The following is a 50,493-nucleotide window of genomic DNA, read 5'->3' as shown; positions in this document are numbered from 1 at the left end:
TGTAAAGCGCATCAGGGTCGAGATCCACGTTTATGGACTCTTTAAGAGCTTCCCAGCCACTGAGTGTCTTCGCGGTCTTATTTGCTTCGAGCTTAGCCTTCGCCATAGCATTCTCCGTGATAACTGCTTTCTTAGCAAATCTCTTTACGATGTAGTTGATGAGATCATTATCTGTGAGTGAGAGCAGCGTGTTTGATATCTTGATGAATGCGCCTTTTTCTTTGAGCGACCAGCTCACGGGGGTGAATGCAGGATCAGTCACATATGTGCCGTCAGTACCGTCTGTAAAATCGATAAGGCCTTCAGTTTCATCATTGTCTGAAGGATAGCTACCTGTGAGTGCTGTTGTCTTCAGATAGCCACATACCTCTCTGAGGCTTCTGAACTGGCGGAGCTTCTCCTTGATCTTGGTGCGAATATCCTGAGGAAGGATATAACCCTCACCGTGCTCGCCGTTAGGATATGTTACCGATGGAAGGAGCAGAGCATCTTCTGCTTCTGTAAGCTTTGTTCCCGAGAGCTTCTTAAGAGCTGCGCGGATAAAGGAAGCGTTTTCCTTTGTCTTAGTAGCGTCCTTAGTGCCTTCGGTTGCCTGAGATGCCTGAGGCACCTCGATACTCGCTGAGAGCTTATCAAGAGCCTTCTGCTTTTCGATCTTGTCAGCAAGTTCCTGTGCCTGCTTCTGCATCTTGTCGGCGTTCTCAAGATCGTCCTTGTCGAGATAGTCCTGAGCTGTGTTGATGATTACTGCAAGCTTGGCCTGCATCTCTTCGATTTTCGACATAGTCGTTTTCCTTCTTTCTTTATGTTTTATTTGAGAGCTTCAGGACATCGAGTGACATCTGTAGCTTTCTCTTGCGTTTGTTGATATCCTCACCTTCCTGAGGGATAGGAGGTTCGGTCTGCTTAGTGCTCTCGCTGATTTTCAGGAGAGCTTCGGGAGTGTTCATATACCGCTTGTAGCTGTCTGATACACAGGCAGCGACAGGCTCTGCGTCAAGGAGTTCGATTGCAAAGTATTCTGCCGCCTGCTCCGCGGTCAGCCACGTCTCGCGGTCTATCATGCTCTTGATCTTGTCCTCGGTTGTACCGTTAACAGCGTGGGCCTTGTAGACGTTGATAATGGACTGTTCGGCTGTATTGAGTGCCTCGATCGCCTTCTTGAAGTCGTTAGCATTGCCCCAGCATCCGCTCCACGGCTTGTGGAGCATGAGCTGAGCGTACTTAGGAGCTACGACCTTGTCGCAAGCAAACGGGATTATTCCCGCGATGCTCGCGGCGATACCGTCGATGTGTGCGATCTTCTCGCCGGGGTATCTCGCCAGTATGCTGTATATAGCCAGACCTCCGAAGACGTCACCGCCTCCGCTGTTTACGTAGACGTTCAGCTTCTTATGGCCGTTGCCCTCGGCAGTGAGTTCAGCGAGAAAATCGACGACATCCTGAGGAGCTTTGTCCTCCTTGAAGTACTTGCTGATCCATGTAGCTGAGCAGATGTCACCGTAGAAGCGGAGCTCTGCGCTCTCATCGTCTGCACTGTCATAGATCATATAGCCACAGTCCTTGACTGCACCTGTCTTGTCTTTCTGAGTAAACTGGTACTTTTTCGTTTTTCTCACCTCCTTATAGTGGCACATAGTCTACGGCTTTGGTGTTCTTCAACTCGACGCTGAAAACATGGTCGAAGTTATATATTCCGATCCAAGCACCCTTCTGTTTGACGATAACAGCTTTGCCGTCGTAAGCGTAGTCGTCCCATTCCCCTTCTTTATAGGCAATGGTCTCACCGCTTTTGAAGGTGATCTCTATTCTGTCAGCATATTCCATTTACTTGTTACCTCCTTTATCATACTGTGAGCCGAGCATATCAAGCGGAATAGCTGCGCCGTTGCCGATGATAAGCTTATCGGTACCCGGTATAAATGGCAGATTTTCACGTTTTCGGGCCTCTGCAATCTGCAAGAAGCCGCCCGTGATGCCTGTCTGGTATGCCTTGTAGCGAGCCTCGATGTCAGCTCTGAGATAAACGTCGGCATTCGCCTGAATAAACTTTGTCTCCTGATCCTCGGAACTGAGGAGCTTGAACGTCGCCTCCTGCTCGTAAGCAGTGAGAACGTTCTGCATCGTGTCGCTGTAGAATGCTCTGTTCTGCTGCTCGATGTTGCTATATGTACTCTTTTCCATGTCATTGAGCTGGAAGCTCTTGACACCGAAGGCGTTCGCGATGTGTCGAGTAGTGAGCCCGTTGAGCTCGAAGAACTGTGAGTTCACAAGCTTGGTCTCAAGCTGCTGCACACCGAAGTCTGCCGGTATCGGGATCACGGTACCGGCGTTCTGAGCGCCTGCAAGGTTAGCAAACTTTTTCTTTATCTGGGCCGAGTGGACTTTGTCAAGGTCTCCCGTATAGGTTACGATGATAGGGTCCTGCAAGCCGTGACTGTACTTCTCATTCACGACCTGCTGTGCGTATTTCTCCTGACTGAGAACATCGACAAGATACTTTTGTATCGAGTTACCTTTGATGCCGTCAGTCGAGAAGTACTTGTGATGCACTATCCTGTCGGACGTGTATATCACCTGCCGCGAGCTCCGCGGGTCAGTGTACAGGTAGTACACCGAGTTCGGCGAGCTGAGTATGCCCGCATTATCGACTATGATCTCTACATAGTTGCTATCGAGGAGATATACCTCCTCGATCTTGCCGCGTCGGAAGCTGTATACCCAGAACGTATTTCCTGTGCTCAGCCTCTGGAATTCTGACGCCCAGAAAAAGTCGTGGGCCGTCATGAACCTGTTCGGCCGAAGCTTCAGGAGCTTGTTGAGGTAGTGATCCGACTCCTTGGCACCGTCGCCGTCTCTCTCGTATACCTTGAAGGGAACCTTCGCGAGGGCATTGCATCGGATCAGCATACAAGCGTAGTATGTCGCAGCGTTGAGGTTGTTCTTTGCCAGAGCGCTTGAAAAGCCCTGCTTGTCGAAGAATTCATTCAGCTGCTGGATCGTCACGACGCCCGCGGGCTGTTCCTGCTCCGTGTCGGTAGTCGTTCCCTCTGCTGCCTGCTCCGTGGTGGTCTCCACTTCGTCGGCTATCTTTTTTCTGCGCTTGAACAGCGACATCTTATCACCAGCTTTCACTTTCCAGCCACTTGTCCACGTCTACGGGAGCAGTGACGAATACATGATATAAGGCGAGCTTGAATGCGCAGAGAGTAGCGTCTACCGGGTCCACTCGGCGCTTCGTTGCGTCCTTGTCTATCTTGATTAGGCCGTTATTCTTACGGACAACGGCGTTTCCTATCGCATAATTCAACAATGGGTTGTTGATAAATACCACGTTCTGACTGTACACCTGTTCGCGGAAGCCTGCGGTGCTCTCGTTGAGAGACTTATGCGACTGATATACTTCTACGACATCGTAGCCTTCGTCGCTGAGCTCAAGCATAAGCTTGCTCGCGTTGGCGGGGTCGAAGCACAAAGACTGTATCACGAGACCCTGAGAACTACAGAAGCCGCGAACGTAATTCATGACGGCGTTTTGATCGACAATCTCGGTGTTCGTCACCGTCAGCCAGCCGTTGCGCTCCCATGCGTCATAAGGCATCTTGTCAACGCGGCATCTCTCCATGAGCTTCTCGCGGTTCGGAATGAACGAGTGCGAGAACAGGATATACTTGACGATGCCGTCTGCGTCCTTGTAGGGAATGATGAAGCTCACCGAAGTGAGGTCTATCTTCGCAGACATATCGAAGCCCACATATACGGGAAGTCCTCTGATATCGACGGGAAGCTCGCTGACCTTGCAGCGGTTCCACTTCGCCATGTCCATATAACCGTTATTACGCGCCTGCACCCAGACGTTCAGCACCTTGGTGAGGAAGGATATGAGCTTTTCGGGAACTTCCTTCGCGATGACGTAATCATCATGCATGAGCTTGCGGCCTGCCGCATACGATGCGCGGACCGGGTTCGCCATTTCTACAAGCTTGTCGTATGTCTCATCGCTCAGCTCTATGTCTGTGTCTGCCTCGAAGATATCTATGAGATACTCGTCGTTGACGATATCGGGCTTGTCGGGGTCCAGTACGTCGCTGCAATACATATACTCCTGCTGATAGCAGGGACAGTTGAGGTCCTTGCCTGCTGTTGTAATGATAAGCAGCAGCGGCTCCTTGGTATTGGAGCCGAGCCCAAGGTCGTAGAACTCTGTTGTCGCGTGCTGGTGATACTCGTCAAGGATCAGAAAAGCGGGGTTTGTACCGTCGCCATTCTGTCCATCCTGCTTACTGAGAGCGACGATAAAGGAGCCTGTCTTCCGATGCACGACTCTATTTGCCGTGCAGTTAAATTTTCGCGCAAGCGGGCTCCTCTTGAGCATCAGCTTGCACTCGTCAACTATGATCTTGGACTGTTCTCTCTTGGTACCTGCACAGTAGCCCTCATAGTGTTCTCCGTTTCTGGTGCTTCCGCAGGACATCTCATAGAGGGCGACACCGCCGAGCTCCTGAGACTTAGCATTCTTCCTGGCTACCTCCTTGAAGTACTTGGTAAACCTCCGGAGGTCGTCAGATTTCCTCCGCCAGCCGTAGAGCTGGCAGAGAGTAAAGCGCTGCGGGGTAATGAGCTCGATGCTCTTACCGGCGAGGACTCCCTTCGAGTGGCGGAGGTAATGGAACCACTTGACGATAGCCCTCGCCTGCTCCTCGTCCCAGTAGTACGGATAGTTGCTATCAGTATCAAGCTTTTCAATGTCTGCCAGGAAGCGCTGGCAGGCCCATCGGTGCTTCCGGCAGCTTACCCGTCTGCCGTCGATGCACTCTGCCGCGTATCGCTCAAGCTCCTGCCTGATCGTCATCAGATATCGCCGAACTCCGAGGTAATGTCTGCCTCTATCTCCGGCAGCTTCGCCGCTGCAAACTTCAAGCGGCTGTCAATTGATAGGCCGCACTGCCTACCGAACTCACGCATCTCTTTCGCGTGCTTGATCTGTATCTGTATAGCAGGATTAGCTTGATACGGCGACTTGGGATTTTTCGGGGACTCTATGAGCAGCCCCTTTTCTTTGATTTCCTCCTCAGCTTGGAGGTACTTGTCCCAGGCGTTGCAGTAAGCCGCCAGATTGTTGGCGTCAAGATCGCCGAGCATATCCATCTCCGCCATACTCTCGATCAGTCGGCGATACTCCTTGCGGGCTCTCTTGCTGAGCCAGGTCGGAGCCTTGAGGATATACTTCTTAGGCGTGCGGACAAGGTCCTGCTCCGCTTCAAGTCTTGCTCTTCGCTCCTTGGTGAGATCACCCTTCTGTTCGGAGAGCGGCAAGCGGGTTCTTCCCATTCTCTCCTCACTTTCTGCTGTGCAGTTGACTGCACAGGCTTAGAAAAATTTTTTATTTACAATTTTGCAAAAAGAAAACTACCGCAGCGGTTCATTTTGAGAAGGTCGAAAGTTTTCAACATACCCCCCGGGGTAGCGAGTGCCTCCCGGGCAAGTTCGGAAAATGTTTTCAACGCCTCGACAGTCTCCTGATATTCCGCCTCATATAGGCGATGGACGGCTCTGTGGTGAGCCTCGGTAAGATATATCAGATTACTTTGCTGTAATCGCAGTCGGTAGTCGTTTATCAGCGGTACAATGTGATGTACCGTAAATCCATATTCGATTTTTTTCTCACAGATAAGACTTATCAAATCCAGCCCGAAACAAGAAGAAATGCACTTGTTTCTTGCTTTTTCCCAGTCTGCTGTGAGGTAGAATTTTTTTATCTCGGCATTATAAGCTCCGAGAGGATTGACTCTGTCTCGCTTGTAGCAGCTGCAAGCCTCTCCGACTTGGAGCTTCCTGCCACAACGTGAGCATATCTTTGATAGCATAGCTTTGTGTGCATATCAGCCCGAGCTGCAACTCGGGCTCTCTGCCTCTGAAAAAATCTTTGAAAAGGTGGTGCTTTCGCACTGGTGCAAGCTGAGAGTGCCGACCTCTCCACGCAGGTGTCCACCCTGCGTTGGTACCGCCGCCTGCATAGCCGCCGAAGCGGCTGTTGATAAGGTTACCGGGCTTACTGCTGCCCTGGTTGCAGAGGCCGGACTCGGACCGGCGACCTCAAGGTTATGAGCCTCGCGAGCTACCACTGCTCCACTCTGCCAGATGCGGGCGCTGCTGCGTCCGCAAAGGGGATGATAAATTCCGATAAGGAGCGAAAGTAGGCGGAGGCTGCCGAGCGTCTCCGCATACCGTAAAGGAAACGCCCGGTAAGGTAGCCCTACGATGGATCCGCCTGCCTTTCTTAGTTTTAGAGTACATCATTTCAGAACTACTTTCAAGGGTGGAAAAGGGCTTAAAAGGGGCATTGCAAAAAATATTTCGGGAATGTTCCTGCAAAAAGCTTCAACGCCTTCTCGTGAAGCCTTGTCCTTACCCACTTAGCGTCTTTGACTCCGATAGCTTCTGCGACCATTTCCCACGTCTTTCCGCGAACGTAGTACTCTGTGAGAAGACAGCTCAGGCGATTGTCTCCTATCTGCTGTATCTCGTCTCTGATCCTGAGTCTCAGCTCCTTGTAGCGTGCGATGTCAGCACTTATCCTTGCGCTGAGTTCCTCTGCATACTCGGTATCTTCCTCAGCTTCTGCGTCGTGGAGCTCCCCTTCAAGGGACTTGATGCGCAGACTGATGTCCTTGATCTGCATGAGGTAGTCTTCGGGTGTCATATACTTGGTCTCCTTTCCTGTTACTCTTTTTCGGACGTGTTCATAAAAATCACAGTGTCTTTCGTCGCCGTCACAGTTGCAGATATCACGCTCGGGAGTGCCATAGCATACTCCTTCACCGTGTTCGATGTGCCAGCACTTACAGATCTGCATTGTCCCCGCCTCCTATCGTGATGATCTCACAAGGGTGATGCCTGCTATACTTGCAGCGTGCGCACTTGCCACGGGCACGATTGATCTCGACGGCACGGTTCCGAGCCTCAAAGAACTCTTTCTCGGTCCTGTGGAAGGAGCAGAGCTGTCAAGAGCGGGTGCCTGTGCATTGTTCATTCAGTATGCTGCACTTGTTCAACTTCCCGGGTGTCAGAAAGTAGCAGGTCTCCTTTTCGTCGTTCACGCTTCCTCACCTGCCTGACGCTTGGTGAGCTCGTATACTCGGTATAGTGTCTCAATAAATACGCGATCATCAACTACTATTGGCATCACGAGACCTGCGAGGCACATACCCTCGTTGACTCCTATCACTCCATCACGGAGTGGCTCCTCGCGATACCAGAATGACAGCAGACCGATATCATCGAAGGGCTTGAGATACTTAGCCTGTATGAAGAATATCTTACCTCCGCCGACAAGCGGTATAAGTTCCTTGCCGCTCCAGCATATGATGATCTTCAGCCTGTCGAGCTGATACATTCCGTCGATGTTATCCTCCTCGCTGTACTTCATCGCCTCATATTCTTCATACTTGTACTTGTCCCAAGCGTCGTCACTCACGCCGAGCAGTTCCTGCATAGCTGCCTCGTTCAGCTGCGGAAGGTTGTAGATCGGATAGAGACTACTGGAGTCTCCTACCCACTGAGCAGCTCGCCCCTGCCTGATCTGCACGGACTTGTGCTGCTTCATGAGCGAGAATAGTTTACTTAGCTTCATTGCTTTCTCCTTTCGGTATTGTCGGAGGGAGCTTCAGATAATCCTCGATGAGGTTCTTTGCTTCCTCCCAGTCATAGGCTACGGCTGTCAGGTGCCCCGCAGCTCGCAGGGCCCGCAGCCAGTTCTTCTGGTTCTCGGTTGGACGGTTCGGCTTGACTTTCATCTCGATATACAAGCCAATGTATCCGCCGTGTGCTGTCGGAAGGCAGACATCAGGAACGCCGGGCTTGAGTCCCTGCGCTTTCAGCCGTCCTCCTGTTGCCTTGCTTCGCTTGCCTTCATTCGGGATATGATACATCAGCGAGAGCTCTGGGTATTGTCCTTCGGCGAAGGTCGCCCAGCGGAAGAGGAAAGTCTGCTCGTTTTCTTCTTTCTGTTGCACCATGCAGCTCCTTTCTTGTAGTAGCGGGCGTAGATGTATACGCCGCCGTTGGTATCGTTGTATACCACCTGAGCCTGAGAGAGATGATAGCCCTCGTAGAGCTTCTCGAACTCGGCACGGTTCTCCGTGTCCTTGGCAAGCTCGACGATCTTCCGCTTGCTGAAGCGGTTGTCTCTCTGCTTCGGTGGAGGATCTATCAGGTTCCGAGATCGTGTATACTTTTTCTTACCTGTGAACTCACGAGCCTGCTTGAGCATATAGCGAGTGAGGGATGCTATCCCGTTCTCGTCGAAGATCAGGATATCGGTTCCAACAATGCCGAGTCCCCAGAGCTGTACAAGATCAAAGACTGATATATCTCCGCTCATGATCAGGTGATGATGATATCTGCCTGATCGGGAGCTCTTCTCGGTGACTGCTATGTACTTCAGCTCAGAGAGTCCGTTCCGCTCTCTGTATCTCTTCACCCTGCGCAGGAAGTTCCTCAACTCACGAGCTGCCTCTTCATCAGTCTGAGGGAGATGCTCTTTCGAGTAAGTGAGCTCGACTTTCAGATCGTGATCTGTGAAGTTGGCATTCGCTATCCTGATCAGCTTGCTCTCCGCATAGATATCATTGAGCTTCTGCTGAGTCTCCGAGGTAGGCTTTGCCTTCTTTCTCCTGCAAGGTGCCTTTGTATACACGGGGTATATATTTACCTCCATGTAGTCACCACATTCGTAACGAGTCTCTCGATACCAACTTCTCATTTTCCTCCGCTCCTCTCGGTGGTCGTAAATATAAGATAGATTACAAGCTCGTATTCCCGAGCTTCACGGGACTGCTTTTATCACTATATAATAGTATAGGTATGCGGCTGCTCAGCTGGCAGCCGCTTTCCTTGATCTCTTAGCAGCGTGCTCAAGGCTCGCCTGCTTCATGTTCCAGTAGCCACGAGCTGAGTCCTCAGTCATGTACGGAGTGCTGACCTCTGAGCCGCACTTCTCACACTTCACCGTCACTCTCAGCTCGGCGTCACGCTGGTATTTGACTTTCCTGCCTCCGCAGTAAAAGCAGTTCTTCACTTTCTCACCTCCTCGTCGTGCTCGTCTGTCTCCTGGCGGGAGCGCTCCCACTCCTCATCTGAGACGTAGCCCTTGTTATCCGCACAGTAGGCTATGAGGAGCGCTACTGCGATGCTTGCAATTGCCATAAGTAAACCGACTATCAGCTCAACTTTCGTCATCGTCTCCGCCTCCTATCCATTCATTCCACGCAATAGCAGCCTGCTCAGCGGTTTCAAACTCACCACTGATACACTCAGGATCAAATGTACCCGCTACATCGAGCTTGACTCCGAATGCCATGCTACACTCGGGACAGTGTACTATCCAGCCGCCGTTGACAGTCTGGTGCCGCTCGACAAGGCTTCCGCAGCGGCAGCGTTTCATTTTTGTTGGCTTCATCAGTATTCTCCTTTCAGGATCATTTCCTTCGCAAGGGCTTCCATGCGGCACTCTGTGCCACGATCACAGTTGCAGCACAACCATGCGTATGTACAGCCTGTGTGAATTATCCAGAATAGATCACTTGCTGTCTTCATCAGTATTCTCCTTTCAGGATCATGTCTCGGGATATCTTGAACATAGTGCAGCATACGAGAGAAGCGATCTCCTGCTTTTCGTCCTCACAGCACGCGCGAAAAAGTTCATAAGTGCAGGGGAGCTGAGAGCAAGCCAGTCCTTCAGATGCTATTTGGATCAAATCCCATGGTTCTGTCATGATTTCCTCCTTTACGTGTCCTCAGGTTTTGACTCGGCAAACACATACTGACCCTCTTGGGTTTGGTAAGTCGTTCCATCCTCGAAGTGAATAGTAATAACGTGCTTATCGTGGAACACTACATCTGTTTCGATATACTCTATATCCTCTGTGGGGTAGTACTTACCTGCGACTACGATGTATCTGTGCGAGTGAATATCGCTGTCAGCTACAGATCCACTCCAACAGCTTTCAACGAATATTCCTATGAGCACTATCAGAATGACTAATCCGATACTAAGTGGAGTTTCCTCATGTCTCATGCTCAACTCCTCCTAACTCTTTTCCACAGTAAGGGCAGAATTTAAAGCTTTCTCCTGCGTCAATCTCAAATGCGCCGTTCACTTGACATAAATCTGTTGCAAATGCCCCTTTGCATTTCGGGCATACATAAAAATCTGTCGTTCCTTCACCTGTTATGACGAGTTCGTGATATTCCCACTTGCTTTTTTCCGATATATTCTCAACCACAAGCTGCTGAGCTACCTTGATGCTGAGTATGCAATATCCTTCTTTGCAATAATCAGGGTGCCGGAGAACATAGGTCACTTCAGCTTTTATTGTGCGGCCAGTCAGCACCCCGCAGTTGATTTCATGGAGACAAAGAATATCTCCCACTTCAAAAGGACGGTCATCCTTACGGACTTCAAAGGTCTTGGTGCCATTGGCTACCGCAACGAAGTACTCAGGGAGTATTTTCAGCTCGTGCTGTGTCATGTCATCACTCCCCTTCAAGAAGCTTCTTGGCATCTTCCTCAAATATGTCAACCCAGCCGCAGGTAGTTCCGAAGTATGCTCTGACACACTGTAGGAACTCCTGAAGCAGCTTCACCTTGGCTTCGAGTTCCTGTGTGTGTGTATCTTCCGAGAGCTTCTTTTTCAGTTCCGTGATATACGCCTTGATCTCAGGCTCTGTATACCATTTGTCACCTATGAACATAATCTTGCCTCCTTCGTTCAGCCATGCGGACAAGCAGTCATAGCAGGATGACATTTTCTCGCATCTTGAGCGCTTCTCCACGTCTTTGCAGTCTGAGAGCACCTGATAGAGGCACTCGTCTATTCCTTTTGAGATTTTCGATAGCAGGTCTATCAATGACATCTTACTGATATTATCACGGTTCATGGTCGGCTCCTTTCGCACAGTAGAAATCGGGAGTGACAGCTGCGAATTGCAGTGTCTGGTGCTCGATATATGCCATAGGGCAGTCGTGCCGATTGAGATATATGCAGTCTTTACAGCGTACCACAGGCTGTACGTCTGCGGCTTGCATTTCTTCAATGAATATGCTTATTGCAAAGCATATCCTTGCCATATCAGGGTCAAAAAATGGGTCTTCCTTACACTCATTAAGGTGTTTGAGTACTGCTTCTCTGCTTATATACTCACTCATTTGTATCACCGTCCTTTGGTGGTTCGGGTAAAGGCTGCCACCATTTTACTTCGTTAATGCTCCGATAAAAGTTGCTTCCTATAAAACAACCTGCATTGTAAAACGCTTCTCGTACATCTCCGTCAACGACAGCTAACACTTGTTGCATATCTTTCGGCTTGCTTTCTTCAATGCTTGTCCACCTATCAACAGGCTGTACGTCTGCGGCAGGCATATTAGCCACAACATCACTTATTCTACAAGCTGTTGCGTACACAACATTCTCATAGCGTTCATCTGCATAATGGCAAACTTTATCATTATGCATTATAAGATTTAAAACTTCATTTTTGCTTATATAATCACTCATTTTTATCACCGTCCTTTATCATTCTTGCACCAAAAGAACAGAAGCCATCATCACTCATTGAGTATTTTGTGAATTTACACTCATACTTGATATATGGCTTTTCGCCACTTTCTTCATAATGTCGTTCTTTTCGATGCTTGCAGTCTTTGCACCGTACAACTCTGACGTACTTTCTCAGCGGCAGAGGGTTCAGGCGGTTCCAGTCCGCCTTTACCTCGTCGCCGTAAGGGAAGGACGCGGTGCTCTTACCGCAGGAACTGCATACGGCTTTATAAGTGCGAGACGGTATCAGACCGTACTCGCGCAGCATCTTAGCTCCTAATTCCGTAGGTTCGCCGTCTACAATCTCGGCAGTTCCGCCGCAGGAGCATTTCCTGAGCTTCATTTTCATTTCGCCCGCCTCCTCTTGAGACGTACTCCGAACTTTTCGTAGTATTCCTGAGCTTCTGCATCGTGCTTCATTCCCATGTATGTGCCATAGCTAACACCGAGGGAGTTCGCTGCGGCAATGTCACGGCAGAAGTCCAGCGTCTGACCGGGGATTTTCTTTACTTCGCACTTAGAGCGCTTGCGAGGGGCGACTTCGTAATCATTCATTTCTCGCCCTCCTTGTTCCAAGCTTCGATAGCTCCTTCCGGAGTATCTGCACTCTTTCCCTGCTTGCCGCATATCAGACACGATACATGATATACCGTTCGCAAGCTGATGCTATCAAAATGATGCGTGGGTCCTACGAATGTATTTCCGCACTTGCACGGCTTGGGTATCGGCTCATTCATCGTCATCTTCCTCCCCGTCGTCATCGTCATAGTCCGCGTTGCTGCTGCTTGTTATCGGCTTCATGCTGTTGATGTCAACAACTCCGCGAGACGTCAGAGGCTGCTTCGGTATATCTACGGGAAGCTCTATCTTCTTGATACTCTCCTCGCAGACGTGCAGTATTTCGAGAGCTTTTTTGAAATACTGCTTGCGCTCCTTTTCGGTCTCGGTATCGTTGATAAATTCCACAAGTCCGAGCATATCGCGGTAGACTGTACTGAGCAGCACTTTGAAATTACTCTTATCTGCATTCTCGGGCGGCTTCTCGACTGCTTTCTGGAGCTCTGCCACCTTGGCTTCAAGTGCTTCCTTCTCCTGCTCCGCTTTCCGTATTCTTTCATTAGCAACCTTCTGGAATTTTTCAATTTCTGCCTTCGCCGCTTTTTCTGCTTCAAGTTCCGCATTATCCTTGACTTTCTTAGCTTCAATTCGAGCACTTTCAGCAGATTTTTTATAAAGCTCCGCTTCTGCTGCCGTTGCCGAGAGTTCTTTTTTTGCTTCTTTCAGGGCTGCCTCTGCCTCAGCAAGCTGCTTGACTGTTTTAGGGTCGGGAACTTCTTTGACTTGTGTTGCTACTTCAACATCTTTCGGGGATTTTTCGAGATCATCAATCTTTTTTTCAAGATTTGATTTTTCCTCCTGAAGGAGGGAGAGCTGCTCGCCCTGCCGCTTGTACTTGTCGAGGAGCTCTTCAAGCTCCCTTGTGGTGATCTTGGCGACATCCTCGGACTCCATGACCTCAGCACGGTCCTCAGGGTTAGCGGTAGCAAGGAGTGCAAGCTTCGTGATGCCGAGTTGTGCATTTGACTGCACAAACTCCTTTCCAAGCTTTTCAAATACTGATATGTACTGATAGGCCTGACGGCGTTTCAGATCGAACTCTTTCTCTGCGTAGTCCTCAAAGGACTCATATCCGAGCTCGGTGTATAGGTTATCTATTTTCATTGTGCGGAGATCCTCACCGATAGCGCAGACCGCGTTGACTGCGGTTCTGCCGTTGGCTCTGATGCGCTCCGTGATCTGTATTGCTCTTGCAGCGGCGGGGAGAGTGCTCTCCCCTGCTCCTGCTGTGATGATCTGGTCCATAGTTTCCTCCTTATCTTATTAGGCAGCAACCTTTGCTTTCTGCTGCTGCCTTTTCTTCCTCTTGGCTTTTTCTGCCGCTTTCTTTCGGTCAATCTTTACTTCCTTGAGGTATTCTTCGTAGCGGCGCTCGAATTCGATGATCTCTTCCGGCTTCGGGTTGCCGGCATTGTTGTTACGATACCCTCTGCACTGCACTATCTGGAGATCGTTTGACACTTCCATTGTGTAGTACGGTGTTCCGGGATGCCCTACTGTCCGCAGAAACAGTATAGCCAGCTTCCCTGCTGCGTGTCGGTCTGCATATCCGCCGACACAGTGAGAGAGCTTCTCACCTTCTGCGACTATTTCTTCCGTATCATACGGCAGCCTCAGGATAAGACCAAGCTCCATATCCGTGACTTCAAGATCACGGCGGTGTGCATCGGACTCCGCAAGCTGTATAGCAGCCTTCTCGCTGCGTATGGTACGAAGCATTTCTGTTGTTCTGTCATGAGCTGCAAACATATCCTTCGGCATTGTTACTACATCGGTACTCATATCTCGCCCGAGCTCGATGCACTGCTCGATATAGTCCTTGTAGAGAGTGATAAAGAAGTATGTTCCTTGTGAGTTCTGCTTTCTCAGAGCATAGTCCATGATCTTCTTGCGAGCAATACCTGTCATATCTTCGACTTCTCGAATATACTCTGTCGAGCTGCGGAAGTTCTCGAAGTATTTCAAGGTTTCAGCTGTATTTCTGCCCTTGAAAAAGTCACGCCTGAACTTGATATAGCTGTCGTAGTATCTGCCTTGCTCCTTAGCAAGGAACTTTATCTCCTGTCTGTCCAGACGCAGCATTTTTTTGAGATCGTTGCTGCGCCAGTTGTACCGCGTTGTGACAAGCTTTCCGTACTCAGGGACACGGGCCTCGACATAGTTCCTCGCAAGATACTCGAAGCCACCGTGCAGGAGGTATTCGAGCTGAGGATGCTGCGCATAGCAGCAGAGCCATGTGATATAGATATAGTCGTAGTGCTCGCCTTTGAAAAGGTATTTCAGGAAGCTGTGATCGACGGCTTCCTGATTGATGAGCGTGTAGTTCCTGTCGGCATATCCAAAGCCACCGATATTGAAGTTAGGCTCGGTGCAGTCCGTCTTCTTTCTTTTCCATTCATATTTTCTCTTGTTCCATACAGCCTTGTACTGTATAGCTTGTCCGGGCCTTAATTCATATTGAGTGACTGTATACCATCCTATCTCGGGTTCCATTTCAGAGGTATCTCCCGAAAAACGCTGGTATGCTTTGATACATTTGATCCGCATGAGATCTCCTGCGCCCTCGAAGATGGCAAAGTTCCCTGTCACATAATAGCTCTGCCGCCCTCTGTTCATCTGTCTGAACTCAACAGGGTGCCCACAGTTGGCACAATAGCCGAGTTCCTTATGCTTGTACTCCGAGGGCTTGCGGATCCCGTCCTCATAGCGTTCGTGGCAGGCTGTGCAGTAGCAGTCCGTGACCTTCCCTTTCTCACCGTCTATGAATTCTCCGAAGCTCCCGCAGGTAGGAGTGTGATGTCCTCTGCGGTAGAACACGAACTTCGGAAAGAAGTCTTCTATTTCCTCTCGGTAGTCTTCTGTGCTGATAAATGAGTTGTCCACACTCTCGCCTCCTCACTTACTGGCTCCTGTCAGCCTTTTCATAGCATCGAAGCTGTAAACCTTGACACAGTCACCCTTCGGCTCATAGTCGCCATTGAGATTATAGTTATCGTACCAGCCCTCTGGTGCGTTTGTGTCGATCATAAAGAAGTATCTGTCTTCTCCGTGATACTCGTTTATTGCCTGCGCTATTTCCTCAATTGTAAGTGAGCCTCGCTTTTTCTCTACCCAGTAGCCGTCGTCTGAATAGTCGAATTCTACAGTTATTCCTCTTTTCATTTTTTTGCTCCAATCTTAAAAATCGAGGAGATCGTCGAGGGATATGCTCAGCGTGTCCTTCTTGTTCTCTGTCATGGTGATGGGCTTCACAGCACCGTTGTCGCCGCTGAGGTCAATAGTCATTTTAAAACTCACCGTCGCGGTCGAGAAGTAAAACTTCACGGCGCGGCGGTATGCTTCGATGTCGGACAGGCAGCTTCCACAGCCGTTCACTACCTCCTTGAGGCACTCCTGGAAGGTCTTTCCGCTCTGCTCGATAGCCTGCTCGAACTCGGGCTCCTGATCGCAGAAGCTTTCAAGGGCTTCCCTTACGGCTGACGCGATAGCCTGTTCCTTCCGTCCTTCGATTTTCTCACCGAAATATTTCTCTCTATCCATAGTTTTCTCCTTATCGGTTTTCTGTGCAGTCAACTGCACAAGTACTCTTTTCGGGCTGTCAGCTCGTCCAGTTCGTGATGATATATCACAAGTCTGGCTATTGCATAGCCCTTATCGTATGCATCTGTGATCGGATCACAACTCTTTGCGATACTTTCCCAGACTCTGATGTTCGTTTTGATCTCCTTCCGTGCCGCACGGTATGCGCTCCCCTTCCGAATGTGCTCGGCAAGGAACTCTATCGGCACTCCTATGATAGCGATAAATGCTATCGCTATCAGGATATATGCTATCAGTCGCATTGTTCTACCTCTTTTTCTTTCTTTTTCTGTAAAGCCTTGAAGATCATCGTCTCAAAGGTGAGCCTCTGAGTATCTGACAGGATCTTCTCTCCGAGCTTTTTCTTATATCGCTCGTAGAGCGGCAAGATCTGCGGGTGATTGACGTTCAGCTTGTAGCCGTAGCTGTTCGGCTTGGCATAAATTGTATCGTTCGGAGTAATGCCTCCGAGCTTCAAGGCGGTGTCGAAATCTATTTTCTTGCCCATACCGCCCTCCTCAGAACTTGTACAGCTCTCTCTTTCGTGCTGCCTCGTCGGCATTGTCTATCATCTTCAGCTCGCTCTCGGTATAGTCAACCTTGCGAGTGCCTGTCCAGCGGTTGAAGCCGTTCTCTTGGAGCTTATTCCGCAGGTCAAGTTCCAGCGGGAAGAACGCCAGACCTGTGAAGTAGTTCCAGCCCTCGATGGCGTTGCTGAAGGCAATGTCACCACTCGGAGCCTTGACCGTAGCTGTTCCCTGTGTCTCGTCGCACTCATAGGCGACGTCTCTTATCTTGTATCTTATCATGATATCACCTTCAGAACGTCCTTTGCGAGGGCGACAAGGCTGTCACCGGTGACGTATGCTCTCTTGCTGCTCCCGCCTTTCCATGTGATGATGATATATTCCAGATCGTAGGGAGTATGAGTGATAACGTGATACTCCGCGGACTCTATGTCCTGATCTATCGCCGCGAGGAAAGGTGTGAGCTTGTCCGTGACAAACCGGCGCTTCTCGTCAAAAATCTCTTCATCTGTTCTCATACCTCAATCCCCTCACTTTCTGTTTTTTACCTCTTTTAGCCATGCATTCAAAATATCAATACGAGCGTTAAACTTCTCGTTGTGCTGTAAAAGGCTTTTTTCTTGTTCCTTATTCTGCTCGATCATATATTGAAGTTCTGTAATCTTATCTTCTACAGCAGCAATTACCGCCTTAGGAATTTCGTTGGTGTAAGGCTTGCGCGGTATGTCCTGAACGTCTGCGAGGGTGTGATTTTCTTCGGGTTCGCAGATTTTTTCTTTAGGTTCACAAATATTTTCTTCATAGGGCGGTATCGCCAGATCAGCCCACTGCTGAGCGAGTTCCTCGTCGGTCTCTCCCTGCTCCGTGGCGGTGGGCTCGTCCACAGGCTCCTGTGCCTGCTCCTTGATAAGCTCGTCCTCAATGCGTTTCTTGTCGTGGCGACCTCCGCAGAATATTCTCAGGTCGACACCGTCAGCCTTGAGGATATCCTTCACATCGCCCTTGGAGATACAGTGCAGGTCGGCTTCAATTCCGAGCTGCTTCTTTCGGTCTGCTGCGCCGAGAATGTTCTTGATGATCTCCTTCTTCTCGGCATCGGTAAGCTTTTTCATGTATTTTCCTCCTTATCGGTTTTCCCGTGCAGTTGACTGCACAAGTCAGTTGCTGTACTTGGCGACGAGCTCGTCCCAGTCACAGCCTTTTTCAACGGTGATGTGATGATAAAAGCGACGCAGAGCTGCACGGACGTTTTTCTCAAAGACTGCCTGCTCCTCGGAAGTGTGCTTCGGGATATGTACAGTTATATGAGCGCGGTCTGTATCGTAGCTGACCGTGCGCTCCTTTTCGGTCTCGGTCTCTGTCCAGTTCCTGATATCGTCTTTTCTCATACTATCACCTCATTCCTATGCTTATGTGCTTACGGGTTGTACAGTTGCCTCCAGCTCTTTTTCTTTACTGTGAAAATACCACCATATCGCTTCCGGGAAAATAAATAAAATCTGCTGTCGCTCCTGTCTGATCGGTGAGCCTTATCCCATCAGGAATAAGTTGTAACGACTTTACTCCCTCCGGTAGAAAAGAGCGCTGTATTTCCCTTAAAGCTTTGAACTGCGCAATAGTATCACAGTGAATATGTATTTTGTCCATTATATCCTCCTTTCTCGGGTGGTAGGGACATTTTTGTCCTTAGCTGATGGCTGTGCGTGACTATCAGTCAACAGCATTCGCAAAAAAAATTTTATACTGGGTATCGACATCAAGTTTTAAAAGCCTTGTAAGTTTTCCGATTTCCGACTGTTTGAACTCCGAACGACCTGTTATCTTCTTCCAAAACCCCTGTCTTGTGAGATTTAGCTGTGCTGCAACGCTTTTTACGTTCAGCTTGCAGTTTTTTATGCAAGACATTAGAAGTTGAGTGTCAGTCATTTTCTCACCTCCACAGTAATGATTGTTGACTCTTTGCCAACATCTACAGTATATCATTGTGTTGGCAATTTGTCAACAGAATTTTGCATATTATTTTTCTTTCTATTTTTTGCACAAATCCGTACTGATATTTTTGTTGACATTGTGTCACACTTCAACGACAATTTTTGTTGACACTTCGACAACAATATGCTATAATGATTATAATATAAATAGGAGGTGAGATACATGACTTTTGGTGAAAGAGTTAATAAATTAAGAACAGACAAAGGCATGACACAAGATGAGCTTGCTCAGGCAGCCGGATATAAATCAAGATCAACCATTGCAAAAATCGAGTCAGGGGAACGTGACGCTTCTCAATCAATGATCGTAGCAATCGCCAAGGCACTTGATACTTCTCCTTCTTCTCTTATGGGCTGGGACGATGACGCGAACCTTTCACTGACTTCTGAACCTCAGTATAGAGGTTTTAATATTCTTGATAAAGATAATATATACATGATACCGATTTTCAAAACTGTATCCGCAGGCTTTGGAGCATACGCGGACGATCAGATCTGCGGCTATGAGCCTTTATATCTTGAAAGTCAGCGGGAAGCTGAGGAGACTCTGGCTATCGCTGTCAAGGGTGACTCGATGTATCCGAAGATAGAGGAGGACGACCTCGTCGTTGTCCATAAGCAGGACTACTTCGAGAACGGCGACATTGTTGTGGCGGTGGTCTGTGGAGAAAACGACGGCTTTGTGAAGCGTGCTTTTCAGACTGAGGAAAAGCTCACGCTTGAGTCTATCAATCCGAGCTATCCGCCGATGGTCTTCTCTGGCTCTAAGCTCGATGATATAAAGATCATGGGCGTGGTAAAGAAAATAATCAAGTCTGTGTAAGGAGGCTATTATGAAAAAGCTTATCTCAATCCCTATATCTCTGTTAATGCTATTTAGCTGCTCTTGCTCCTCAAAGCCACAAAAAGAAAAAGAACTTGACTTCAAGACTCTTGATGCATCATGGGAATGTGATTATTTAAAAATCAGCACAAATTCAAACTGGCAAGAAAACGATCATATCAATGGTGATTTAACAATGGCTTCATGGATATGGGGCTCAGAAGACGATATGCATTTTATTGATTTTTCTATAAATCACGATCCCTCTTATGATAAACTATCTCAAGCCGAAATTACTGAACACTGGGAAAGCTTCAAAGAATATGCCTTGACTGATGATGCATTAAAATCATCTTATGAAGGATATTTTGTTGAGGACTCGTTTGTGAAAAATGGACAGGCATATCTAATTACTGCTGATGGGAACAGCGACAATAAACGAATTGAATTCTATACCGACTCTCTTCATGGCACTATTTCTTTCCATTCGATTGACAACGATGTTGTCATGAGTATGATTGATACGATTGTTTTCTATTAAAAATAATCCCCTGCTCCGTGCAGGGGATATTTGCAACCGACATCTTTGTCGGCCGCAGAAAGGAGGAAGCATGTCCGATAAATACTTGATGTATCTTCGTAAGTCCCGAGCCGACGGCGAGCATGAGACCGTCGAGGAGGTACTGGCGAAGCACTATAAGATATTGCAGGACTATGCAGCTGCCAAGCTCGGCGGAGTTATCCCTGAGGACATGATCTACCGAGAGGTAGTCTCGGGTGAGACTATTCAAGACCGCCCAGAAATAAAAAAGCTCCTCGACCGTATTCAGACCGAGGAGGTAAAGGGAGTTCTTGTTGTTGATCCGCAGCGACTGAGCCGTGGAGACCTGTCTGACTGCGGCACTATTATCAGAGCGTTCCGCTATACTGATACACTGATCGTCACGCCTCCGAAGACGTATGATCTCGGAGACAAGTTCGACCGTAAGTTTTTCGAGATGGAGCTCATGCGCGGAAATGACTATCTGGAATACGTCAAGGAGATCATGATGCGCGGCAGGATAGCCTCCGTCAATGAGGGAAACTTCATCGGCTCTGTCGCTCCCTACGGTTATGATAAAGTAAAGGTCGGGAAAGCTTATACTCTCGTCCCGAACTCAGAGGCTGACACCGTGCGCCTGATGTATGAGCTCTGGACAAAAGACGGGCTCGGAACCACCACGATCGCGAACCGTCTCAATGAGTTGCATATCAAGCCGAGGAAGTCCGAGATATGGAATAACGCAAGCATAAGAGATATGCTTCGCAACCCCGTATATATCGGAAAAATTCGCTGGAACTGTCGCAAGACCGTGAAGCACTATGAGGGCGGCGAGCTGATATCATCACGCCCTAAGGCTAACAAAGAGGACTGGATACTCGTCGACGGCAAGCATGAGCCTATCATCTCGGAGGAGACGTTCAACGCTTCTCTTGCCCGTTTCGGAAGCCTTCCGAAAGTAAAGGCTAAGTCAGGACTGAAAAATCCCTTTGCGGGTATCATGCACTGTTCCTGCGGTCGCCCTATGATATATCAGCCTCATAAGAAGTGCGAGGCTCGTCTGCACTGCGCCTATCAGATGCGGTGTGGTAATCGCTCAGCGACGTACAGAGAGGTAGAAGAGGAAGTAATCAGAGCACTCCGACAGCTTGTGGCAGAACTATCTGAGCAGCTTGCAGAAGGCACTCAAAACACTCATGACGCGCACAAGGCTATCGCAGAAGCTCTACGCAAGGAACTCAATGCGCTTGAAACTCAGCAAGAGAGACTATACGAATTTCTCGAGCAGGGTATCTATACCAGCGAGGTATTCGTCAAGCGTAATGCTGCACTCGCGCAGCGCCGGCAGGAGCTCCAAGAGGCAATCGAGACAGCTAAGAGCTATCAGGTATCAGAGGTAGACTACCGACAGAAGATCATTGCACTGCACGATGCTATCGCTATACTTGAGGACCCTACTGCCTCAGCAGAGGAAAAGAATAATCTGCTCCGCACAGTAATCAAGGATATCACATATCACCGCGAGACAGAGGTCCGCGACAAGTGGCACCCTGTTCCGTTTTTTCTCGATATTTCGCTGATTTGATTTTCCACAGGTATCATATACATCATTGATGTGCATATTCCTCGGTCCCGATGTCAGTAAGGAGTCCCTTTACTTCGCCGTATGGCATTGCATAGCGCTGGTTGAGATAGCGAAGCGAAGCCGAAAGCTCACCGTCAGGACCGCCGAAATCCAGAAAGTTATAAAGAAAAGCCCTCCCGAAAGGAAGGGCTTTCTTCATGTATTATACCATGCTGAGTGCAGACTGTCAAGGCTCACAGTTCTTCCAGAAGGCCGCTGTACTTATGTCCTTCATACTCAAGCATTACCTCTATCGTTTTCTTCTCAGCAGTGCTCTGCTTCGGGCGATAGCCATCATCATAGATACCATCCTTAACGTTGGGAATACCTGACTCTGCGCTGACATCATAGACCTTCGCCCCCTTATAGAACGCGGAACGGATCTCGTAGTGACAATGAGCTCCACCGGGACCGTCGGGTATCACATAGCCAGTGTGTCCCTCAATTCCGAGCACATCAGTGATTTTGACCTTGTCGCCGACCTTTACTCTTGCACTGTTCTCAGTAAGATGACCGTAGTAGCGTATCTTCTGCACGCCGTCTTTGCCGGCAACATCGTCCTTCGTAGCTACATAGTAGCCGAAGCCCTGCTTGTGGTTCGCTGCGTTTTCCCAGCCTACATGGATAACCTCTGCATTAGCACAGCTGTGGATCTCTTTGCTGTCGATACCGACAAGGTCGAGTCCGTCATGAGTTCCGAGGGTATACTGCTGCGATACCTTGAATTTGCCTTCGTATGGACTATTCATTACTTTTCCTCCTTTATTTTGTTTGTCTGAGTACCGAAGTAAAAGCCTATTATCATTATGTATATCGTCTTGAAGTTCTCAGGAACATCCAGACCTGCGGCATTCATAAAGGCGAATACTCCTGTTAATGTCAGCGTAACTATCGACTTTACGTCTATAAGCTTAGCTACTCTTTCTTTGATTTTCACGTTCCAAATCCTCCAGTCTGTGATTGATGACCTTGATTTGCTCCTCGACGACAGGCATACGCCTTGCAAAGTTGTTGTGTTCCCTGACCTCAGATGTCAGGCTGTCTATCTTAGTCTCCGTGACAGCCTGCTGTGTTTCAAGCTTGTGTGTCAGTTCACGGTTACTTGCCTTTGTATTTATGATTACTGTAATAATTGTCACAGCTGCTGATATGATGGATACTATAATACTGCTGTCCATGTTTTCACCTCCTCTCACTTATAGTCTGAAAAAAGGTGAAAATCAACTGTTTTCCGTTGTATAACTGCTGTCGTCTATTGTCGTTAATTCTTCGGTTTTGTCGAGTGCCGTGAGCTGTGCAGTTGACTGCACGCTGTTGAGACTGCTGCCGCCCTGAAGCGCCTGCACCATCGCGTAGAGCTCAGCATAGCTCGGGCGGTAGGGCTGATAAGCCTGTGATATATCCCATGCTGCTTTCGAGCAGACCATGGGACGGAATACCGCATTTGATATACTTGTGCCATTTATGACGTAGATCCTCACGAGCACCTTGCTACACGAGGTAAAGCTTCCCGTCGTACCTGTGTCGGACGTCGTACCCGCGATAGCGATGTTGTATGTGCTTGCCGAGCCGCCTGACGGGCAGCCCGAGAGGATCCAGTTGCCTGCCTCAATCGAAAAGCCTCCCGGCATTGAAAGAATGAAAACTGCATTTGCTCCCGAAGCTGTGCCGTTTGCTGTGATTGACATATCATCGTTGACTGTGAATACGACTCCGCTTGAGTGAGTGTAGACATTGTTCTCCCATGTACCATAGGTATTCAGCCGCTTGAGACTATCAACAGATGTTATCGGCAGGCGGTTTTTCGCTCCACCGTCGATAAGCTCAGCGAGTGCGGCACGGTCGGCGGCTTCGGCGGTATCGGCTTCTGCGATATCCTCTGCCTGCTCATACAGTGCTGTGTCAAGCTTGTCCATATTCTCGGTGATCACACTCATGTCAAACTTGTCGGCGTGATCTTCCTGCTTGCCGAGGTTGTAGTTCGGCGTATATGTAGTACTCATTATTTTCCCTCCAGTTCGTTTATCGTTCGGCGCTCAAGTTCTGCTATGTCGAACGCTTCCATGCCCGCAATGCTCATACTCATGAGTGCAGTCTGAGTATTGTACAGCTCCGCCTGCATCGACTGCATGGCGGCTACGTTCTTGCCCTCCACAGAATTCGGGGACACTATGGTCTGCGACATGACTGTCTGCCGTATCAGCGAGCGTCTGGTATTGCCGAGGGTGATCTGTATTGCTTCCCCTGTCAGCTCATTCCTGCGTATAGAGACTATCTTCATTTCCACGTCTATGCCGAGGTGCTCGACATAGATCGTCCCCTTGTAGCCTACGTCATAGTTCTGCAAGTTCAGGAAATCTTTGTACTTCGGGTCACCTTTGATATTGGCGACCTCTACGACAATAGATACCGTCGGAGTGCTTACGCTATCCCAGTACGGCCATACAGATTTCCAGAGACGCTCGATGCCATCTGCTGCCTCGTCCGAGTAAGTAAAATGGATGCGCTTTGTCTTATGGTGATGTACGATCCAGTCGCCCGATGTATCGTACCATACGCCTACCATGTTACCGTAATTGTCGACGCCGATCAGGTTCGTGACCCAGCCCGACATATCTATCTTGAAGGATATCTTCGTAAGGTCGGTGCCGTACCTCAAGGTAAACGCATTGCCTTCAGGTGCTCCCTCAAGTGTCTGATTGACGCTCATGTGAAAATTGTCTCGATATACCTCGCCACCGTAGAGAGTGACGAGCGAGTTATCGGCGCCGAAAATCGACTCGATGATGCTCTGATCGGTGATAGAGCATTCCATCTGTCCCTCGAGGTCGGATGTGATATCAAACGTATACTCTCCGACCATGTGCTGCTGATTTGGAAAGTCCTTGACACGGTGAGCGTTCAGCTGCGTGATGTAGTTCTCGCCGCCGACGGCTGTGAATTGTGCCTCCTCTATCCAGTAGTCGCTCATATCGTAGGTGATATGCCATGCATGGGCTGTGATATACTCAGAGTCTGCCTCTGCGACTATCTCAGTCTCATCTATGCGGAAAAGCTGACTGTTAACCTTGACGATGTTCTGCCCTACGATGTATGTCCATTTCCCGAATGGGTCGATCGGGTGCGTGAGAGTGATATCCCAGCGCCCTTTATCCTCTTTTTCTGACGTCACTTCCGACGGCATAAGGATAGCAATGCCGTTGTGGTCAAAGCCGCTCTGAGGTTCATGTATGTCATATATGCTCACCTGCGCAGGGCGCTCCTCAGCCCACATCGGCACAAGCTCCTGCTCGGTGTACTTGATGTATACTGTAGGCTGCACTTCACTGTCACAGGTGATGGTATTGCGGCCGTAGTAAGTGGGTATACTTCTGCCAGTGCTTGCAAGGGATATCGTCTGACCTGCTGTCAGCTTCTGTCCGATGTCTATCTCGATATCTGTTGCGCCTGCACCCACTGAGCTGATAGTCAGCGCAAGCGTTACCTTGTGCGGCTCCCAGCAGCTCTCGCCCGAGATAACGGGACTGCCCGATATGGGCAGGGTGACGCTGAACTGCGATGTCGGTGTGTCCACAGGCACTATCATGTAGCGGAATACAAGATAGGGCGTGATATTATCAACAGCGTAGGAGCTGTCGTACTGGAACATCTTCGAGAACACGCCGACACTGGTCTCCTCCGCTATGGTGAATACGGACTCTTTTCGGGTCCATCTCCGCTGATTTTCGCTTACGAAGAAGTTCTCCCAAGTTACTTCTATGAGTGTATTTCCGCTGCTGTCCACAAGGTCGTATCTGGGGATATGGTTCCCCGGCAATACACTGTCGTTGCGGTAGATGCTGTCAAGATTGGGCACGCGGACGGTTTTGCCGTAGGGATTTGCACACTCTGCAATGAGCTTGTATGTGCCTGCCGTAAGCTTCGCATACCAGTTGCAGTTGGCATAGGTGGGACTTCTGTAATCGTCCACCCAGTTACCGCCCTCGTTGATATTTGCACGGAGCATATACCAGCGCTGATGGTCGGCGTCGGCAGGTGCTCCGTCGGGGATACTGACAGCGTTCATTGCAACACCTGCAATGGTGGTGCCGTCGGTATATGTGCCGCCGGGCCCCGAGCCACGAGCTATAGGCTTATAGTCAAGTCTGTTTGCCGTCTCCTTTCCGACGCCGCCTGCGGCTCCCGTGACGCTCCAGTCTATAAGTTCTCCGCCCTGTGAATTAAAAACTATAGGCGGTATACTTGTCAGCTCTTTGATCTCGCTCACTTAGTACCACCTCTCCCTATAGCGTATCTCGGCAGACTGCACGCCGCTGTTGATGATGTAGTTGTCCGCGATATGGAGCCGCGGAAACGGTCCCTTGGTCAGCTCCGTGCAGGCGACCTTGTCACCGCTCGGACGGGTATAGTATGCAAGCTGCGCGTCACAGTCAAGCGTTATGCTGTATGTGTCCGGATAGCCTGCTCCGATGATCTCCTGCGGTGTTTTGACTTGTATCACCTTGCCGTTGCAGTTGATATCGGTGCTTGCCTGTGACGGCACGAACTCTATCGTGGGATCGCAGAATACAGTGCCCTCGACGTCTACGCGCTTATACGGATTTGTCTCCGTGATATCAACAGCCTTTTCCGCCGCTGCGTAGGCAAAAGGCTCACACTCGAATACAATAGGCAGTTCCGCCATGAGCAGAGCCTTAGCCTCGGGGACGGGCAGGTGTACAAATGCGTAGAGTATCTCATCTGGTGCTGTCGATATACTCAGCACTCCGTAGCCGCGAAGTTTGGCATAGATATCATGCAGTTTCTCAGCGCTTGCATCTGTGATCACTGCGTATGCTGTAAGCTCAGCATTGGGGTACCATTGTTTTTCGTGCGATGACTGCTGAGGTCTGCCCGGTATAGCCGTAAAATCCCTTTCGGGCTGCCATGTAGGGCGGATCATCGGAGTTGTGATTATCAGTCCCAGAGTGTCGGAGCTGATGCCGTTAAAAATAAATGTGCTCATGCTATCACCTGCCTTTTCCCTGCTCGATACGGCGCTCGGCTGTTGCCATGTCCTCAGCCATGCCGTATACGTCGTATTTGCCTCTCACCGTCGCGTAGACGGTGTTGTTGTAGTTGTTGATAGTCGTACCACTGCCTGCTCCGACGGGGGTGTTCGTTGCCGTGCGGCTCAGCGGAGTGATCTTGATACCGCCGTTCATTACCTGAAGGAGCTCGGGACCTGCCTCTGCGACAATACCCTGCTGTCCTATGCCTATGGTGCCGCCGGTTGCATGATGAGCATAACCTATATCGTATCTTCCTTCACCATATAGTCTTGCATCGCTTGGGCTGTTTATAGTGTTATAAATAAGGTCATTCTGTGAATACAGCAGCTCTGTCACAGCAGAACGAAGAGAGCTGCTCATCTGTTCAAACGATGTAGTTGCAAGGATATCGCCGAGATCAACGCCCGTCTGTGCCATAAACTCTTTAAGTGCAGATGTGTCAAAGCCGTCTATTGCTGAAAGTTTATCAACAATGCCCGTAGCAAGCATATCAGCACCTTTCAGTCCGTCAGTTTTCATTTTGTCAACAAGCTCGGTTATTTCGGCTTTTATTGCAGTATCACCGTACTTTATTTTCTCATCGGTAACAGCTTCGATCTTACGCCCCACATCATCAACGGCTTCCTTGTAATGCTCCACAGCCTCATCAACATTATCCTCTATCTTCCCAAAGGAAGCTACAGAAGCGTTATCAATGCTCGCAAATAACCCTTGTGCATCTGAATAATTGCCGTTGGCAAGAGCCTCCTCGGCTTTTTCGTACTGCTCGATGATATGATTGTTGTTCCTGATTTCGGCGTAAAGCCGGGCGAGACTGTCTGATGAATTCATAACATTATTGAGAGCTCTGCCTGCCTTAACATATTCCTCATCATTGATGATACCCCATTTTTTCATTTTCTCAATGGAGCCATCACTGACTTCTCCGACCATATCATATGTGATGTCTGAGTTATACATTTTGCCGCCCGGCTGGAACATGGCTTTTACGCGGCTGTTAAGGTCATCGATGTAGGCTTGGTTTTCCTCTCGGGTCTTCTGTGCTTCGGCGATTTTGCTCGCAGCCTGACCGTTCTGCACAAGTGCCTCACTATACATCTCGGTATAGTTCTTCTCGAATATCTGAGCACGCTGCTTCTTGATGGTTTCCTCTATCTTAGCCTGAAGCTCATCGTATTTCTGTATAACTCCATCGACCTGCTGTATTTCTATGCCTGTTGCCTGCTGTAGTTCTCCGATAATGTAGTTAACTCTGTCCTCATAGCCTTTTTTTACTTTGCCGTTTTCATCTACCAGCCCCTTGAGTTCTTCATATAAAGCCTCTGTCTTATAGGTTTCGGCAAGGTCTGTCTCTGTCTGCTCTCTTGCAGTATCGCGGAGCTCACGCATTTTTTCGATATCTTTCCTGATACCGTCATTAAGCGCTCTCGCATCCTCTGTCAGTTCACTGAACAGCTTGACATTTTTTACATCGCGGACAAATCCACTGACACCGGGAAGTTTCTCCACCAGCCATTTAGCGCCCTCATAGGCGTTCTTGAGTGCTCCGCCAAGTACTTCTATGACCGGCAGAGCTCTCTGCTTAATGACTGCCATAACGGCAGGGAGATTGTCAGTTATACCTTTTATCAGCTTTCCTGCGCCTTCTGCAATGGGCTTCATTACCTTCTGGATATTTGGCATCTGCTTTGTAACATACTGGACAACATCCCTGAGAGCAGGATTGAGTTCATCTGCAAGAGAAAGCTTCATACCGTCAACGGCGCTGTCAAGTATGGTCATATCTCCCTGAAGATTGTCTATCATAGTGTGCGACATATCAGTTGCCGCGCCCTCACATTCTTCAAGAGCCTTGGTATAGTCTCCGAAGGACATACCTGCTTCTTCAGCGGTGTCGGATAGTCCGCTCATGATCGTCTGCAAAGCTGCATAATGGTTGGTGCCTGCAAGCATCTTTGCAAGGTTTGCCTGCTCCTGATCAGTCAGAGTCTCCCAGTGATCCGAAACTCCTTCAAGTATGCTTGAAAGGCTCTGCATATTACCCTCAGCATCATATACGTTGACGCCATACTCTGCAAGCTCGGTAGCACAGTTTTTTGTATCAGTCGCCAGACGTGTCATTATAGCGTTGAGAGCTGTTCCTGCCTCTCCGCCCTTGATACCAGCATTCGCCATGGTCATGAGTACGGCTGTTGTATCTTCGACTGAATATCCCATTGAAGCGGCAGTAGCGGCGCAATTCTTGTAGGCTTCTCCAAGCATTTCCGTAGTGGTGTTTGAATTAGCCATAGCATACGTCATTATATCGACGAACCGTGAGGAGTCCTGCGCTGTAAGGCCGAAAGCGGTTAGATAGTCCGTAACGATATCAGACGCCTTTGCAAGGTCCATATTTGAGGAAGCCGCAAGTTCAAGAACTCCGTCGATACCGCTGAGCATATCGCTTACATTCCAGCCTGCAAGAGCCATATATCCGAAAGCGTCGGCTGACTCTGCGGCTGTGAATTTTGTTGTTGCGCCCATTTCCTTGGCTTTTTCTTCCAGCTGTTCAAGCTCCTCGGCAGTGGCTCCTGAGATCGCTTCCACGCTTGACATGGAGCTTTCAAATGTCATTCCCGTTGACACTATCTCTTTGCCGAAACCGACTATCTCCTGAGTTGCTTTTTTCGCCGCGTCATAGATAAAATTGCCGAGGGCAACGGCTACAGCTGTAAGACCGCCCTTTGAAGCTTTATCTGCCTTTTCGGCTGCCTCCGAGGTTTCATCTCCGAAGTCATCTACTTCCCTTGCGGCAGCGTCAGAAGCACTTCCAAGCTCCCCTACCTTGTCCTTTGCCTCTGCAAGCTCTTTTTCGTACTTATCAACAGCGCTTTTTGCATATTCGACTTCACGCTGAAAAGCTCGGTACTGTTCTCCCGTGATCGTCTTATCTGCAAGCTGTTTTTTGACCTGCGACTGCGCTTCGATAAGAGTGCCGAGCTTCTTTTTGCTTTCATCGAGAGCAGTATTGAGCAGCTTCTGTTTCTGATCCCACAGTGTTGCCGACTCACCTGTGATCCTTATTGTTTTATTTACGTCCTTCAGCTCATCGGCAGCCTTTTTTGTCTTCTGCTCGATACCTTTGAGAGCTGTATCAAGTCCGAGGGTATCAGCTCCAATCTGAACTGTAAGTCCTTTTATTTTATTGCTTGCCATTTTCTCCCTCCTTACTTGATATTTTTAAGCGCAGCTCTGTCAGGCTCGGTCCGGCTGTGCATATATGCGTCCTCAAGGTAGTCACGCCCTGCTTCTGATCTGCTGCAATTCCAGACAACAGCGTCATGAAGATAGCCGTAATAATCGAACACTTCAAGTCCGTCTATCTGAGAAAAATCAAGCAGTGTATAGTCAGATACTACCTTCATGTCGCTTGACACGCATTTATAATACACCTTATCCTCGCTTTTGCACGGAGAATAAGGTACCGTCAGTTTGGGTCAGCCTTCCTTTCGCTGTTGATCCACTCGGGAAGTTCTCTCATAAAGCGGCTGAGGTCGTCAACAGTAAAGTTATCGACTACATATTCCTCGGTAACTGTTATTCCTTCATCGTTCCTGTCACAGATATGAGCCACAGCATTGAACAGCTGTGGATCGTTCTTTGCTGTCAGAAGCTCCTTATAATACATTCTCAGTGTAGGAGGCTGTATTGTAAGTGCTGTACCGTTATCCAGTCTGAAGTTAAATCGTCTCATGATATACTCCTTTACAGAAAAAGGCGAGCAATAAGCTCGCCTGTATCATTTCTTCTTTGGTTTGTGTTCTTCCTTCTTTATGAGGGGAATTCCGCGGATATTTTTGTCCGTGGCAAGCTCCTTGATCCTTTCGTCCGAAGGAGTAAAGCCCTCACGGGGATAGACGTCTCCCACATTATAGGGGTGGCTGTCATCCTGAAGGTCCTCAAAATAAACTATCGTCCTGTACATTTAAGCACCTGCTCCAGTTGTGGCAGCTGTAACATCCTCCTCGTCAAGAATGATGAGTCTGCCGTCATCAAATGGCTCTGCCGTGATGCTGGGAGTGATAGTAGTCTCCTGCTGAGGTCTGTAGGAAGCGGCAAAACCGTTGACGTTCTTGCCAATAGCGGTATAGCGCACATCTCCCTTGACCTTGTCCTTATGGACTGCGCGAATAAGATAGGTCTTGTCATCCTTGTTGGCAACTCCGCCGATAAGGGTACGGCGCTTGGTGCCCGTAACAGTAGCTGTTGCAGTAGGCACAAGCTTGGTTATCGTGTCACCGCTCCATGTGATGAGACCGAATGAGATAGTTGCACTGTCATCGGTCATTTCGTTTCTCGCTGCCTTTCCGTCATCAGACTTTACGTTATAGAACGATGCCGAATAAACGATCTCTCCACCGTCCTTTGTTCTGCCGATGTGATTTGCCTCGGTCTCAATCACACTGTCAGCAGGTATATCCGCAACAGCTGAGCCCGTGAACTCCATCATATAGATGTCAACTGAACCTAAAGCAATTCTGTCAAGTTCCTTTTTCATGATCATTCCTCCTCAATGTATTGAATAGTATCGAACGAGAATGGTGTCATGTACATATCCTCGTCCTTGATATAGATATCGGGAGATTTATCTATCTCCCTGTCCCTGAATAAGTTTTCCAGCTGTCTCTCAAGCTGCGGCTGCTTCTTTTCGGTGTACAGCTCAATATTTATGGTAACATCACGGTACAGATTATAGTTATCTGCTCCCTTTATCTCCGTTCCAGACTCATAGTATACCGCAAATGGAAGGCTCTGAGGCTTTCTGAAGCGCATATAAGCGACGGGGATACCGAGACTTTCCAGCCTGCTTTTTATCTCTGTAAGTTCCATCTACAACTCCTCCAGAAGCTTGTCTACCTTTTTCTGAGCCAATGAATTGACTATGCTGACATGAGGGATAGCCTTTGAACGTGTAGTTCCGTCACGATTTAGATGACCGTTTTCAAGCAGATGTGTAAGGCGGTAATGGGGGCTTTTGGCATGGACAGTCACTTCTATCCTTCCACGCTGTCTGTCAACACGGTATTTCCAGCTGCGGCGATATGCTCCCTTGGGAGTATTCTTGTTGCTTCCCTCATATACGGGAGCAAGTACCTTTATCTGCTCGACAGCTTCCTGTCCTATCTCGATTATGCCTTCCTCTACTGCTTCTCTGACCTCGTCAGTATATTCCTGACAAGCCGAAACCATTGCGGCGACAAGTGCCACAGGTGTTGCAATAAGCTGATTATGTCCCTTTGCCATTACCTCACACCTCCGTTCAGCAGCACAGTTCTTATAGTGAGCTCAGGAGCTCTCTCGGCAAGTCCTCCGATGGACTTGATGTCATATAAAGCTCCCCTGTATGAGATGCGAAGCTCTGAAGTGAGCTTATTTTCGAGAGCCTTTGTGTATCTTATCTTAAACACTACATCGTTCTCGGAGTTTGTCTGAGCAGCTTCATAGTACTCTTTACCTGAAGCATTCTCCTCAATCTTCGCCCACGCCCTGATAAGAACAGCCCACACCATACCGTCATTTCCGATCTCGTCCTGTGACTCTGTATAGTGCTGTATCTCGATCTTCTTTGTATAAGCCATACCGTCACCTCAGATGATTTACAGCATAAAGGCTGAGTATTGTCTTGACTGTGGGAGACACCTGCCTGTGTATGCTTGTTGTATAGTCCCTCTGAGTGAACATATCGTTGACAAGTACGCAGAAAGCTACAGCAAGATCATCATGCTCATCAAGCTGCTCCTCCGTAAGTCCTGTATAGCCGGTGATATAAGCCTTCGCCGCAGGCATCAGCAGTGTACCGACAATGTCATCGCTGTCATCATCTGATATTCCCGTATAGTCCTTTACCATCTCAGAGGTAAGCTCACTTATTTTCATGCTCTCGCCGCCTTTCAGAGTAAATTTAGCGGACAAGCCTCCACCTGTCCGCTGTTTGATTTATGAAGCCTTTACCTTGAGCACAGCAAGCTTCTGCTCGTCTGTGATCTTTGAGTCGAACTCGAACCAGCAGTCGATACCGATAGCGTGCTGATCGTGATACATCTCTCTGAGCACCTCAATGCTGATATCCTCGCGGAAGTTTACAGACAGACCGCTGTAGTCGCCGTAGAGTACTGCAAGCTTGTTTGCAGCAATTCCGTCCATGTTATCAGACAGATAAACAGGCTTTCCGAGCAGTCTGTAAGGGAACTCGGAAGATACATCAGGCTCGATGAGAGGTCTCTGATTAGTATCCTTCATCTGCTTGATAGCAGTGAATGTTGCTGAATTCATTGTCCAACAGGCGTTCTTCTGATGCGCCTGCTTTACAGCTGCCTGAACAGCGATAAGGTCATCAAGAGTGATAGAGCCTGCTGTTCCTGTTGTTACTACGTTTGTAGTCTTTGTTGCACCCTCAGCTGCATTTGAGCCTGTTCCCTTGAGAAGCTCGCCTTCGAGGAACTGCGCAGCCTTTTCTGCTATCTTACGGATAACAAATGCAGTAACATTGACAGCGGAGCTGTTGATGACGCTCTTACCTACAAGTACAAGAGCACCGGCGAGATATCCTCCCAGGTCAACAGATACAAACTTTCCGCTGTCGGCGGTGAGCTTGGTGAACTCTGTAGCATAGCCCACGGTTACATCGTGAGAACCGTTTGCCTTTGTCCACTTAGGTATCTGGAGCTTGCCCTTTTCATGGTAGACATCAGCTCCTGCAAGGATAGGGCAGATGTCCTTGATCTCATCAAGTATGCGCTTAGCGATCGTTGTGGGAATGATAGCGCCGCTGTTGTTTGTCCAGTCAACGTTCTGCTCGCCTGCTCTCATCTCTGTGATCTTGCCATTGATAAAGTCGGCGAAAGCTCTCTCCTCGATCTGCTCCTGTGTGAGCTGCTCGCCCTTGGGAGCCGCCTGAGGTGCGTGAAGCTCAGTAATGCCCTTGGCTCTCTCCTCTGCCTTGATAGTAGCGTCAAGGGACTGTATCTCAGCTTCGAGAGCATCGAACTGTGCCTTTTCCTCCGCAGAGAAAGCTCTTTCTTCTGTCTTTGCCTTGTTGAGCAGAGCGTCCAGCTCCGCTTTCTTCTGTGCTCTTTTCTCAAAAAGCTTTTTCATTATAAATTCCTCCATTTCTTGGTTTGGGTATAAAAAAAGCACCTATATGGTGCTTTCTAACATATTAAACTGTGCAGTTGACTGCACAAAAGGGATTATCCCAGTGCTTTCAGCCTGTTCTCATACTCCGTAAAGTCAGGCTTATTCTCGATAACAAGCTCAGGCTCGATATCAAGAGAGCGCAGTTCCATATCTACGTTACCGTCTGCGCGGCACTCTACCGAAGTTGCAGCATAACATGGAACCTTGTCCTTTATCAGAGACACATGGTCCAGTTCAAGACTCTTGACGTGCCTGATCGGCAGCTCATCAGTGCCGCGGCTCTCCATTTCGTCCTTAACATTGAACATACCGAAGGACCAGCCTCTCAGCTTGCCCTTGCGTGCCATTTCGATGACTGTTTCATCTGTGATAAGCACATCAGCGTGAAGTCCGATAGCGTCTTCACGAAGAACGAGTGAACCGTCACGCGTATTTGCATAGGCGTGTCCCTGATCGTGGTCGAGGGTAACGGTTATGTCGCCGTTCTTCTTGATAGCCTCGCTGAAAGCTCTCTCCTCGATAGTTTCAAGGACCTTGCCTCTGGGAGTTATCACAGGGCGGCTCAGCTTGCCTGTGACATTGACGTAGCCGCTTATATGCAGCCCGTCAGCTCTTACTTCAATTTTCATTATTTCACATCCTTTCAAGGTATAAAAATAGCACTTGCAACCAAGTTTCAATTTTGTTGCAAATGCTTTTCAACATATTTTTGTGCAGTTGACCGCACAAATGGGTATAAGAAAACCTCTCGTTGCTGGGCGGTTTAATCGTCATTCGGTTCTCCCCATGTGCTTTCATGGTACTTGCATTTTTTACAGATTTCCTTGTAATCAGGTTTTACTTTGAACTCGTCAGGAATGTGTGAATCATCTGAAATAAAGCCGTCAATTATATCAGTGTTTATAAGACAATCGCCTCCATCAATTTCTTTGTCTACTAATGGACATTTAAGCATTTCACTCACTCCTTTACTTCAAGTGTTTATTTACAGTATCAAGAAATCTTTTGGTTCCTTGAGTAAATTCAGCATTGGGGAAAGCTGTTCTTATACTATTTTTTGTGATATTAACATATGTTGCACCTTTATCGCCGATATAGTTTTCAAACTCTTCACCGTTAATATGCTTTGTATAAGAAACCTTAGCATTATTGATATACTGTCTTGCACTTTTGAGATTGACATCATGATTTTCGTCCATTATATGCCTTTTATCAAAGCTAAGACTATTGACATCAATTTCTCTTGGCGGTATATGTATTTCTCCGTTGAAGTTAGTTGACTTAAAATCAGCTATAATCTCTTCCTTATGTTCAATTATAGCATCTTTTTCAGATTTGTCAACCTTCTTCGCAGCTTTTCCGCCTGCTCCGCCGGAAGAACCGCCGCCACCAGAAGCGAACCGTCCTTTTTCATCGTGATTATGATTATATCTCAGCTCAACGTCCTCCGCACGTTCCTCGCCGGTAAGAAGGTTCTTCTGTTGCCCGGTATTCGGCGTGAATACTTCCATTGTCTCAGGATTCAGGAGAACATCGGAGAGTCCGAGCTTGACAAAGTTGAATCCGAGCGGTTCATAGTCCTCTTCGCGGCGTATCTCGTCAATCTGAAGGATATTATTCCGGACAGCGACCTCGTAAGCATCGTAGCGCTCTTTCAAGCTACCGCGTGTCAGCTCCTTCGTGTCGAATGCCCAGTAATAGCCCTGCTCCTTCTCAGATTCAAGCAGAAGAACGTTGTCAAGCTCTGTCTCTATCTGATTAAGGAGCGCTATCACCGCCGCCGTGAACTTCTTGTTATCATTCTCGGTAGCGCCGCCGTCAATGACCGTATGAGGGAAGCCGAACAGCTTGCATATCTCAATGCTGTTGGTCTTCTTGTTCTCGTTCATCTGTAGCTCAGCCGCCGTTGAAGAGATAGCCTCGAAGTCAACGCCGTCATTGAGCACGATTATCTTGTCACGCTTCTGCTCGTTGTCATAGACCTTCTGATAGCCTTCCTTGATAGCTGATATAGCAGCATCGGAGAGGCGGTTCTTCGCTTTCAGGAAACCGGGCTTACAACCGCCGTTGGAGTTCATCATATTTTCCAGTTTAAGAGCGTTCCATGCCGCTGACAGCACCGAAGACGCTTCCTCCTGCAACGGGATATTCGTATATCCGTCACGGGTACGTCTCAGCAGCTTGATAAACTGGAAATCATAATAGCTCTGAGCGTTTATCTGTACTCTGAAAGCCTTGAATATAGGGTCTGTGTTAGACAGTATACTCACATCCCGGCTGTCAACATAGTGCAGACTCTTGACGCTGAGACCGCTGCTGTTGACGAATATCCACGCTCCGCGCCCGAGATAGTAGTCCTCGACAGCAGCCTTCCACATATCCACAGTGCTGAGAGTATCGCCTGTCGAACCGTTGAGCAGCTTTATTCGCGGATCATCAAATATTTCTGTGACCTGCTCCTCGTCTTTGCAGTAAAGCTTGACAGGAAGCTGTGATATCGTCTCTCCTATCTTGCCGATGCAAGCTGATACAGTAGGAATACTGAGAGCCGCTTCGCGTGTCAGCTCTCCTGTGATACCAAAGAATGTGAGTATTGAGGTCTCGGCACTCTGGACGGTGTCCGCCCTTATTTCCTGTCTCTTTTTACGTTTAAAAAGTCCTATTTTGACCACTTCCTTTCATATTACCTGACAGCCGAAGCCCTGCTCCATGCTGTCAAGTACGTCCACCTGCAAGAGATACAGCGCATTAATGATCGACACGACCATATCCACTTTGCCTGCTGACTTTTTCTTATTGACATAGAGATTGAGGTTTGTATCCTTGGTGCATCGGGCATTCTGGAAGTTTATCTCAAGCATCTGATTGCCCTCGTATCTGAATTTCCTACTGAGAATAGACTCTTTCAGCAGCTTTGTCGGTCTGTGGAGCACGCTGCTGTGCTGCTTTATCTCCACGCACTCAATAGGATCATCTGCGGCTTCAAGCTTCTGCACAGTAGATATAGCATTATATCGGTCGAAGCCCAGCTGAACTATCTCAACGCCGTATTTCTCAGGCAGCGACTGGATAAAACGCTCCACAAAGCCGTAATCTATTACCTCATCACCACAGGCAAAGCATTCACCACGCTCTATGAGCTTCTTATAATCTACTCTTTCGCGGTGTGTTTTCTCTTCAAGCTTATCAGCAGGAAAAAATCCCCACACCTTGACATATATCATATCCTCCGCCTCGTCATAAGCCGCCATAGCCACCGATGTATTATCATCGGTCTGAGACAGGTCAAGCCCGATATACACTCTCCTGCCCTTCCAGAAGTCAGGCTCAGGCTCGGAAAAGCACATTCTGACCTTGGTTATCTCAACAAAGCCCTCGACTCCGAGCCCCTTGTAGAGGATATTCATGTGCTTGCAGAGGAAGTTTTCACGCTTATTCTCGTAGAGCACAGCCTTCTCGCGCTTTTTCTTCAAGTCTCTCAGCATATGTTCATGAGCGTAGGCGGCAGGATTAGCCTGTAAGAGAGCTACATCGGAGGTCTTCCAAGTATCACCTGTCTTGAACTCATCATCAGGTTCATACAGCAGTGCGAATATACGCTCATCATCGAGTAGCCCGTCTATCGCCTTCTTTGCAACATCTATTTCCTCAGTCATCGCATTGTTATCATTCGGGTACTGAGTCGATATGATGATACCCAGCTTTTCCAGCAGCATTATCTGCGATGAGCGCATCGCCTCTATCGGATAGTTGTCCATAGCTCCGCACTCGTCAGCCAGGAACATATTGGCAAGCTTGCCGTCCATACGGTCGTTTGAGTACGCAAGAGGTGTATATTCAGACTCTGTCAGCTTGCACCGCACTTCCTTGCGCATGAGCTTGAATATCTTTTCATCCGCAAGACAGGGACTGGATTTGATTATCTTCTTTATAGCGACCTGAAGCTCACTGGAAAGCGACAGGTCGGGGGCTACACTGAAAAAGCGGCTGAACTTTGGCTCTGTCAAGAGTCCGATAATAAAAATGACCGCTGAGGTGAACGTCTTGAAGTTCTTTCTCGCGATCTCTAAAAGCCCCGTCTCATAATATCTGAGATCATCACTCCTGCGTTTTGTGCAGAACAGGGCATATATGAACAATACTGCATAATCCTCAAGCCCCTCATACATCGAGCAATGCAGATCGGGGTGAATGATGAGCTTCAGCAGCTTTGTTATTTTTTTCCAGCGCTTACCGCAAACATAAGCTTCGGTGTTGCTGCCGTCAACAATAGCTATCCAGAGCTTCGCCTGCCGTTTGACATAGCGTCCCACATACTGATTATCGGGCTCGGTACACCAAAGCGCGTATTTATAAGCTCTGCTATGCTTCACTATGTCAATTGCTGTCAGCTCCTTTCTGTGCAGTCAACTTCACAAATGGGTATAAGAAAACCGCCTGATCTCTCAGACGGTCTTATCTTTTTTCTTTTCTTCCTCAAGTCTTTTGATCATTTCAGCAAGTCTCTCAGAGCCTTCCTTATTTGATCCGTCAAGAACTACATTCATTTCTTCCATTCAAAAAGCCCACCTTTCTGCTGATTATCAAGGAATTTATTTACTACCTTTCGGTATTCGTTATCACGATATTCACCTTTTTTAGTTGCTTTAAGCACCTTATTTTCTGCCTTTTGCAAAGACCTCAAGAGAGAGAGTTTATCAAAGTCCTTTAACTTGGATAATGTTTCGACATTGCCGTTATTCTTTACAATGGTCAGTGTCTTTATTCTTTCATTTCCGACAAATTCAACTATATCGGTAAAAGAATAACTACTGTTTCTCGGGTGATTGTGCATTATCATCAAATCACTGTCATAAAAGTTCTGTCCAAAATCAAGCCTATCATCAGAACCTTTGAATTCTTTTCGGACCTGCAATGAACTATCAAATACAAACGCTACTTCATTACAATCATTATTATCACGAGCATACTTCAGCAATTCTTTATGCTGTTCTTGTATCTTCGAGCATTGCTCATCGGTATAACCACTTATTTTTACCTTGGGTACACTTGCAATCGCCTTATCGGTTATCTTAGTAATAGGCTTTGGCTCACCATTTTCTTCTATTATACCACTTTTTACAGAATTGTCAATACTCTTTCCAGCTCCACTGCCGGAAGAACCGCCACCGTCATCGCCAATAAGGATATGCCTGCCGTTCTTTGTTATCCAGCCGCGTAATTCATACCAGTGTGTCTCAATGTCGATAGCTCTCACTGCGTACTCGGCATAGTTCATGAACCAGTCACTATTCATCGTCCATCAACGCCTTTATAAGCGGATTTTCTTCATTTGATGCCTGAAGGTTGATATTTGCAAGCTTTGCACGGCTCTGAGGGCTAAGGCTGAGCTCGTTGCAGTATCGGAAGAACGCTTTCGTGTACGTTTCTTTGAGCCTTACGAGCGAAGGAATAATCGAACCGGCTTCATTGATAGTCCTTTCGATTTCCTGCATACGGTCAATGCAGATACTGCACTCGGACAGAACATACACATCGAGGTTCCCGAGTATCTCTGCCGCTTCAAGGTTCTTGACTATATACCTGAATATCTTTTTCTGTGCTGTTGTCATGTACTTCGGAGGTCTGAGCTGTGCAGCATCGCCCTTCAGCTTGTTCTCATTGCTCAGCCGCAGAGCTGCTTCATCATTGTCAAGCGATCTATCATGCTGCAATTTAACATTTTTACAGGGTCTCGCCAAGCTTTTCACCTCCAAAAAAACTCATTTTCCGAATACTTTATGTTCAAAGGGGGGCGTCGATGGATACCACCTCTCAAATATTGAAAATTCACCCCCCGGGGGGATGCTCAGGCAGGATTTTTGATAATTTTTCAGCGGAAATCTCTCCCTTTTCTGCCATTTCGTGGTGGTTTCTGCAAAGAGTTATAAGATTATTGTCATCTAAACGCAGCTCATAATTCGTGATCAGAGGTCTGATATGATGCACAGATAAGTCTTCGTTATTGAACTGCCTTATAGTTCCCGTAAGCTTATGCCGACAAGCAACACACAAGTAAAGGTCCCGTTTCATGATGTGTTCACGCTTGCACTTCCACTCGTAGGAGCCTCTGAAAACATCTGCTTTGCTCAGCTCTGTCCTTTGATGATATTTGCCTTGCGGCTTTTTAGGACAGATACATCCTTTGTCATGAACTGCTCCGCAGTAAGGGCAGGCTTTTTTCATTGCTGTGACCGCCTTATCCGATAACAGAAATACCCCGACTGCTGCCGAGGTACTTCTGCATTATTTTCAGGAGATATACAAAAATGGACTCATGCCGTTGGTTGCAGGTGTGGGACTCGAACCCACGACTTCAAGGTTATGAGCCTTGCGAACTCGCCGCTGTTCTAACCTGCCAAAGAGCAGCCGAGCTGAAGGTGAAGATGCCCGGCTGTGTGAAAGGGATGTTTGTAAAACTCATAGAAATAGGCGAAGGCGCACGCGGCAAGAGCAACTGAAAGACGATTTATTGCCTGCCGCGTGAAAGCCAACCCGTTGTTTCGCCTGCTTTCTATGTATACATCATAACACATCAATAGGGTGACATTCAATGACATTTGGTGACAACTTTTCAATTGCCTTTTTGATTTTCCTCATAACAGTCCTCGGATCATATCCCATACTCTCAGCCGTCTGCTCAACGGTCTGGAAGAGGATATACCTGTTGATAAGCACAGCCTCAAGGTCATCATCATGAAGTCCGATGATAGCCTCCCAGATCTCGGCAGTGATCTTCACAGCCTCAGCGCTGAGCTTCTCCGCCTTATCCTCCATTTCCGCAAGCTGTATGAGAGCGTTTTCCGTGCCGTTTTTTGACGTGCTGCTCCTGCCTTTGTCATTACCCTCGGTCGCTCTTACAAGTCCCGTGGCGCGTTCTCTGCATTGCTGTACGAGCATATCCAGTGCCTTTGCTTTCTTGTCAGCGTAAAAAGCTCTGTTGAGCCACCTGCGAAGTTCAAATTCCGTCATCCTGCTCCTCCGTTTCCAGCTCTCCTCTCATCGCCCTGAACTGCTCCTCGGCGTACCTCTTGCCGATGCAGAAGCCCATGAGGTAACAGGCAAGAGCTATTATAATAGCTGCTATTACTATGATCATCAGTATTCACCTCGCAGTATCATTTCCTTCGCGAGGGCTTCCATGCGGCACTCCGTGCCACGATCGCAGTTGCAGCACAGCCATGCATATGTACAGCCTGTATGAATTATCCAGAACAGATCACTTGCTGTTTTCATCATCAGTACCTCCGTTCTTATCTATCATGCCCTCAACCGCTGACAGTGCTGAGATATACCCTGTCAGATAGTCGCTATTTAAGGATTTAACACACCGCTTTAAATCTGCTATCTGCGCTTTAAGGCTCTTGATGTCATTATCATAGTGAGCTATCTGTCTGCATTCGTCCCAGTGTTTGGCTTCAAGCTCAGCATTACGAGTTTCGAGCTCTTCACATCTCTTTTCCAGCGCTGCCATGTGCAGCATATCTGTATCAGTCATTATTTGCCCTCCTGTTCCATGCTCTGGCAGCTTTAGCTTGCAGCTCATCGGCAGTCGTTGCCCACTCAGGCAGTTCACCATCATAGCTGATACGGGAGAGGACTCTTCCACCTACTGCACCGCCTCTGCTAAAGCATTTAGGACAACGCACTGAATATGTATCATAGTAGACTATATCATCTAAGCCTGTATATCCTTCTCTTTTCCTCTTGCGGTCTATTTTCAACTTATTATAGCCACAGAACGGACAAGGCTTTAGCTTTGTATCACTCATTCTCTTCCTCCTTGCACCTTTCGAGTGCTGCCTCAAGGGTACTTATCCGAGCTTTGAGCTCTTTGATATATGCCTGTACCTCAGGTTCGGTGTACCATTTATCGTCTATGAACATAATATCCTCCTTTATCTCATGGCAGTCCCTGCCTGTCCTTAGCACCGACAAAGGGCAGGACAGACAGTGTATCTGCTGAGAGCATAACTGCTCACGTTTCATTTTATACGTTTAAGAGCCTTGGCAAGCTTATCGTGCTTCATTCCCATATACTTGCCGTAGCTCACTCCCATTAAGATTGCGTTGTGAATGTCCTCAGACAGCTGTTCGGTCTGTCCCTTTATCATGTAGTCAGGTTTCTTCTTTGACATTGTCGTCCTCTCCCTTTATTCGTTCTATCTGTCTTTCAAGCTTGCCGTCGATTATCCTGTCGATCTCGTCAGCCCCGAGAAGGTACCGCAGCTGCTTTGCGACTACGATCACATCTGCGACTTCCTCCTTGATATGCTCATAAGCGTCTGCGTGCCCTCTGCGGAGCTTATTCACTGCCACTGTGAATTCAGCTGCTTCCTCGGTGAGCATATTTGCCTGACTTGTGAAGCCGTAATGATCGGCTATAATTTTTATCCTGTCGTCCATTGTCACTTCTCCTTCAATACAAAAATTGATTGATGAATTTTTCATAATTCTTTATGTCAGGGTCAAGCTTCTGAACGTTGTCCTCTTCAAGCCATCTTCTGATCGTCTCCGAACTCTCTCCTATGTTCTTCCCTTTCTTGAAAGCCCAGTCATCGACCCGAGAGATGTACTTGTCGATAACATCAGCTCCGTACTCAGAAACGAGTTGATTATAGTTATCATCATTAACAAAAGCACTCCTATTCTGACCAACGTGTGAGGAAGGGAGCGTTTTTCTTTCCCCCCTTTCTTTAATACTGTCTTTTATATTTTCTTTATATGTATGGTTATCATTTTGGCAACCCTTAGGGTTATCAGAATTGATAACAGTAGGGTTTCCAAATTGATAACCCTTAGGGTTATCAGAATTGATAACGGTTATCGAATTTGATAACAGCAAATCTGTACAACTTTCAACAGCCCATTCATCATAGTTTTTGTTGATTGATACAGTCTGCGGAGTGGTACCTTTGTTCGGTCTATGGTCAACTATATTTGCTTCGCGGAGCTTTTTTATTCCTCTTGACACATTACCTTTTTTCATGCCGAGAGCCTCGGAAATATCCGAAAGCGGCACCTCAGCATAGCTCTTGTTAAAGCCGTAAGTCCTGCGGATAATATAAAGCAGTATCCGCATTTCGTTTCCCGATATGTTGAGCCTGCATATTGCTTCCAATAGCTCATTTGCTATGCGTGTATAGCCGTTTTTGATCTGCGGATTTGCCACATTTTCACCGCCTTAGAATGGAACATCGCCGTCGCTGAGGATCTCCTCAAAATCGCTGAGGTCGCCGTAAGACATACTGTCATTTGCAGTGGGCTGCTGTGGAGCTGCCTCCTGAGGAGGAGCAGAATAACTGTTATTGTAATTGTTCTGGGGAGCGCCGTAGCCGCCGCTTTCATTTTTGCTGCCGCAGAATTCGACATTATCCACCAGTACCTCGGTGCAATAATGCGTAACATCAGGATAATTCCTGTCCTGATAGTTGTTATTTCTCAGTTCACCCTCAACTGCTATCATCTTACCTTTTGAGAAGTAGCGGCTGACAAACTCGGCTGTCTGACGCCATGCAACACAGGTGATAAAATCAGCCTGTCTTTCACCTGTGGATTTATCGGCATAGCGCCTGTTCACTGCAACTGTAAATCTGCATGAAGCAACGCCGCTCTGTGTCTGTCTGAGCTCGGGATCTGCTGTGAGTCTGCCGACTAATACCGTTTTATTCATGCTGTGTTTTCTTTCTTTCTATCATCTGATATATGAGGCACTCAAAATTCAGTCTCTGCCTGTCAGATAGTATTTTTTCACCGATATGCTCTTTGTATCTTTCATATAGTGGCCGTATCTGTGGGTGATTGACATTGATTTTGTAGCCGTACTTGTTCTGCTTGGCATATATAGAGTCATTCGGTGTGATCCTTGCGGCTTCCATAGCCTGATCCATAGGGATACGTTTACCCATTTGATCACCTGCGAGGAGCGGTCTGTTTCTTGTAGTTGTGATAATACCAGAAGAACACTTCCAGTATCTTCAGCGCTGATCTATTGGTCTCGGGGACGAATTCAACACTGAAGCTGTACCTGTTGCCGCAGCGCCATGCTTGCAGAGTACTGTATACAGTCGCTCCGATGTTGCAGACCTTGCGCCCCTGCTTTCCTGCCTGCATTTCAGACAGTTCAAAGCCTTTCAGGTGCTCCCAGCCTGAGCATTTTTCAAGCATGAATGTACACTGCTGAGCATTCCGTGAGATTGTATCAAGCTCTTTTTCGATACGCTCGCGGTCGCTTGTGACATTGCCGTATACCTCATTGATATCAGCCTTTCGCTCTACCACACAAGAGCGTGAGAAGTCCTTGCCGTCAACGATAAAGCTATAATCGCCAAAATCAAGCTTCTGAGACTTGAACATTATTCCGAGATTGCTAAAAACTTCTGTGATATGGCTGTTCTGCTGCTCTCTGGTATCGACAAGGATAGTTACCTTTTTCATGAAGTCCTTTTTCTCGTCATTGTTGCTCAACTTCGTACACCTCACAGTCTTCATGATAGTTCCGAGGCTCGGTCAGCACTTTCGTGAAACGGCAATAACCGCAATCACCGCAGCGCTGTGGCTGTAAAAGCCCGTCCTTCAGCTGCTGAAATCTCGGTGCGAGACTGATAACTTCCTCAAGGGCGTTATCCATATCCTCATCCGGTACCCAGAGTACATCAAGATCAGGCTCTTTTTCCTTTGTTATAGCTGAGATATAAAAGGGCAGCTGCTTTCCTGTATTCTGACGGACGACCTCGCGGTAAATAGCACCTTGAATATCATAACCCCAGTAATTGATAAAATGCTGTTTCTTCCCCTTTTCGACATTCCATATAAGCTTAAAATCCTTGATAGCTTTCAGGTCAACGATACAGTTATTTTCATGATAACTGTCTATTTTGATCTTGAAAGGTATGCCTGCTATCTCACCGACCATTATTTTCTGTTTCTCGCCACTCATATACTGCATGAAAAGCTTATCGCGTTCCGCTCGCTGTATCATGTACTCAGCCTGTCGGTACTGAGCTTTCAGCTCGCCCGACTTTGTGAATATCTCAGGGTGCTGTGCTCTGAAAATGTCAAGCGTCCCTTCAAAATGTGCGTCCACATAAGAGCCGACCAGCAGAGCGTCCGTGACCTCTCTCTGATACTCGCCGTGAAGCTCCGCCAAAGCGGAAGCCTCACAGGTGAGAAAGCTCTTGAACTGGGAGCAGCTCATATACTTCATGTTATTTTCGGCGCTGAAATAGTTTTCAGCTGTCAGGGAATGAGGGATCATATGTAGTGTACCTCCATTTCTGAGGAGTCGGTCGTTCTTGTAGCTATGAACTGGATGCCCTTTTCGTGGCACTTGCTATACAGCTTTTCACGGTTCTCGGAAGACAGCTTCTCGGTACCGTCTATAAGAATGACCTGTAAGCCATTAGGCTTGGAAATTGCCACATCTACGCATAAGCTAAGCTGCTCACCCTCCGACAGGTTCGCAACAGGCAGACCGTTAATAAGAGGTATGCCGTTCTGAACAGTAAAGCCCTCTATCGGTATCTTCGCTGTTTCAAGTATCTCCCCGGGAAGAGTTCGAGCGAGTTCTATCTTTCGTGTATATTCATCAGACTGAGCCTTGAGCTCTTCGAGCTCCGACTGCATACCTTTCATTCTGCTGTATTCATTGAGGTGTCGCTTCATCTCCTCGGCGTTCTCCACCTCTTTCTGAAGCTCAGCAAAGTCGATAGGCTGTTTGTCGGTATATTCATCAGCAACGCTCATATCCGCATCAAGCTTGGTCTTAGCTTCGTTGAAACGGCTTTCAGCAAGTGCTTTTTTGTCTTCGAGCTTGCCTGACAGTCCAGCAAGCTTGTCCTCGCTTGCCTTTATCTGAGCCTTCATGCGCTCGATATCGGATAGCAGCGTTTCGCGCTCTGTGGATATTGCCTTTTCTTCAGCTGAGATCTCTATCATTTTGTCAGCTTCCAGCTTTCTGAGTTTGCTGTCATAACTGCTGCGGAAAAGCCTCGCCCTTTCGATACGGCTGTTATGCTCCTTTATCTGTTCAAGCTTCTTATATGCTGCTCCGAGGTCGTAAGTTTCCCACTTCTCAGCCTGATAATCCGCAGGGATATCCTTGGCAATATCTTCGATGAACGCCTGTTTGTTTCGGATATCTCTGTTTACGTTCTGGCGTTCTTTGAACCACTGTCCGTTCTCAGACTGCATATCACTGAGGACTTCAAGGATATTCTGCTCGTAATTGATCCATGAAGGTATTTCGCCGAACTTGTCATTGATAAAATTCAGATCCCAGTCATACTCTATAAGATCAAGGATAGCTCTGTTCTTGGACTTGGCGTCCATTAACGTAAATGCAACAGGATCAAGCTGCAATGGTGTAAAGAGCTGACGAAGGAAATTCTCAGGTGCCATTACCTCTTTCCCGTTTTCCTTTACAGACTTGTAATCTGCCTGCTCCGTTCTCTTTTTTCTGTCGATACTCAGACCTGTGTCGGTCTCGATAAGAATTTCGCCCTCCTTTTCACCCTGACGAACTATGATGTCCCTGTCCGACTTATTTGTAAGCGCATATCTTAAAGCGTCAATAACAGAGGTCTTACCGACTCCATTAGCACCTGTGAGCTCAACGGAACGCCCGTCAAGCTCTGTCTCTGTGATGCCGAAAAGGTTGCGTATTTTTATCTTTGTAGTCCTCATTTCTTACTCTCCTTATCCTCGATTATTTTTGCTGTGCTCAGTTCACTGAAAAGCCATTCAAGTTCCGCGAAGTTTTCGCTTCCCGTATACTCGATAATCAGATCTATTATATTCTTGATAGTTTCCGACTTTTTCATTATTCAATTACCTCCGTTTTAAATGGATCAGGTGCTTTCTGTGGCTGTGAAGGCTGCATATCCTCAACTTCACCTTCCACCGAAACACCCATAAGAATCTCAGGGCAGTATACTCTTGCAAAGAATGCTGCCGCCCTGTATGCAAGCATCTGTTCGGGCATATTCTTCCACTTGCTGTTGCTCATCCAGCCTTCTGACTTTGCCATTGCGATAGTTACCTCTGTACCCTCGATAACTTCACCATCAGGCTTGATAACGCGCACAAAACATCCTCTTGTATCCGTTCCGCGCTGTCCGGTGTATACCGGCTGTGCATCTCCGTACTTAGCCTTTATGAAGCTCATGCAAGCCTGTCCGCTCCATGAAGGTTTTCCCTTCACAACATACAGCGACTGCATTACCATGAGCGGCGATACGCCCATTCTTTCAGCCATATCTATTGCAAGGGCGCAGTCTTCTGTCTTGCCCTGATACTGCTGCGGCACAAGTGAAGACTTTGCGAGAACGCTCGCAAGCTTATAGCTCTCTCTGAATGACTCTATAAAGCCACCTGTGGGCTTTGCCATTACTTCATTAAGCTGCTCTGACTGTACAGCCAGAGCTGTATCCTTGTTTTCACACATATTCAGATTACCTCCCTTAGTTCTTTCATTGTTGATATTTTTGCTCCGCACATCTCAGGCAGATTTGCTCTTACAAGAGCTTCCACAAATGGCGGCGGAACTGCATTCCCACACCTTGCGACCTGCTTAGTGCGGCTGTATAAGTTCCCTTTGTAGTCGTGATCGATGATGTAGTCATCGGGAAATCCCTGCGCTCTGTAGAGTTCTCTCGGTTCGAGCATACGCAGCCCTATGTCGTTTATGTAGTATTCCTCTCCTTCAATATTCAGCAACAGGACCTCATCATCGGCTATGCTGTAACCGCAGTATTCAATGAGCAGTTTTCGCACCTCAGACCAGTGTCCGAGATCTATCTCCGGCGGATACTTGCACAGCCTTGTGCGTATTTCCGCAAAATGTCCCGCGCTTGTGCAGACTGTCGGAAGAGGTTCAGTCAGGGGCTTGCAGTCCTCATTATTCCTGAGCACACAAAGGTGACTTTCTACAAGTCCGCATCTGTCGTGCGTTGTGACTGTTCCGAGAGGCGCATTGCAATCAGAACTGTTATCACCGCTGTAATACTTTACGATGTGTGCCGCTGTGAGCCCGTATCTATTAGAAGCGTCCACCGTAAGAATAGGCTCATTGAGCGTCTGCCCTCGGACTTCATGGCTGACAGTCTCGCTGTGATACTGTATAAGATAAGGTGAGAGCAAGGCATTGTGATCCTGAGCTGTGACAGTTCCGAGAGGATCGCTCAAGGAGCTTCCAACTACTCCGCCGAAATACTTCTGAACTGACGGAATAACCACGGACTGCTTCACTGTTGACACGATAGTGCTGAGAGGTTCACAAATACTGTTCACCCTCGGAGCCTGTCCACTGCGTTCTCCGTACCCTATCGGAACTATAAAAGGTTCATCGGCTCTCAATGTGAATTTGTCGAGTCCTCTTGCAATGCGCTTCATTGTCTTTTCAGCCAGAGGCTTACTTCTGCCGAATATCGACTTGCAGGGAATGCTCCAGTCTATGCACTCTGCTGCCGTTCTGTACGGCTTCAGACCTGCTCCGTGAGTCGGCTCCGGGAATATAATAGGTTCGCCATCACATCTGGCTATAAGGAAGAATCGCTTTCTTGTCGTAGGTGCTCCATAGTCGCAGGCTCTCAGTTTCTTCCAGTCAACTTCATATCCGTGAAGCTTCAGGGCATTGACAAAGCTTCGGAAAGTAGTTCCTATCTTGTTCTTATCGGGATATCCGCCTTTCAACGGTCCCCATGTAACGAATTCGGGAACATTTTCAAGAATAATCACTCTCGGCTTTACTGTAGCCGCCCACTTGACTGCTATCCATGCAAGTCCTCTGACGTTTTTATCTACGGGTTTTCCGCCTTTTGCCCTCGAAAAATGCTTGCAGTCAGGGCTGAGCCACATCAGACCGACAGGGTGCCCCTCGCATATCTTTACCGGGTCAACTTCCCATACTGACTCGCAATAGTGTGTAGTGTATGGGTGATTAGTCTTGTGCATGAGGATAGCGTCAGGATCATGATTGATAGCAATATCAACGTATCGTCCTGTCGCAAGCTCAATCCCTGTCGAAGCTCCACCGCCGCCTGCGAAGTTGTCCACGATGAGCTCACGAAAAAAATCAAGCTGTTTCATTTGACATTTCTCCTTTTCTGTGGTATATTGTTGGTGGTAAATATTTTTTCTCGCTCCCTTCGGGGAGCACTTTTTTTCAGAAATGAAGCTGTCCATCTATGACTGTCTTCATTTCTTTTTCTCTGTTCATACGTTCTTTCTTGTACTCATTGTACTTTATGCGGTATTCATAGCTTTTACCGAATATAGCCCATGCCGCCTTTACGACATTAGGCTCATATGGCCTTATCTTTTCGAGGTCTTCCACAGCCTTATACGATATCGGGCAGCCACAACAGCCTGTCCTTGTCAGTCCATAGACCTCATAGGCGTCTGAGTAGCGGATGTTATAATGCACTTTATACCAAGCTTTATCACTGTCAGATACATAATACAGCGGCTTCAAACGATACTGACCGTCTGAATTCTGAGAAAAGCACATAGTATTGCCGTTTTGTGTTGCCTCTTTTTTCTTCGGCACCGACCTCATACCGCCTTCATCTCTTCTCTCGCCTGTAATGATCATGTCATAGTCCTTCTGGACGTTATGTGCAGGCTGCTTCTTGCAGAAGTCGCAGCACTGAGCGCTGATCTTGAAGTCAGGCGGAAACTCTCCGATAAAGTCCCTCATGTACTTGCTTGAATTGATAACAAGCTGTATATTCGGGCGCGGTTCTCCTTTTGCATTACAGCAGCACAGAAAATTTATCAGACTCTCGCACTTTGGATAACGTGCTTTCAGCTCTGCACGCTTGGCGATCTTGTCCTCTGCCAGCTCATATTCATCAGCGATTGAGAGCGGAAGCTTTTTCTTCTGCCATTCTTCCAGACCGTATGACATTATCTTCGATACAAAGGGAATACCGTATTTCCTTGAAGCTTGTACAATACTGATATTCGGGCGAATTGTTTCAATTTCAACGCCGTACTTCTCAGCTGTTGCCTTGACATGGTCCTTTGTCGCCTGCATTTCAAGACCTGTGTTGAAGAATACATACTTGACAGGCGGCAGTTCAAAGAGTGCTCTTGTCTGCTCTATCAGGTCTATCATGATGTCACTGTCAGCACCTCCCGAATATGAACAAATCGCATTCGGATGCTGTGATAACCGCTTTGCTATGATACTCTTTATTGCCTCGAACTTCTCAGGCGGCTCGAAGTCGGCATATTCTGGTCTGTCTGTATAAACCCTGCTTCTGTATACTTCTGCCACTTACTCACACTCCTTTACACATTTTTGCATAATAGAAGTCGATTTCTTCAGCCGTAGCCCTACGAAGTACCCACTCAGGGCGAAGCAGCAGCTCCTTGTCCAACTGTTCAAGCTTTATGGCTATAGCTGCGGCTTTCTGGTAAAGTGTTATCATATCTTTACACCTCACTTTTGTAAGCTCCGCCAAAGCGTCTGACGGGCGTTTTTTAAAGCCGTGCGCTCGGCAAGGTCTTTATATGCCTTTGCCCTGTAAGCGGCTCTCCTGTCGTCTGTGCGCTCGTCTGAGCGCGCTTTCAGTATCTTCTTCATCAGTACTCCGCAGTAGAGTTCCAGACCAAGGCAGCCAGATATGCAGAATACTGCAAGTCCTTCAAACATAGGTCTATCTCCTTTCATAGCTTGTCCGCAAGCCCCTGAGGGCTTATTCCGCATTCTTGAAGAGCGGAGCGGCTTCTTCGGGGTGATTGCTGAGGTATGTGCTTAGAGTCCTGCCGATGTTCTCAGCCATCTTCTCAACGTACTCAGCTCTCTTTTCGGGTGTAAGGCTGTCGAAGCGGACAGGCGGAGCGCCGCCGATAGATATGTAGCTGACAGCTTTCAGCTCGGTTGTCTTTTTTGCCATAGTAACATCTCCTTTCGGTCAAT

The 50,493-nt window shown here is 47.9% G+C and carries 81 protein-coding genes, 2 tRNA genes and 1 pseudogene (1 of these 84 cut by a window edge); 3 read left to right on the top strand and 81 right to left on the bottom strand.

The features are described from left to right. The 35 genes from DSZ37_RS04665 to DSZ37_RS04500 form a co-directional block, all read right to left on the bottom strand. On the bottom strand, nucleotides 1-784 hold the 5' portion of the coding sequence (locus tag DSZ37_RS04665; RefSeq protein ID WP_109725791.1) for a phage major capsid protein. Its footprint begins 371 nt before the window's first position; 784 of the gene's 1,155 nt are visible here — the first part of the coding sequence; the start codon lies at nucleotides 782-784; its stop codon lies off the left edge, out of view. Between the two features lie 19 nt (nucleotides 785-803). After that, a complete protein-coding gene (locus DSZ37_RS04660; protein WP_109725790.1) occupies nucleotides 804-1,637 on the bottom strand; it encodes a head maturation protease, ClpP-related in 834 nt (277 codons plus the stop codon). Continuing rightward, nucleotides 1,624-1,827 (bottom strand): hypothetical protein, encoded by a 204-nt coding sequence (locus DSZ37_RS04655; RefSeq protein WP_109725789.1) that lies wholly within the window; start codon nucleotides 1,825-1,827, stop codon nucleotides 1,624-1,626. The genes DSZ37_RS04660 and DSZ37_RS04655 overlap by 14 nt, the downstream gene beginning before the upstream one ends. Next, entirely contained in the window at nucleotides 1,828-3,135 is a 1,308-nt protein-coding gene (locus DSZ37_RS04650; RefSeq protein WP_146198161.1) for a phage portal protein, read from the bottom strand. After that, on the bottom strand, nucleotides 3,122-4,852 hold the full coding sequence (locus tag DSZ37_RS04645) for a terminase large subunit (protein WP_109725787.1): 1,731 nt from the start codon (nucleotides 4,850-4,852) through the stop codon (nucleotides 3,122-3,124). The genes DSZ37_RS04650 and DSZ37_RS04645 overlap by 14 nt, the downstream gene beginning before the upstream one ends. Then, nucleotides 4,852-5,331: a phage terminase small subunit P27 family gene (locus tag DSZ37_RS04640; protein WP_109725786.1), complete on the bottom strand. Its 480-nt coding sequence runs from the start codon at nucleotides 5,329-5,331 to the stop codon at nucleotides 4,852-4,854. Before DSZ37_RS04640 ends, DSZ37_RS04645 begins: the two co-directional genes overlap by 1 nt. Before the next feature lie 733 nt (nucleotides 5,332-6,064). Next, a tRNA-Met gene (locus tag DSZ37_RS04630) sits at nucleotides 6,065-6,140 on the bottom strand. A 191-nt stretch (nucleotides 6,141-6,331) separates the two neighbouring features. After that, nucleotides 6,332-6,856, bottom strand: coding sequence for a hypothetical protein (locus DSZ37_RS04625; protein WP_109725784.1), 525 nt, complete (start codon nucleotides 6,854-6,856; stop codon nucleotides 6,332-6,334). 240 nt (nucleotides 6,857-7,096) lie between these two features. Further along, on the bottom strand, nucleotides 7,097-7,633 hold the full coding sequence (locus tag DSZ37_RS04620) for a hypothetical protein (RefSeq protein ID WP_146198160.1): 537 nt from the start codon (nucleotides 7,631-7,633) through the stop codon (nucleotides 7,097-7,099). Further along, nucleotides 7,620-7,931, bottom strand: a complete 312-nt coding sequence (locus DSZ37_RS04615; protein WP_242978568.1) for a VRR-NUC domain-containing protein — start codon at nucleotides 7,929-7,931, stop codon at nucleotides 7,620-7,622. Before DSZ37_RS04615 ends, DSZ37_RS04620 begins: the two co-directional genes overlap by 14 nt. Then, on the bottom strand, nucleotides 7,931-8,764 hold the full coding sequence (locus DSZ37_RS04610) for a rolling circle replication-associated protein (RefSeq protein WP_146198159.1): 834 nt from the start codon (nucleotides 8,762-8,764) through the stop codon (nucleotides 7,931-7,933). Before DSZ37_RS04610 ends, DSZ37_RS04615 begins: the two co-directional genes overlap by 1 nt. 111 nt (nucleotides 8,765-8,875) lie before the next feature. After that, the gene (locus DSZ37_RS04605) at nucleotides 8,876-9,079 is read right to left on the bottom strand and encodes a hypothetical protein (RefSeq protein ID WP_109725780.1); all 204 of its coding nucleotides are present in this window, start codon (nucleotides 9,077-9,079) and stop codon (nucleotides 8,876-8,878) included. Beyond that, complete coding sequence (locus tag DSZ37_RS17625) at nucleotides 9,076-9,240, bottom strand: hypothetical protein (protein WP_181380241.1); 165 nt, start codon at nucleotides 9,238-9,240, stop codon at nucleotides 9,076-9,078. The genes DSZ37_RS04605 and DSZ37_RS17625 overlap by 4 nt, the downstream gene beginning before the upstream one ends. Beyond that, nucleotides 9,227-9,460, bottom strand: coding sequence for a hypothetical protein (locus DSZ37_RS04600; protein ID WP_109725779.1), 234 nt, complete (start codon nucleotides 9,458-9,460; stop codon nucleotides 9,227-9,229). Before DSZ37_RS04600 ends, DSZ37_RS17625 begins: the two co-directional genes overlap by 14 nt. Beyond that, entirely contained in the window at nucleotides 9,460-9,597 is a 138-nt protein-coding gene (locus DSZ37_RS17620; RefSeq protein ID WP_181380240.1) for a hypothetical protein, read from the bottom strand. The genes DSZ37_RS04600 and DSZ37_RS17620 overlap by 1 nt, the downstream gene beginning before the upstream one ends. Next, nucleotides 9,597-9,776, bottom strand: a complete 180-nt coding sequence (locus DSZ37_RS04595) for a hypothetical protein (RefSeq protein WP_109725778.1) — start codon at nucleotides 9,774-9,776, stop codon at nucleotides 9,597-9,599. Before DSZ37_RS04595 ends, DSZ37_RS17620 begins: the two co-directional genes overlap by 1 nt. A gap of 11 nt (nucleotides 9,777-9,787) precedes the next feature. Further along, nucleotides 9,788-10,078 (bottom strand): hypothetical protein, encoded by a 291-nt coding sequence (locus DSZ37_RS04590; RefSeq protein ID WP_109725777.1) that lies wholly within the window; start codon nucleotides 10,076-10,078, stop codon nucleotides 9,788-9,790. Next, on the bottom strand, nucleotides 10,068-10,532 hold the full coding sequence (locus DSZ37_RS04585) for an ASCH/PUA domain-containing protein (RefSeq protein WP_109725776.1): 465 nt from the start codon (nucleotides 10,530-10,532) through the stop codon (nucleotides 10,068-10,070). Before DSZ37_RS04585 ends, DSZ37_RS04590 begins: the two co-directional genes overlap by 11 nt. Nucleotides 10,533-10,536: 4 nt before the next feature. Continuing rightward, the gene (locus DSZ37_RS04580; protein ID WP_109725775.1) at nucleotides 10,537-10,941 is read right to left on the bottom strand and encodes a hypothetical protein; all 405 of its coding nucleotides are present in this window, start codon (nucleotides 10,939-10,941) and stop codon (nucleotides 10,537-10,539) included. Further along, nucleotides 10,931-11,209, bottom strand: coding sequence for a hypothetical protein (locus DSZ37_RS04575; RefSeq protein WP_109725774.1), 279 nt, complete (start codon nucleotides 11,207-11,209; stop codon nucleotides 10,931-10,933). Before DSZ37_RS04575 ends, DSZ37_RS04580 begins: the two co-directional genes overlap by 11 nt. After that, a complete protein-coding gene (locus DSZ37_RS04570; protein ID WP_109725773.1) occupies nucleotides 11,202-11,558 on the bottom strand; it encodes a hypothetical protein in 357 nt (118 codons plus the stop codon). The genes DSZ37_RS04575 and DSZ37_RS04570 overlap by 8 nt, the downstream gene beginning before the upstream one ends. Continuing rightward, on the bottom strand, nucleotides 11,551-11,949 hold the full coding sequence (locus tag DSZ37_RS04565; RefSeq protein WP_109725772.1) for a hypothetical protein: 399 nt from the start codon (nucleotides 11,947-11,949) through the stop codon (nucleotides 11,551-11,553). Before DSZ37_RS04565 ends, DSZ37_RS04570 begins: the two co-directional genes overlap by 8 nt. Continuing rightward, nucleotides 11,946-12,155, bottom strand: a complete 210-nt coding sequence (locus DSZ37_RS04560) for a hypothetical protein (RefSeq protein ID WP_109725771.1) — start codon at nucleotides 12,153-12,155, stop codon at nucleotides 11,946-11,948. The genes DSZ37_RS04565 and DSZ37_RS04560 overlap by 4 nt, the downstream gene beginning before the upstream one ends. Next, nucleotides 12,152-12,337, bottom strand: a complete 186-nt coding sequence (locus DSZ37_RS04555; protein ID WP_109725770.1) for a hypothetical protein — start codon at nucleotides 12,335-12,337, stop codon at nucleotides 12,152-12,154. Before DSZ37_RS04555 ends, DSZ37_RS04560 begins: the two co-directional genes overlap by 4 nt. Further along, complete coding sequence (locus DSZ37_RS04550) at nucleotides 12,330-13,463, bottom strand: hypothetical protein (RefSeq protein WP_109725769.1); 1,134 nt, start codon at nucleotides 13,461-13,463, stop codon at nucleotides 12,330-12,332. Before DSZ37_RS04550 ends, DSZ37_RS04555 begins: the two co-directional genes overlap by 8 nt. An 18-nt stretch (nucleotides 13,464-13,481) precedes the next feature. Further along, nucleotides 13,482-15,101, bottom strand: coding sequence for a PcfJ domain-containing protein (locus DSZ37_RS04545; RefSeq protein ID WP_109725768.1), 1,620 nt, complete (start codon nucleotides 15,099-15,101; stop codon nucleotides 13,482-13,484). Nucleotides 15,102-15,113: 12 nt separating this feature from the next. Further along, nucleotides 15,114-15,380 carry a hypothetical protein gene (locus tag DSZ37_RS04540; protein WP_109725767.1) on the bottom strand — a complete coding sequence of 89 codons (267 nt, stop codon included), beginning with the start codon at nucleotides 15,378-15,380 and terminating at the stop codon, nucleotides 15,114-15,116. 15 nt (nucleotides 15,381-15,395) lie between these two features. Beyond that, complete coding sequence (locus DSZ37_RS04535) at nucleotides 15,396-15,758, bottom strand: hypothetical protein (RefSeq protein WP_109725766.1); 363 nt, start codon at nucleotides 15,756-15,758, stop codon at nucleotides 15,396-15,398. A gap of 29 nt (nucleotides 15,759-15,787) precedes the next feature. Next, a complete protein-coding gene (locus DSZ37_RS04530) occupies nucleotides 15,788-16,060 on the bottom strand; it encodes a hypothetical protein (protein WP_109725765.1) in 273 nt (90 codons plus the stop codon). Then, the gene (locus tag DSZ37_RS04525; protein ID WP_109725764.1) at nucleotides 16,051-16,305 is read right to left on the bottom strand and encodes a hypothetical protein; all 255 of its coding nucleotides are present in this window, start codon (nucleotides 16,303-16,305) and stop codon (nucleotides 16,051-16,053) included. Before DSZ37_RS04525 ends, DSZ37_RS04530 begins: the two co-directional genes overlap by 10 nt. A 10-nt stretch (nucleotides 16,306-16,315) precedes the next feature. Continuing rightward, the gene (locus DSZ37_RS04520; protein WP_109725763.1) at nucleotides 16,316-16,606 is read right to left on the bottom strand and encodes a hypothetical protein; all 291 of its coding nucleotides are present in this window, start codon (nucleotides 16,604-16,606) and stop codon (nucleotides 16,316-16,318) included. Then, a complete protein-coding gene (locus DSZ37_RS04515; RefSeq protein ID WP_109725762.1) occupies nucleotides 16,603-16,842 on the bottom strand; it encodes a hypothetical protein in 240 nt (79 codons plus the stop codon). Before DSZ37_RS04515 ends, DSZ37_RS04520 begins: the two co-directional genes overlap by 4 nt. A gap of 12 nt (nucleotides 16,843-16,854) precedes the next feature. Next, nucleotides 16,855-17,436, bottom strand: coding sequence for a hypothetical protein (locus tag DSZ37_RS04510; protein WP_109725761.1), 582 nt, complete (start codon nucleotides 17,434-17,436; stop codon nucleotides 16,855-16,857). A 45-nt stretch (nucleotides 17,437-17,481) separates the two neighbouring features. After that, complete coding sequence (locus tag DSZ37_RS04505; RefSeq protein ID WP_109725760.1) at nucleotides 17,482-17,712, bottom strand: hypothetical protein; 231 nt, start codon at nucleotides 17,710-17,712, stop codon at nucleotides 17,482-17,484. 64 nt (nucleotides 17,713-17,776) lie between these two features. After that, complete coding sequence (locus DSZ37_RS04500) at nucleotides 17,777-17,971, bottom strand: hypothetical protein (RefSeq protein WP_109725759.1); 195 nt, start codon at nucleotides 17,969-17,971, stop codon at nucleotides 17,777-17,779. Nucleotides 17,972-18,478: 507 nt separating this feature from the next. Here DSZ37_RS04500 and DSZ37_RS04490 point away from each other — a divergent pair. The 3 genes from DSZ37_RS04490 (at nucleotide 18,479) to DSZ37_RS04480 (ending at nucleotide 21,264) form a co-directional block, all read left to right on the top strand. Beyond that, the gene (locus DSZ37_RS04490) at nucleotides 18,479-19,138 is read left to right on the top strand and encodes a LexA family protein (RefSeq protein WP_109725757.1); all 660 of its coding nucleotides are present in this window, start codon (nucleotides 18,479-18,481) and stop codon (nucleotides 19,136-19,138) included. Nucleotides 19,139-19,148: 10 nt separating this feature from the next. Then, nucleotides 19,149-19,679, top strand: coding sequence for a hypothetical protein (locus DSZ37_RS04485; protein WP_109725756.1), 531 nt, complete (start codon nucleotides 19,149-19,151; stop codon nucleotides 19,677-19,679). A 70-nt stretch (nucleotides 19,680-19,749) separates the two neighbouring features. Next, complete coding sequence (locus tag DSZ37_RS04480) at nucleotides 19,750-21,264, top strand: recombinase family protein (protein ID WP_109725755.1); 1,515 nt, start codon at nucleotides 19,750-19,752, stop codon at nucleotides 21,262-21,264. Nucleotides 21,265-21,292: 28 nt separating this feature from the next. Here DSZ37_RS04480 and DSZ37_RS04475 read toward each other — a convergent pair. The 46 genes and pseudogenes from DSZ37_RS04475 to DSZ37_RS04280 form a co-directional block, all read right to left on the bottom strand. Further along, nucleotides 21,293-21,412 (bottom strand): annotated as a pseudogene (locus tag DSZ37_RS04475) (manganese catalase family protein); the annotation flags it as partial. 85 nt (nucleotides 21,413-21,497) lie between these two features. Beyond that, the gene (locus DSZ37_RS04470; RefSeq protein WP_109725753.1) at nucleotides 21,498-22,052 is read right to left on the bottom strand and encodes a M23 family metallopeptidase; all 555 of its coding nucleotides are present in this window, start codon (nucleotides 22,050-22,052) and stop codon (nucleotides 21,498-21,500) included. Beyond that, nucleotides 22,052-22,240, bottom strand: coding sequence for a hypothetical protein (locus DSZ37_RS04465; RefSeq protein WP_347504406.1), 189 nt, complete (start codon nucleotides 22,238-22,240; stop codon nucleotides 22,052-22,054). Before DSZ37_RS04465 ends, DSZ37_RS04470 begins: the two co-directional genes overlap by 1 nt. Further along, complete coding sequence (locus DSZ37_RS04460; protein ID WP_109725752.1) at nucleotides 22,215-22,481, bottom strand: hypothetical protein; 267 nt, start codon at nucleotides 22,479-22,481, stop codon at nucleotides 22,215-22,217. The genes DSZ37_RS04465 and DSZ37_RS04460 overlap by 26 nt, the downstream gene beginning before the upstream one ends. 42 nt (nucleotides 22,482-22,523) lie before the next feature. Further along, nucleotides 22,524-23,306 carry a hypothetical protein gene (locus tag DSZ37_RS04455; RefSeq protein WP_109725751.1) on the bottom strand — a complete coding sequence of 261 codons (783 nt, stop codon included), beginning with the start codon at nucleotides 23,304-23,306 and terminating at the stop codon, nucleotides 22,524-22,526. Then, nucleotides 23,306-25,570 (bottom strand): phage tail spike protein, encoded by a 2,265-nt coding sequence (locus tag DSZ37_RS04450; RefSeq protein WP_109725750.1) that lies wholly within the window; start codon nucleotides 25,568-25,570, stop codon nucleotides 23,306-23,308. The genes DSZ37_RS04455 and DSZ37_RS04450 overlap by 1 nt, the downstream gene beginning before the upstream one ends. Continuing rightward, complete coding sequence (locus DSZ37_RS04445) at nucleotides 25,571-26,308, bottom strand: hypothetical protein (protein ID WP_109725749.1); 738 nt, start codon at nucleotides 26,306-26,308, stop codon at nucleotides 25,571-25,573. A gap of 4 nt (nucleotides 26,309-26,312) precedes the next feature. After that, nucleotides 26,313-29,549, bottom strand: coding sequence for a phage tail tape measure protein (locus DSZ37_RS04440; RefSeq protein WP_109725748.1), 3,237 nt, complete (start codon nucleotides 29,547-29,549; stop codon nucleotides 26,313-26,315). 11 nt (nucleotides 29,550-29,560) lie between these two features. Beyond that, nucleotides 29,561-29,770 (bottom strand): hypothetical protein, encoded by a 210-nt coding sequence (locus DSZ37_RS04435; protein WP_146198158.1) that lies wholly within the window; start codon nucleotides 29,768-29,770, stop codon nucleotides 29,561-29,563. 50 nt (nucleotides 29,771-29,820) lie between these two features. Next, nucleotides 29,821-30,087 (bottom strand): hypothetical protein, encoded by a 267-nt coding sequence (locus tag DSZ37_RS04430; RefSeq protein WP_109725746.1) that lies wholly within the window; start codon nucleotides 30,085-30,087, stop codon nucleotides 29,821-29,823. A gap of 45 nt (nucleotides 30,088-30,132) precedes the next feature. Next, nucleotides 30,133-30,318: a hypothetical protein gene (locus DSZ37_RS04425; protein ID WP_109725745.1), complete on the bottom strand. Its 186-nt coding sequence runs from the start codon at nucleotides 30,316-30,318 to the stop codon at nucleotides 30,133-30,135. Beyond that, nucleotides 30,319-30,891, bottom strand: a complete 573-nt coding sequence (locus tag DSZ37_RS04420) for a hypothetical protein (protein ID WP_109725744.1) — start codon at nucleotides 30,889-30,891, stop codon at nucleotides 30,319-30,321. 2 nt (nucleotides 30,892-30,893) lie between these two features. Then, nucleotides 30,894-31,223 carry a hypothetical protein gene (locus tag DSZ37_RS04415; RefSeq protein ID WP_109725743.1) on the bottom strand — a complete coding sequence of 110 codons (330 nt, stop codon included), beginning with the start codon at nucleotides 31,221-31,223 and terminating at the stop codon, nucleotides 30,894-30,896. Then, on the bottom strand, nucleotides 31,224-31,637 hold the full coding sequence (locus tag DSZ37_RS04410) for an HK97 gp10 family phage protein (RefSeq protein WP_109725742.1): 414 nt from the start codon (nucleotides 31,635-31,637) through the stop codon (nucleotides 31,224-31,226). Further along, nucleotides 31,637-31,972, bottom strand: coding sequence for a phage head closure protein (locus DSZ37_RS04405; protein WP_109725741.1), 336 nt, complete (start codon nucleotides 31,970-31,972; stop codon nucleotides 31,637-31,639). The genes DSZ37_RS04410 and DSZ37_RS04405 overlap by 1 nt, the downstream gene beginning before the upstream one ends. A 4-nt stretch (nucleotides 31,973-31,976) precedes the next feature. Further along, complete coding sequence (locus tag DSZ37_RS04400; RefSeq protein ID WP_146198157.1) at nucleotides 31,977-32,270, bottom strand: head-tail connector protein; 294 nt, start codon at nucleotides 32,268-32,270, stop codon at nucleotides 31,977-31,979. A 60-nt stretch (nucleotides 32,271-32,330) separates the two neighbouring features. Next, nucleotides 32,331-33,488: a phage major capsid protein gene (locus DSZ37_RS04395; protein WP_181380239.1), complete on the bottom strand. Its 1,158-nt coding sequence runs from the start codon at nucleotides 33,486-33,488 to the stop codon at nucleotides 32,331-32,333. Between the two features lie 95 nt (nucleotides 33,489-33,583). Further along, the gene (locus DSZ37_RS04390) at nucleotides 33,584-34,159 is read right to left on the bottom strand and encodes an HK97 family phage prohead protease (RefSeq protein ID WP_109725738.1); all 576 of its coding nucleotides are present in this window, start codon (nucleotides 34,157-34,159) and stop codon (nucleotides 33,584-33,586) included. Nucleotides 34,160-34,293: 134 nt separating this feature from the next. Continuing rightward, a complete protein-coding gene (locus DSZ37_RS04385; protein ID WP_109725737.1) occupies nucleotides 34,294-34,485 on the bottom strand; it encodes a hypothetical protein in 192 nt (63 codons plus the stop codon). Between the two features lie 13 nt (nucleotides 34,486-34,498). After that, nucleotides 34,499-36,202, bottom strand: a complete 1,704-nt coding sequence (locus tag DSZ37_RS04380; protein ID WP_109725736.1) for a phage portal protein — start codon at nucleotides 36,200-36,202, stop codon at nucleotides 34,499-34,501. A 6-nt stretch (nucleotides 36,203-36,208) separates the two neighbouring features. Next, the gene (locus tag DSZ37_RS04375; protein WP_347504405.1) at nucleotides 36,209-37,903 is read right to left on the bottom strand and encodes a terminase TerL endonuclease subunit; all 1,695 of its coding nucleotides are present in this window, start codon (nucleotides 37,901-37,903) and stop codon (nucleotides 36,209-36,211) included. Between the two features lie 170 nt (nucleotides 37,904-38,073). Next, on the bottom strand, nucleotides 38,074-38,826 hold the full coding sequence (locus tag DSZ37_RS04370; RefSeq protein WP_109725734.1) for a hypothetical protein: 753 nt from the start codon (nucleotides 38,824-38,826) through the stop codon (nucleotides 38,074-38,076). Then, nucleotides 38,819-39,280, bottom strand: a complete 462-nt coding sequence (locus DSZ37_RS04365) for a P27 family phage terminase small subunit (RefSeq protein ID WP_242978567.1) — start codon at nucleotides 39,278-39,280, stop codon at nucleotides 38,819-38,821. Before DSZ37_RS04365 ends, DSZ37_RS04370 begins: the two co-directional genes overlap by 8 nt. A 79-nt stretch (nucleotides 39,281-39,359) precedes the next feature. Then, the gene (locus DSZ37_RS04360) at nucleotides 39,360-39,755 is read right to left on the bottom strand and encodes an HNH endonuclease (protein WP_109725732.1); all 396 of its coding nucleotides are present in this window, start codon (nucleotides 39,753-39,755) and stop codon (nucleotides 39,360-39,362) included. Nucleotides 39,756-39,853: 98 nt separating this feature from the next. Next, nucleotides 39,854-39,930, bottom strand: a tRNA-Met gene (locus DSZ37_RS04355). Between the two features lie 164 nt (nucleotides 39,931-40,094). Next, a complete protein-coding gene (locus tag DSZ37_RS04350; RefSeq protein ID WP_109725731.1) occupies nucleotides 40,095-40,541 on the bottom strand; it encodes a DUF1492 domain-containing protein in 447 nt (148 codons plus the stop codon). Then, nucleotides 40,528-40,668 (bottom strand): hypothetical protein, encoded by a 141-nt coding sequence (locus DSZ37_RS17615; protein ID WP_181380238.1) that lies wholly within the window; start codon nucleotides 40,666-40,668, stop codon nucleotides 40,528-40,530. Before DSZ37_RS17615 ends, DSZ37_RS04350 begins: the two co-directional genes overlap by 14 nt. After that, on the bottom strand, nucleotides 40,668-40,808 hold the full coding sequence (locus DSZ37_RS17610; RefSeq protein WP_181380237.1) for a hypothetical protein: 141 nt from the start codon (nucleotides 40,806-40,808) through the stop codon (nucleotides 40,668-40,670). Before DSZ37_RS17610 ends, DSZ37_RS17615 begins: the two co-directional genes overlap by 1 nt. Further along, complete coding sequence (locus DSZ37_RS04345; RefSeq protein ID WP_109725730.1) at nucleotides 40,789-41,067, bottom strand: hypothetical protein; 279 nt, start codon at nucleotides 41,065-41,067, stop codon at nucleotides 40,789-40,791. Before DSZ37_RS04345 ends, DSZ37_RS17610 begins: the two co-directional genes overlap by 20 nt. Then, a complete protein-coding gene (locus DSZ37_RS04340) occupies nucleotides 41,060-41,341 on the bottom strand; it encodes a Lar family restriction alleviation protein (protein WP_109725729.1) in 282 nt (93 codons plus the stop codon). Before DSZ37_RS04340 ends, DSZ37_RS04345 begins: the two co-directional genes overlap by 8 nt. Next, nucleotides 41,334-41,456: a hypothetical protein gene (locus tag DSZ37_RS18105; RefSeq protein ID WP_278298070.1), complete on the bottom strand. Its 123-nt coding sequence runs from the start codon at nucleotides 41,454-41,456 to the stop codon at nucleotides 41,334-41,336. The genes DSZ37_RS04340 and DSZ37_RS18105 overlap by 8 nt, the downstream gene beginning before the upstream one ends. A 98-nt stretch (nucleotides 41,457-41,554) precedes the next feature. After that, complete coding sequence (locus DSZ37_RS17605; protein WP_181380236.1) at nucleotides 41,555-41,707, bottom strand: hypothetical protein; 153 nt, start codon at nucleotides 41,705-41,707, stop codon at nucleotides 41,555-41,557. Then, entirely contained in the window at nucleotides 41,688-41,975 is a 288-nt protein-coding gene (locus tag DSZ37_RS04335; RefSeq protein ID WP_109725728.1) for a hypothetical protein, read from the bottom strand. Before DSZ37_RS04335 ends, DSZ37_RS17605 begins: the two co-directional genes overlap by 20 nt. Nucleotides 41,976-41,988: 13 nt before the next feature. Beyond that, entirely contained in the window at nucleotides 41,989-42,741 is a 753-nt protein-coding gene (locus tag DSZ37_RS04330) for a replication protein (RefSeq protein ID WP_109725727.1), read from the bottom strand. Nucleotides 42,742-42,753: 12 nt separating this feature from the next. Continuing rightward, complete coding sequence (locus DSZ37_RS04325; RefSeq protein ID WP_109725726.1) at nucleotides 42,754-43,242, bottom strand: single-stranded DNA-binding protein; 489 nt, start codon at nucleotides 43,240-43,242, stop codon at nucleotides 42,754-42,756. Further along, nucleotides 43,235-43,477, bottom strand: coding sequence for a hypothetical protein (locus tag DSZ37_RS04320; RefSeq protein ID WP_109725725.1), 243 nt, complete (start codon nucleotides 43,475-43,477; stop codon nucleotides 43,235-43,237). The genes DSZ37_RS04325 and DSZ37_RS04320 overlap by 8 nt, the downstream gene beginning before the upstream one ends. A 4-nt stretch (nucleotides 43,478-43,481) precedes the next feature. Beyond that, a complete protein-coding gene (locus tag DSZ37_RS04315; RefSeq protein ID WP_109725724.1) occupies nucleotides 43,482-44,036 on the bottom strand; it encodes an ERCC4 domain-containing protein in 555 nt (184 codons plus the stop codon). Further along, entirely contained in the window at nucleotides 44,023-44,826 is an 804-nt protein-coding gene (locus tag DSZ37_RS04310) for a PD-(D/E)XK nuclease-like domain-containing protein (RefSeq protein WP_109725723.1), read from the bottom strand. Before DSZ37_RS04310 ends, DSZ37_RS04315 begins: the two co-directional genes overlap by 14 nt. After that, the gene (locus DSZ37_RS04305) at nucleotides 44,823-46,253 is read right to left on the bottom strand and encodes an AAA family ATPase (RefSeq protein WP_109725722.1); all 1,431 of its coding nucleotides are present in this window, start codon (nucleotides 46,251-46,253) and stop codon (nucleotides 44,823-44,825) included. Before DSZ37_RS04305 ends, DSZ37_RS04310 begins: the two co-directional genes overlap by 4 nt. Continuing rightward, nucleotides 46,250-46,390, bottom strand: a complete 141-nt coding sequence (locus DSZ37_RS17600) for a hypothetical protein (RefSeq protein ID WP_173328442.1) — start codon at nucleotides 46,388-46,390, stop codon at nucleotides 46,250-46,252. The genes DSZ37_RS04305 and DSZ37_RS17600 overlap by 4 nt, the downstream gene beginning before the upstream one ends. Continuing rightward, nucleotides 46,390-47,013 carry a hypothetical protein gene (locus DSZ37_RS04300; RefSeq protein ID WP_109725721.1) on the bottom strand — a complete coding sequence of 208 codons (624 nt, stop codon included), beginning with the start codon at nucleotides 47,011-47,013 and terminating at the stop codon, nucleotides 46,390-46,392. Before DSZ37_RS04300 ends, DSZ37_RS17600 begins: the two co-directional genes overlap by 1 nt. A 2-nt stretch (nucleotides 47,014-47,015) precedes the next feature. Beyond that, complete coding sequence (locus DSZ37_RS04295; RefSeq protein WP_109725720.1) at nucleotides 47,016-48,656, bottom strand: DNA cytosine methyltransferase; 1,641 nt, start codon at nucleotides 48,654-48,656, stop codon at nucleotides 47,016-47,018. A gap of 76 nt (nucleotides 48,657-48,732) precedes the next feature. Continuing rightward, entirely contained in the window at nucleotides 48,733-49,848 is a 1,116-nt protein-coding gene (locus tag DSZ37_RS04290) for a phosphoadenosine phosphosulfate reductase family protein (protein WP_109725719.1), read from the bottom strand. A 4-nt stretch (nucleotides 49,849-49,852) separates the two neighbouring features. Continuing rightward, a complete protein-coding gene (locus DSZ37_RS17595; protein WP_181380235.1) occupies nucleotides 49,853-50,002 on the bottom strand; it encodes a hypothetical protein in 150 nt (49 codons plus the stop codon). Between the two features lie 11 nt (nucleotides 50,003-50,013). Next, a complete protein-coding gene (locus tag DSZ37_RS04285) occupies nucleotides 50,014-50,226 on the bottom strand; it encodes a hypothetical protein (protein WP_109725718.1) in 213 nt (70 codons plus the stop codon). A 43-nt stretch (nucleotides 50,227-50,269) separates the two neighbouring features. Continuing rightward, on the bottom strand, nucleotides 50,270-50,470 hold the full coding sequence (locus DSZ37_RS04280) for a hypothetical protein (RefSeq protein ID WP_109725717.1): 201 nt from the start codon (nucleotides 50,468-50,470) through the stop codon (nucleotides 50,270-50,272). Nucleotides 50,471-50,493: the final 23 nt, after the last annotated feature.

The organism is Ruminococcus flavefaciens, from assembly GCF_900116855.1.
Classification (GTDB): domain Bacteria; phylum Bacillota; class Clostridia; order Oscillospirales; family Ruminococcaceae; genus Ruminococcus; species Ruminococcus flavefaciens_R.
The sequence above is the reverse complement of the archived record's forward strand: the minus strand, read 5'-3'. Positions and strand labels throughout refer to the sequence as shown.

Excerpts from the sequence above, each read along its gene's own strand:
- DSZ37_RS04595 (WP_109725778.1), bottom strand. The coding sequence starts at position 9,776 with ATGACAGAACCATGGGATTTGATCCAAATAGCATCTGAAGGACTGGCT.
- DSZ37_RS04590 (WP_109725777.1), bottom strand. The coding sequence starts at position 10,078 with ATGAGACATGAGGAAACTCCACTTAGTATCGGATTAGTCATTCTGATA.
- DSZ37_RS04460 (WP_109725752.1), bottom strand. The coding sequence starts at position 22,481 with ATGGACAGCAGTATTATAGTATCCATCATATCAGCAGCTGTGACAATT.
- DSZ37_RS04440 (WP_109725748.1), bottom strand. The coding sequence starts at position 29,549 with ATGGCAAGCAATAAAATAAAAGGACTTACAGTTCAGATTGGAGCTGAT.
- DSZ37_RS04320 (WP_109725725.1), bottom strand. The coding sequence starts at position 43,477 with ATGGGTAAACGTATCCCTATGGATCAGGCTATGGAAGCCGCAAGGATC.
- DSZ37_RS04610 (WP_146198159.1), bottom strand. The coding sequence starts at position 8,764 with ATGAGAAGTTGGTATCGAGAGACTCGTTACGAATGTGGTGACTACATG.
- DSZ37_RS04310 (WP_109725723.1), bottom strand. The coding sequence starts at position 44,826 with ATGATCCCTCATTCCCTGACAGCTGAAAACTATTTCAGCGCCGAAAAT.
- DSZ37_RS04540 (WP_109725767.1), bottom strand. The coding sequence starts at position 15,380 with ATGAAAAGAGGAATAACTGTAGAATTCGACTATTCAGACGACGGCTAC.
- DSZ37_RS04390 (WP_109725738.1), bottom strand. The coding sequence starts at position 34,159 with ATGAAAATTGAAGTAAGAGCTGACGGGCTGCATATAAGCGGCTACGTC.
- DSZ37_RS04565 (WP_109725772.1), bottom strand. The coding sequence starts at position 11,949 with ATGAAAATGAAGCTCAGGAAATGCTCCTGCGGCGGAACTGCCGAGATT.
- DSZ37_RS04585 (WP_109725776.1), bottom strand. The coding sequence starts at position 10,532 with ATGACACAGCACGAGCTGAAAATACTCCCTGAGTACTTCGTTGCGGTA.
- DSZ37_RS17595 (WP_181380235.1), bottom strand. The coding sequence starts at position 50,002 with ATGATAACACTTTACCAGAAAGCCGCAGCTATAGCCATAAAGCTTGAA.
- DSZ37_RS04640 (WP_109725786.1), bottom strand. The coding sequence starts at position 5,331 with ATGGGAAGAACCCGCTTGCCGCTCTCCGAACAGAAGGGTGATCTCACC.
- DSZ37_RS04480 (WP_109725755.1), top strand. The coding sequence starts at position 19,750 with ATGTCCGATAAATACTTGATGTATCTTCGTAAGTCCCGAGCCGACGGC.
- DSZ37_RS04515 (WP_109725762.1), bottom strand. The coding sequence starts at position 16,842 with ATGAGAACAGATGAAGAGATTTTTGACGAGAAGCGCCGGTTTGTCACG.
- DSZ37_RS04445 (WP_109725749.1), bottom strand. The coding sequence starts at position 26,308 with ATGAGCACATTTATTTTTAACGGCATCAGCTCCGACACTCTGGGACTG.
- DSZ37_RS17625 (WP_181380241.1), bottom strand. The coding sequence starts at position 9,240 with ATGACGAAAGTTGAGCTGATAGTCGGTTTACTTATGGCAATTGCAAGC.
- DSZ37_RS04500 (WP_109725759.1), bottom strand. The coding sequence starts at position 17,971 with ATGGACAAAATACATATTCACTGTGATACTATTGCGCAGTTCAAAGCT.
- DSZ37_RS04360 (WP_109725732.1), bottom strand. The coding sequence starts at position 39,755 with ATGAAAAAAGCCTGCCCTTACTGCGGAGCAGTTCATGACAAAGGATGT.
- DSZ37_RS04520 (WP_109725763.1), bottom strand. The coding sequence starts at position 16,606 with ATGATAAGATACAAGATAAGAGACGTCGCCTATGAGTGCGACGAGACA.
- DSZ37_RS04570 (WP_109725773.1), bottom strand. The coding sequence starts at position 11,558 with ATGAGTGATTATATAAGCAAAAATGAAGTTTTAAATCTTATAATGCAT.
- DSZ37_RS04420 (WP_109725744.1), bottom strand. The coding sequence starts at position 30,891 with ATGAAAAAGGAACTTGACAGAATTGCTTTAGGTTCAGTTGACATCTAT.
- DSZ37_RS04655 (WP_109725789.1), bottom strand. The coding sequence starts at position 1,827 with ATGGAATATGCTGACAGAATAGAGATCACCTTCAAAAGCGGTGAGACC.
- DSZ37_RS04415 (WP_109725743.1), bottom strand. The coding sequence starts at position 31,223 with ATGGAACTTACAGAGATAAAAAGCAGGCTGGAAAGTCTCGGTATCCCC.
- DSZ37_RS04325 (WP_109725726.1), bottom strand. The coding sequence starts at position 43,242 with ATGAATAAAACGGTATTAGTCGGCAGACTCACAGCAGATCCCGAGCTC.
- DSZ37_RS04335 (WP_109725728.1), bottom strand. The coding sequence starts at position 41,975 with ATGGACGACAGGATAAAAATTATAGCCGATCATTACGGCTTCACAAGT.
- DSZ37_RS17615 (WP_181380238.1), bottom strand. The coding sequence starts at position 40,668 with ATGATCATAGTAATAGCAGCTATTATAATAGCTCTTGCCTGTTACCTC.
- DSZ37_RS04345 (WP_109725730.1), bottom strand. The coding sequence starts at position 41,067 with ATGACTGATACAGATATGCTGCACATGGCAGCGCTGGAAAAGAGATGT.
- DSZ37_RS04305 (WP_109725722.1), bottom strand. The coding sequence starts at position 46,253 with ATGAGGACTACAAAGATAAAAATACGCAACCTTTTCGGCATCACAGAG.
- DSZ37_RS17600 (WP_173328442.1), bottom strand. The coding sequence starts at position 46,390 with ATGAAAAAGTCGGAAACTATCAAGAATATAATAGATCTGATTATCGAG.
- DSZ37_RS04395 (WP_181380239.1), bottom strand. The coding sequence starts at position 33,488 with ATGAAAAAGCTTTTTGAGAAAAGAGCACAGAAGAAAGCGGAGCTGGAC.
- DSZ37_RS04560 (WP_109725771.1), bottom strand. The coding sequence starts at position 12,155 with ATGAATGATTACGAAGTCGCCCCTCGCAAGCGCTCTAAGTGCGAAGTA.
- DSZ37_RS04430 (WP_109725746.1), bottom strand. The coding sequence starts at position 30,087 with ATGAGACGATTTAACTTCAGACTGGATAACGGTACAGCACTTACAATA.
- DSZ37_RS17610 (WP_181380237.1), bottom strand. The coding sequence starts at position 40,808 with ATGATGAAAACAGCAAGTGATCTGTTCTGGATAATTCATACAGGCTGT.
- DSZ37_RS04340 (WP_109725729.1), bottom strand. The coding sequence starts at position 41,341 with ATGAGTGATACAAAGCTAAAGCCTTGTCCGTTCTGTGGCTATAATAAG.
- DSZ37_RS04550 (WP_109725769.1), bottom strand. The coding sequence starts at position 13,463 with ATGGACCAGATCATCACAGCAGGAGCAGGGGAGAGCACTCTCCCCGCC.
- DSZ37_RS04405 (WP_109725741.1), bottom strand. The coding sequence starts at position 31,972 with ATGGCTTATACAAAGAAGATCGAGATACAGCACTATACAGAGTCACAG.
- DSZ37_RS04525 (WP_109725764.1), bottom strand. The coding sequence starts at position 16,305 with ATGGGCAAGAAAATAGATTTCGACACCGCCTTGAAGCTCGGAGGCATT.
- DSZ37_RS04285 (WP_109725718.1), bottom strand. The coding sequence starts at position 50,226 with ATGTTTGAAGGACTTGCAGTATTCTGCATATCTGGCTGCCTTGGTCTG.
- DSZ37_RS04350 (WP_109725731.1), bottom strand. The coding sequence starts at position 40,541 with ATGACGGAATTTGAACTTCGCAGGTGGCTCAACAGAGCTTTTTACGCT.
- DSZ37_RS04580 (WP_109725775.1), bottom strand. The coding sequence starts at position 10,941 with ATGAACCGTGATAATATCAGTAAGATGTCATTGATAGACCTGCTATCG.
- DSZ37_RS04535 (WP_109725766.1), bottom strand. The coding sequence starts at position 15,758 with ATGGATAGAGAGAAATATTTCGGTGAGAAAATCGAAGGACGGAAGGAA.
- DSZ37_RS17605 (WP_181380236.1), bottom strand. The coding sequence starts at position 41,707 with ATGTCAAAGAAGAAACCTGACTACATGATAAAGGGACAGACCGAACAG.
- DSZ37_RS04295 (WP_109725720.1), bottom strand. The coding sequence starts at position 48,656 with ATGAAACAGCTTGATTTTTTTCGTGAGCTCATCGTGGACAACTTCGCA.
- DSZ37_RS04400 (WP_146198157.1), bottom strand. The coding sequence starts at position 32,270 with ATGAAAATAAGTGAGCTTACCTCTGAGATGGTAAAGGACTATACGGGA.
- DSZ37_RS04510 (WP_109725761.1), bottom strand. The coding sequence starts at position 17,436 with ATGAAAAAGCTTACCGATGCCGAGAAGAAGGAGATCATCAAGAACATT.
- DSZ37_RS04490 (WP_109725757.1), top strand. The coding sequence starts at position 18,479 with ATGACTTTTGGTGAAAGAGTTAATAAATTAAGAACAGACAAAGGCATG.
- DSZ37_RS04530 (WP_109725765.1), bottom strand. The coding sequence starts at position 16,060 with ATGCGACTGATAGCATATATCCTGATAGCGATAGCATTTATCGCTATC.
- DSZ37_RS04620 (WP_146198160.1), bottom strand. The coding sequence starts at position 7,633 with ATGAAGCTAAGTAAACTATTCTCGCTCATGAAGCAGCACAAGTCCGTG.
- DSZ37_RS04575 (WP_109725774.1), bottom strand. The coding sequence starts at position 11,209 with ATGAGTGAGTATATAAGCAGAGAAGCAGTACTCAAACACCTTAATGAG.
- DSZ37_RS04370 (WP_109725734.1), bottom strand. The coding sequence starts at position 38,826 with ATGAATAGTGACTGGTTCATGAACTATGCCGAGTACGCAGTGAGAGCT.
- DSZ37_RS04625 (WP_109725784.1), bottom strand. The coding sequence starts at position 6,856 with ATGCAGATCTGTAAGTGCTGGCACATCGAACACGGTGAAGGAGTATGC.
- DSZ37_RS04600 (WP_109725779.1), bottom strand. The coding sequence starts at position 9,460 with ATGAAGCCAACAAAAATGAAACGCTGCCGCTGCGGAAGCCTTGTCGAG.
- DSZ37_RS04280 (WP_109725717.1), bottom strand. The coding sequence starts at position 50,470 with ATGGCAAAAAAGACAACCGAGCTGAAAGCTGTCAGCTACATATCTATC.
- DSZ37_RS04425 (WP_109725745.1), bottom strand. The coding sequence starts at position 30,318 with ATGTACAGGACGATAGTTTATTTTGAGGACCTTCAGGATGACAGCCAC.
- DSZ37_RS04455 (WP_109725751.1), bottom strand. The coding sequence starts at position 23,306 with ATGAGTACTACATATACGCCGAACTACAACCTCGGCAAGCAGGAAGAT.
- DSZ37_RS04485 (WP_109725756.1), top strand. The coding sequence starts at position 19,149 with ATGAAAAAGCTTATCTCAATCCCTATATCTCTGTTAATGCTATTTAGC.
- DSZ37_RS04300 (WP_109725721.1), bottom strand. The coding sequence starts at position 47,013 with ATGTGTGAAAACAAGGATACAGCTCTGGCTGTACAGTCAGAGCAGCTT.
- DSZ37_RS04660 (WP_109725790.1), bottom strand. The coding sequence starts at position 1,637 with ATGTGCCACTATAAGGAGGTGAGAAAAACGAAAAAGTACCAGTTTACT.
- DSZ37_RS04555 (WP_109725770.1), bottom strand. The coding sequence starts at position 12,337 with ATGAATGAGCCGATACCCAAGCCGTGCAAGTGCGGAAATACATTCGTA.
- DSZ37_RS04645 (WP_109725787.1), bottom strand. The coding sequence starts at position 4,852 with ATGACGATCAGGCAGGAGCTTGAGCGATACGCGGCAGAGTGCATCGAC.
- DSZ37_RS04410 (WP_109725742.1), bottom strand. The coding sequence starts at position 31,637 with ATGGCAAAGGGACATAATCAGCTTATTGCAACACCTGTGGCACTTGTC.
- DSZ37_RS17620 (WP_181380240.1), bottom strand. The coding sequence starts at position 9,597 with ATGAAGACAGCAAGTGATCTATTCTGGATAATTCACACAGGCTGTACA.
- DSZ37_RS04385 (WP_109725737.1), bottom strand. The coding sequence starts at position 34,485 with ATGCTTAAATGTCCATTAGTAGACAAAGAAATTGATGGAGGCGATTGT.
- DSZ37_RS04470 (WP_109725753.1), bottom strand. The coding sequence starts at position 22,052 with ATGAATAGTCCATACGAAGGCAAATTCAAGGTATCGCAGCAGTATACC.
- DSZ37_RS18105 (WP_278298070.1), bottom strand. The coding sequence starts at position 41,456 with ATGTTCATAGACGATAAATGGTACACCGAACCTGAGGTACAGGCATAT.
- DSZ37_RS04505 (WP_109725760.1), bottom strand. The coding sequence starts at position 17,712 with ATGAGAAAAGACGATATCAGGAACTGGACAGAGACCGAGACCGAAAAG.
- DSZ37_RS04615 (WP_242978568.1), bottom strand. The coding sequence starts at position 7,931 with ATGTATCATATCCCGAATGAAGGCAAGCGAAGCAAGGCAACAGGAGGA.